Here is a 57,671-nt window from a genome sequence, read left to right as displayed (position 1 = left end):
ACCGTCCGGAAGTTCGTCCGGTTCGGCATCGAACCTTAAGCGCTTCTATACGCAGCGGCAATTGCAGGAAGAGAACGTCCAGGCGTTATCGGCTTCGGCGAATCCTTCCGGTACGGCTTATATCATATTCACGTCGGGATCGACGGGCACGCCGAAAGGCGTCGTCGTCTCCCATCGGCCGGTCGTGAACGTGATCGATTGGGTGAACGGGACGTTCGGAGTGAACGAACGGGACAGGCTGTTCTTCCTGACGTCGCTATGCTTCGATCTGTCCGTCTACGATCTGTTCGGGATGTTCGCGGCGGGAGGAGCTATCGACATCGTTCCCGAGGAAGACGTGCGCAAGCCCGAAACCTGGCCCCAGCGGATGGCCGATAGCGGCATTACGATCTGGGATTCCGCGCCGGCGGCGCTCGCGCAGAGCATTCCGTTCTTCGAGAAATTCGAAGGAAAATTACCGCGAACGCGGTTGTTCATGCTCAGCGGGGATTGGATTCCGCTGACGCTTCCGGGTCAACTTCACCGTCTGTTCGAGGGCAGCAAAGTCGCCGCGCTCGGCGGCGCGACGGAGGCTTGCATCTGGTCCAACTATTACGAGGTAAAGGCAGTAGACCCGCAATGGAAGAGCATCCCTTACGGCAAACCGATACGCAACGCCAAATATTACATTCTGGACCGGGAGCTGAAACCTTGCCCGATCGGAGCGCGGGGAGAGCTATTCATAGGCGGGCAATGTCTGGCCAACGGCTATCATTCGGAAGCGTTAACGAAGGAACGGTTCATTCGGGACCCTTACGCGGAAGATCCGAATGCGCGGATGTATCGGACCGGCGACTTGGCGAAATGGATGCCGGACGGCAATATCGAATTTCTCGGCCGGGTCGACCATCAAGTCAAAATCCGCGGGTTCCGCGTCGAGCTAGGCGAAATTCAAGCCAAGCTGCTGCGTCACCCGGACATCTCGAATTGCATCGTCTTGGACTGCATGGACGGTTCCGGTCAGAAAGCCCTGTGCGCCTATTACGCGGCGGCCGCGGATTTGCCTTTCAGGCAATTGCGAGAGTTTCTGGCCGGCGATCTTCCCGGCTATATGATCCCGAGTTATTTCGTTCGCTTGGACGCGATTCCGGTTACGTCCAACGGTAAAGTCGACCGGACCGCGCTGCCCGATCCGGTAACCCTCGTTCGTTCCGATGCGGTCTATGAACCGCCTGCGAACGAGATAGAAGCCGAGTTGGTCGAAATTTGGAAGCAGCTTCTCGAGCTCGACACCGTCGGCGTCAACGACAACTTTTTCGAGATTGGCGGCCATTCGCTGCTAGCCGTCAAGATGGACATCGAGATGGAGCAGCGCGGACTCCTGATCTCGCCGGAAGATTTCCAGCAGTGCTACACGATCAGGGATTTAAGCCGGTACACGACCAAAGTATCCGTCGATGCGGACTCTGACGTTTGATCGGGAAGCGGAATCGGTCCCGGGCGCGGGGGACTCGCCGCATGGGGAACCGAAGCTCGGCCTTTACGCGGTCGACGTATCCCGCGCTCTGACGGCCGATATGCAAGTATCGTTCACCGAGCTATGCTCCCCGCGCCGCAGAGCGCGGCTTGGACGATTCCGTCATCCGGACGATGCGAAGCGTTCGCTTATGGCCGAGATGCTCGCCCGCGCGGCCATCGGCGCGGAATGGCTGCCGGAACACGCGAGCGGGGAGCTCGCGTTCGGGCAGGATCGGTATGGAAAGCCCTACTTGATCGGTCATTCCGAGCTTCATTTCAATCTCTCCCATTCCGGCCGCTGGTGCGCGTGCGCGGTTTCCACGGCTCCGGTCGGCGTCGACGTGGAGCAGGTTCGGCCGATGGAATTGTCTTGGACCGACAAGTTTCTTAGCGCGGATGAACGAGAAGATTTGCGAGCCATAGGCGAATCGGATCGGCTTTGGCGGTTTTACGAGCTTTGGACGCGCAAAGAGAGCTATGCCAAAGCGATGGGACGCGGATTGACGCCGGAACTGCTGTCCGTATCCGTCGCGGAAGGCGGCGCGGAAGCGTTGGCTCCTTATCGCATCCGGTCTAGCTGCTTGGATGATTCGCATCCCGCCGCGGTTTGCGCCGCGCTGCCGGAGTTGCGAGGAGATTGGACCGTATGGACGCCGGAGGAGATCGCGGCCCGCGTGCTGCGCCGGCATGGCATGAACGAGAGGGGGTAGATGATGAGCGCAATGGAGATATGGATAATCGTGACCGCCTTAGCGTTGCTGGCGGTCTGCGTCGCGAACGTTCGGGCGTTCATCGCTATAAAGGCAGGAAAGAGACGGCGCTTGGGACCGGGCAGGGGAATCGTCCGCTACTTGCCGGCTATCGTACTGTTCTACGGGTGGCTCGGCTATTGCATGTATGCCGCAGGCGGGCTCGTCGAGTCCGACCGTTCCGCTTCCGCTTATTGGAGCGACGCTTCGGCGTCGCCGTATATTCTGGCTGGAGTAGTCGCGTTGATTGCGGCGCTGTTCGGCGTCTATCTTGCGGTGACGAACGCGTACGTCAAACCGAGGGAGCGCCCTTACGCGACGTTACTCTCGCTAAGCGTCATCAGCGGGTTCAGCAACGCTTGCTTGATCTTCATCGTCAACGCGGCGATCGCCGAGGACGGAGAGGCCCGGCTGCGGCTGGTTCCGTTGTTCCTCTTGTGCATGCTGCTGTTCGTGTTCGGACAGAAGCTGCTTCGCTCCCGTCTGATCCGCATGACCAACAGCATCGTATACGAGAAAAGAATGGACGTGCTAGACATCGTCCTTCAATCGCCCTATGAAAAAATGGAAGCGCTGGAACGCGGGAAAATCGAAACGTGCCTGAACAACGATACGGAAACGATCAGCTCCTTCGCCAACAAGATGGTCAGCATCGGCACTTGGTCGGTGACGATCATCGCCGGTTTCGTTTATCTCGCCGTCATCAGCTTGCCCGGATTTCTGCTGTCGCTCGGCGTCGTCTTCGCCGCGTCCGCTGCGTTCTTCGCGCTATCGCGGTCCGTGAGCAAGCTGTGGGAGCAAACCCGCGACTTGCAGAACGTCTTCTTCAAATTCATCCAGGATCTGACCTTCGGTTTCAAAGAGTTGTACCTGCACCGGAATAAGGCGCGGGAATTCCGCGAAGACATGGGGGACAGTTGCGCCGCCTACCGGGACAAACGAATGTCCGCGGAGAACAAAATCGCGGGCGCGATCGTCGTGGGGGATCTTCTGTTCGCCGCGGTAATCGGAGTCGTCGTGTTCGCGTTCCCGTTGCTCTTCAGCGCGATGGACACGCAGGAGCTGCGGTCGTTCGTCTTCGTGTTCCTGTACATGGCGGGACCGCTGACGGCGATCTTGAACGCGTTGCCGGAGTTGTTCCAAGCTCGCGTCAGTTGGAACCGCATTCGCGGGTTTTCCGAAGAATTGTCCGGCTTCCGGGCAGCCGAGAGAGATGCGACCCGGATTCGCCAAGAGGACGGAATCGCGCTGCGGCTGGAAGAGGCCACGTACGAATACGCTCGCGCCGAAGAGAAGTCGTTCGCCGTCGGACCGATCGATTTCGAATTCCGCTCGGGCGAACTCGTCTTTATCGTCGGCGGCAACGGCAGCGGCAAATCGACGCTCGCCAAGCTGATCACCGGGCTGTACGATCCCCGAAGCGGCAGCGTGTCCTTGAACGGGGAGCGGATGCAGGCGGGAGAGCTGGGGGAGCTGGTGTCGACCGTATTCAGCGACGCTTACTTGTTCGATCGCTTGTACGGAATCGATTTCGCCGACAAGGAGAGCGAGGCGCTCCACTATTTGCGCGTGCTCGGGCTTCAGGACAAAGTCAGCATTCAGGGCGGTCGGTTCAGCACGACGAGATTGTCCTCCGGCCAACGCAAGCGGTTAGCGCTTCTGGTCAGCTATTTGGACGACAAGCCGATCTGCGTCTTCGACGAATGGGCAGCCGAGCAAGATCCGGACTACCGGGCGTTCTTCTACCAGGAGTTGCTGCCGGATCTGCGCTCCCGGGGCAAATGCGTCATCGTCATCACGCACGACGACCGCTATTTCGACCTTGCGGATCGGATCATCAAACTCGAAATGGGGAAAATCGCGTGAAGCTGTTCTGCCTCCCCTACGCAGGGGCATCGGCCGCTATTTATATGAAATGGAAAAAAACGCTCGAGCCGGTCGCCGAATGCGTGCCGCTTGAATTGGCAGGCCGCGGCGTCCGCTCGCAAGAACCTTTCTACGAAGGAATGGAAGACGCGTCCGAAGACGTACTGGAGCAATTGACTCGTCGCATGGACGGAACGCCGTACGCGGTATTCGGGCACTCGATGGGCGGCATGATTCTATACGAAGTCGCCCGGAAGATCCGGCAGCGGATGCTGCCGCCGCCATCCGCTTTGATTTTCTCGGGACGCCCGGCGCCGGATATCCCCAGAGCGGAAGCTCCGATCCACGAACTGCCTGCCGACGAGTTTGCGGAGAAGATCGTGGCCATGGGCGCTACTTCCAAGGAAATTTTCTCGATGCCCGCGCTCATGAACGTGTTCGTCCCCGTTCTCCGGGCCGATTTTCGACTGGTCGAGACCTACCGCTACGAAGAAGCCGAGCCGCTGCCATGGCGGCTGACGGCCATTGCCGGTACGGAGGAGAAATGGACGGACGCAGAACTGGAGGCTTGGCATCGCCATACGTCGGAAGGCTGCCGGATCGCACGCTTGCCTGGCGGCCATTTCTACTGGCAGCATGACGCCGAGACGTTGCATAGTCATCTGATAGACGTGTTGCAGCACGCAAACCGAACGGAAACCTTCGCCCGAGGGGGATTGGAATGAAGCGCTTGACTAACTTGCCGGACGTTCTGGAACGCGCGTCGCTCAGCGATAAAGGCATCGTGTTCATCCATAAAAAATCGGAGACGCGCCTCGCTTACGCCGAGCTGCGCGCGCGAAGCATGGCTTTGGCTGCGCGCCTTCGGGATCTTGGAATCCGCGCGCGGGACGAGGTCATCGTACGGCTCGACGACCCGCAATCTTTCGCGACCGTGTTCTGGGCGTGCTTGCTCGGAGGCTTCATTCCGGTGCCGCTGGCCGCGGGAGGCAGCGAGGAGAATCAAGCCAAGCTGCGCCATGTATGGGGGCTGTTGAACCGTCCGTGGCTCGTTGCGGATTCGGATGCCGGAACGGAAGCGTCGGATAGCCCGACTGCCGAGCGGACGCTTGGCTGGGACCGGCTGCAGGCGGCGATTGAATCCGGGGAAACGAGTGAATCCGAGGAGTTGCCTTGGCGGGCCAACGGAGAGGATATCGCGTTCCTGCAGTTCTCCTCCGGTTCGACCGGCGAGCCGAAGGGCGTCGTTCTGACCCATGCGAACCTGCTGTCCAATATGGAAGCGATCGTAACGTGTTCCGCAACGACCGAGAACGACTCCTCCTTAAGCTGGATGCCGCTCACCCACGACATGGGCTTGATCGGCTTTCACCTGGCGCCGATGTTCGCGGGCATGGATCAATATTTGATGCAACCGTCGCAATTCATGCTCGACCCGATGCTCTGGCTGGCCAAAGCGAGCGAACATCGGATTACGTCGATCGCTTCGCCTAATTTCGGGTACAAGCATTTCTTAAGCTGTTTTAAAAAGGACGAAGCGGAAGGCTGGGATCTCGGAAGCGTCAAGCTGATCTTCAACGGCGCGGAGCCGATCTCGGCGGAATGGGCCGAGCGATTCGTCAGGGAGCTCGCTCCGTACGGACTCGATCCGGCGGCGATGTTCCCGGTGTACGGAATGGCGGAAGCTACGCTCGCGGTAACGTTCCCGCCGCCGGCCGAACGGTTGATTCCCGTGCGTCTCGAAGCCGGGAATTTGGGGATCGGGCAAGCGCCTCGGATGGCCGGGGAGGACGATGAAAGGGCAGTCGTGTTCGTCGACGTCGGTTATCCGGTGGCGGGTTGCGAAGTGAGAATCGTCGGCGACTCCGACGAACAGATGCCGGAAGGCGAGATCGGGCACATCGTCATTCGCGGCGCGAGCGTAACGGGCGGTTATTATAACAACCCTGAAGCAAGCGAGAAGGCGCATACGGCCGACGGTTGGCTGCGAACGGGCGACGTCGGTTTCGTCCGGGCAGGAAGGCTGGTCATCACGGGCCGGCACAAGGACATTATTTTCGTGCGCGGAATGAACGTATACCCCCACGATATGGAGAAAAGGGCGGAAGCGGTAGACGGGGTCGGATACGGCAAAGCCGCCGTTTGCGGGGTGCGGGACGATCGCGGCGGAGAAGAAGATATCGTTCTGTTCGTCCAGCATAGAGGACGTCTCGACAAGTTTGCGCCTCTGGCGGAACGGGTGCGTCGCCAGTTGAACAGGGAAACCGGGCTGGATGTCGCCCGCGTCGTGCCCATTCGCGGCATCCCCCGCACGACCAGCGGCAAAATTCAGCGCTACAAGCTGGCGGAACGCTTCGCGTCCGGCGAATGGGATGAGGCGCTGCGGGAGCTTGAAGCTTTGCGGACGAGCATGGCCGCGGAGGAGGAGACGGCGTCGCCTGTCGCCGAGGAGCATCCGGAGGACTTGCTCCGGCTGCTTGCGATTTGGCGGGAAGCGCTCGGCGTAGGGAGCGCGCGCGCGGACGAACATTTTCAGGAACTGGGAGGCAACTCGCTTAAAGCCGCGTTGCTGCTGGCCGGGATTCGGCGGGAATGGGGCGCCGAGCTGTCGCTTCGCGACGTGTTCGATTATCCGACGGCTCGGGAACTGATTGCTCGCATCCGACGAGTGGATAAGAAATCGATAACTTTAGAAGCTTCTGCTTTCGGGGACGAATCGGTTGAAGACGACAGTCGGTACCCGGCGACCGTCGCGCAGAAGCGAATGGCGCTCGTCGAGCAGTCGGACGGCATCGGCATGGCGTATCACATCCCGATTGCCTTTTCGGTGAGCGGTCCTTTGCGGGCGGAGCAGATCCAAGCCGCCCTGCAGACGCTGGCGGACCGGCACGAGACGCTTCGTTCCGTGAGCGGATGGGAGCAAGGCGAGCTCGTGCAGACCGTGGTCAAGCCCGGCGCAGTTACGGTCGAAGTGGACGTTACCCGATGCGATGTTGATGCGTTCCCCGAAACGCGACTGCGTGACCTAGGCGTCGCGGAATTGATCGAACCCGTTGATCTAGCCGTCGCGCCGATGATGAGAATCAGGTTATGGACGGACGGAAACCAGCGACATCTGCTGTTGCTCGCCGTGCATCATATCGCCGCGGACGGTATCGGCATGAACGTGTTGATGAAGGAATTCGCCGCTCTGCTGAACGGAGAGGCGCTTCCTCCGTTAAACGGGTCATACCGGCATTACGCGAGGCGGGAGAAACAAACCGCCGCGCGGCCGGAGGACGAGGGATATTGGCGGGAAGCGCTTCGGGAATCGGTACCGGGATTGGACTGGCCGGATGCCTCGATTCGTCCGGGAACGAAAACGTTCTCCGGTGGGACGGTCCGCGGCGTACTCGGCGCGGAGTCCGTTCGCGCTTGGGAGCGTTTAGCCCGATCCGAAGGCGCCACCATGACCTCGCTGCTGATCGGCTTGCACGGATTGCTCGTTCATCGATATACCGGACAGCCGGACGTGTCGGTCGGATTGATGTTAGCCGGCAGAGGCGTCTCCGATACTTCGGAGACGGTGGGCATGTTCAACAATTACGTTCCCATCCGGTTAAGCTGCGGGAGCGATACGCCGTTCCGCGATTATTGGCGTCGGACCCGCGATCGCGTGTGGGAAGCGTTGGAGCATGGCGAGCTGCCCTATGAAAGATTAATCGCATTGTCGGGCGAACGGCACGACCCTTCGCGGAATCCGTTGTTCGATACGATGCTCGTCTACCACAATCAGGCGGCTGCGGCGTTCAATCGCTTCGAAGTCGCAGGTTGCTTGTTCGAGCAACTGCAGGCCGAGACCGGTTCGGCGAAGCTCGACCTGAAGCTTGACGTGTTCCCGGAACCATCGGGCGCGCTGACTTGCGTCTGGGAATATAACGACGCGTTGTTCCGACGGGACACGGTAGAACGAATGGCTAGCCATTTCGTACGGCTTGCGGAGGCGGTCGCGCGAGATCTAGATCTGAAGCTCGGCGAGATCGAACTGTGTTCGGACGAGGAGCGGCGGCGGATCGTCGAGACGTTCAACGACACGAAGTCCGCGTTCCCCGATTCGATGACGTTGCAAGAGATGTTCCGCAGGCAAACGGACCGATCGCCGGATCGGATCGCGGCGGTCTTCGGGGAAGAGCGGCTCACGTACGGCGAGCTGGACGCCCGCGCCGATCGGATCGCCCGGTCCTTGCTTGCGGCGGGGTTGTCGCCGGAAGAGCCGGTAGGTCTGATGACCGAGCGTTCCGCCGCCATGATGGCCGGTATGCTCGGCATCTTGAAAGCCGGCGGCGCTTACGTGCCGCTGCCGCCGGATTTTCCGGCTGATCGCTTGAGCTATATGGCCGACGACTGCGGCCTAAGAATCGTGTTATCGCAGCGTGGCTGGCTGGACGTTGCTCGCCAGGCAGCGCCGGTCGCCTTAGTGATCGATCTGGACGATCCGCAATGGAAGGAACCAGGACTTGTGACGACGGAATCGCCGTTGCCTTCGGGCTCGGCGGATCAACTCGCCTATATTCTGTATACTTCCGGGTCTACGGGCCGACCGAAGGGCGTTATGATCCGCCACCGCTCGGTCGTCAATCGGTTGAACTGGATGCAGAAGGCGTATCCGTTACTCTCTGACGACGTCATCTTGCAGAAGACGCCATACAGCTTCGACGTGTCGGTGTGGGAGCTGTTCTGGTGGGCGATGGCGGGCGCGTCGGTCGCTTTCCTTGAACCGGGCGCGGAGAAAGACCCGTCTCGTCTGATCGAGACGATCGGACGCCATCGGGCGACGACGATGCATTTCGTCCCGTCGATGCTGGCGGCGTTCCTCGAAGCGGCGCAAGCCGAGCCTCGCGAACGGTTGCGGGAGCGGCTCGGATCGCTGCGGCGCGTGTTCGCCAGCGGCGAAGCGCTTCAGCGCGCCCACGTCGACCGGTTCTACGCGCTGATGCGGGAGCTCGGACTGGCGCACGTCAAGCTCGTGAACTTGTACGGCCCGACGGAAGCGACGGTGGACGTGTCGGTGCACGAATGCGAGGCGGACAGCCCGCTGGATTTCGTGCCGATCGGCAAGCCTATCGACAACACGTCGTTGTACGTCGTAAGCCCCGAAGGACTGGCGCAGCCCGTCGGGGTGCCCGGCGAATTGTGCATCGGCGGCGTTCAATTAGCCAAGGGCTACGTGAACCGGCCGGACCTGACGGCGGAGAAGTTCGTACCGAATCCGTTCATCCCCGGCGATCTCATGTACCGTACGGGAGACCTGGCCCGTTGGATGGAAGACGGGCAAGTGCAATATCTCGGTCGCGTCGACGACCAAGTGAAAATACGCGGCTATCGGATCGAACTCGGCGAGATCGAGCGAACGCTGCTGCTGCACGAAGCGGTATCGGAAACCGCGGCGGCGGTGCGGGACGACGGCTCGGGAGGCAAGCGGATTTGCGGTTACGTGGTGGCGGACCGCGCCTTGACGAGCGGAGAGCTCAGACGGCATTGCGCCGAGCGGTTGCCTGATTACATGATTCCGGCGGCGTTCGCTCAGCTTGAAGCGATGCCGCTGACGGCAAGCGGGAAAGCCGACCGCAAGGCGCTGCCTGAACCGGAAGGGACGATGGAAACCGGAACGGCCTTTGCCGCGCCCGAAAGCGAGGCGGAGCGCAAGCTGGCCGCGATGTGGGCGGAGCTGCTGCAACGGGAGAAGGTCGGCGCGAACGACAACTTCTTCGAGCTCGGGGGCCATTCGCTCAAGGCCGCCGAACTCGTCTCCGCGATCCATCGCGATTTCGATCGCGGGTTGACGCTTCGCGACGTGTTCCGCAGACCGACGGTCCGCGAGCTCGCTTCGTTGTTGGACGATGTCACCCTGGACGGCGCGGGAGCGCGGTATGCTCCGATTCCTAAAGTCGAAGATAGGCAGGTCTATCCGTTATCCCCGGCGCAAAACCGGCTGTTCGTGCTGCAATCGATGGACGAGAACGATACCGCCTACCATCTGACGTCCGCGTTGATCATTCGCGGGCCTCTTGACCGGGATCGGCTATCATTCGCCGTTCGATCGCTCTCGCGCATGCATGAGACGCTGCGCTCTTCGTTCGGATGGTCGGACGGACAGCCCGTCCAGCGCGTATCCCTCGAAACGCTCGAGGGTATCGGCTTCGAGGACGCCGGGTTATCGGACCCGGATGCGCTCGTGCAATCTTTTATTAAGCCGTTCCGACTTCAGGAATCGCCACTGCTGCGGGTGAAGCTGTTCCGGTTGCAGGAACCGGCCGCCCACTTGCTGCTTCTGGATCTCCATCATCTGGTCGCCGACGGAGTATCCATGGCCGTGCTCGCGCGGCAGTTCATGGCGCTCTACGAAGGGAAGCCGGTCTGGGAGCTTCCGGTGCAATACCGGGATTACGCCGCATGGCACTCGGAATGGCTGACGTCCGAAGCTTGCGAAGAGCAGGAGAGGTACTGGCTGGAGGAATTGTCCGGAGAGGCGCCGACCCTGAACCTGCCCGTCGACCATGCGCGGCCGGAGCGAATGGATCACCGGGGCGACCAAGTGATTATCGATTTGGAATCCCGAACCGCCCGCGAACTAGCCGACTTGTCCGCCCGTACGGGGACGACGCTGTACGCGACGCTGCTCTCCGCTTTCACGGCTTTGCTGCACCGTTACAGCGGGCAAACGGACATTTGGGTCGGCAGTCCGGTCGCGGGCAGACCGCACGCCGACCTAGCCGATTTGATCGGGATGTTCGTGAACACGGTCATTGTGCGATCCCGTCCGGTAAGCGGGGCGACGTTCCGCGAGCTTCTCGAGCAAACGAAGGAGCGGGCGCTCGGCGCGCTTACGAACGACCGTTATCCTTTCGAGATGCTGGTCGACAAGCTGGGCGTAAGGCGCGATATCGGACGCAATCCTCTGTTCGATGTCATGTTCGTGCTTCAAAACACGGGCATCCCGTCCGTGACGGTCGGAGATACGCGATTCGAGCCATACGAATTCCGGCGATCGACGGCCAAGTTCGACTTGACGCTCGAGATCGTGGAACAGCCTGACGGCAAGCTGAGCTGCCGGTTCGAATACCGGACGTCGCTGTTCCGGCGATCGACGATGGAGCGCATGGCCGGTCATTTCGTACGGCTGGCGGAAGAGGTCGCGCGCGATCCGGACCTGAAGCTGGGCGAGATCGAGCTGCTTGCGGACGAAGAACGCCGGAAAGTCGTAGAGGCGTTCAACGATACGTTAGCGCCTTTCCCCGATACGCTCACGTTGCAAGAGATGTTCCGCCGGCAATCGGCGCTGACGCCGGACCGGATTGCCGCCGCGTTCGAAGACGAGCGGCTCGCGTACCGCGAGCTAGACGCTCGCGCCGATCGGATCGCCAAGCGATTAATCGAATCGGGTCTGTCGCCGGAAGAGCCGGTCGGCCTTATGGCCGAGCGTTCCGCCGCCATGATGGCCGGTATGCTCGGCATCTTGAAGGCCGGCGGCGCTTACGTGCCGATGCCGCCGGATTTCCCGGCTGATCGGCTCCGCTTTATGGCCGACGATTGCGGCCTAAGAATCGTGTTATCGCAGCGCGGCTGGCTGGACGTTGCCCGCGAGGCAGCGCCGGACGCCTTTACGATCGATTTGGACGACCCGCAATGGATGGAACCAGGCCTTGTGCCGACGGAATCGTCGTTGCCTTCGGGCTCGCCGGATCAACTCGCCTATATTCTGTATACTTCCGGGTCTACGGGCCGACCTAAGGGCGTTATGATCCGTCACCGCTCGGTCGTCAATCGATTGAACTGGATGCAGAAGGCGTATCCGTTGCAAGCGGATGACGTCATCCTGCAGAAGACGCCTTACAGCTTCGACGTATCGGTGTGGGAGCTGTTCTGGTGGGCGATGGCGGGCGCATCGGTCGCTTTCCTCGCCCCGGGAGCGGAGAAAGACCCCGGGCGGCTGATCGAGGCGATCGGGCGGCATCGGGCGACGACGATGCATTTCGTCCCGTCGATGCTGGCGGCGTTCCTCGAAGCGGCGCAAGCCGAGCCGCGGAAGTGGTTGCGGGAGCAACTCGGATCGCTGCGGCGCGTGTTCGCCAGCGGCGAGGCGTTGCATCGCGCCCACGTCGACCGGTTCCACGCGCTGATGAGGGAGCTCGGATTGGCGCACGTCAAGCTCGTGAACTTGTATGGCCCGACGGAAGCGACGGTGGACGTGTCGGTGCATGAATGCGAGGCGGACAGCCCGCTGGATTTCGTGCCGATCGGCAAGCCTATCGACAACACGTCGTTGTACGTCGTAAGCCCCGAAGGACTGGCTCAACCCGTCGGCGTTCCGGGCGAACTGTGCATCGGCGGCGTGCAATTGGCCAAGGGCTACGCGAACCGGCCGGATCTGACGGCGGAGAAGTTCGTACCGAATCCGTTCATCCCCGGCGAGCTCATGTATCGTACGGGAGATCTGGCCCGTTGGATGGAAGACGGGCAAGTGCAATATCTAGGACGCATTGACGACCAAGTGAAAATACGCGGTTATCGGATCGAACTCGGCGAGATCGAGCGAACGCTGCTGCTGCACGAAGCGGTATCGGAAGCCGCGGCGGCGGTGCGGGACGACGGCTCGGGAGGCAAGCGGATTTGCGGTTACGTGGTGGCGGACCGCGCCTTGACGAGCGGAGAGCTCAGACGGCATTGCGCCGAGCGGTTGCCGGAGTACATGATCCCGGCGGCTTTCGCTCAGCTTGAAGCGATGCCGCTGACGGCAAGCGGGAAGGCCGACCGCAAGGCGCTGCCTGAGCCGGAAGGGACGATGGAATCCGGAACCGCGTATGCCGCGCCCGAAAGCGAGACGGAGCGCAAGCTGGCCGCGTTGTGGGCGGAGCTGTTGCAACGGGAGAAGGTCGGCGCGAACGACAACTTCTTCGAGCTCGGAGGCAACTCGCTGCTGCTCGTTCGGATGCACCGCGAGATCGAACAGCTGTTCGGCGGAAGCGTCAGCGTCACGGATCTGTTCGCCTATCCGACGATCGCCAAACTGGCCGAATATATGAATCAGCGGACGATCCCTCGGGAGCGCAAAGCTTTGATTCCGCTTCGTGCGCCGGAGGCGTGGCTCCCGGCCGACCGCCAGCGACGAGCGGGGGATTTCCTGCAGCTGAGGCTGGATCCGGACACGCTGCGCCATATCCGTTTCATCGCCGAACGCGCGCGTATCGCAACGGATTTGGCGGGGCTCGCCATATGGATCGTCGTTCTAGCCCGCGCGTTCCGTCAACCGAAGTTCGACTTGCCGACCGTCGGTTTCGGCCGAGGTGTCCGGACGTTGGCGGTAGATCTGGCATCCTCGGACGGATTTCCCGGATTGTTGGCGCAGCTTAACGACTGGAAGACGGATACCGGACACGGTTCGTCCGAAGGCCTGCGCGATCGGAATGCCGAATCCGCGGATGACGGCGTCGTGCCGATGTACCGGAACGGGGTGTCGGAACCGCTCCCGCAGTCGTGGAAGGACGATTCCGACTTGACGGCTGCGCTGCGCGAAGCGGAAGGAGCAGGGATGCTCCAGCTGGAGTATAACGCGGGTAAAATCCGCAAGGAAAAGGCGAAGGAGCTGTTGCAGGCGTTCCCGGCGTGGGCGTCCCGCATGGCGGGCGAATGGCGGTCTTCGGAGACGGTCGCCGCCGTTCGCGAGGAAGCCGCGTCCCTTCAGAAGGAGGAATAATCGCATGGCAAAGATAGGATGGCTATTCCCCGGACAAGGCTCGCAGTACCCCGGAATGGGCAAGTCCCTGACCGACCGTTACGCCGTTGCGCGTCTGATGTTCGAAGAAGCGTCGGACGCGCTCGGATGGGACGTGCTGAAGCTATGCGCGGAAGGTCCGTCGTCAGAGCTCACGGACACCCGGAACGCCCAACCCGCGATTCTGACTTGCGGCGTGGCGGCTTTCCGGGCTTGGTCCGAGGAAGGGGGATTGAGCCCTTCCGCCGGCGCCGGCCACAGCTTGGGCGAATTTACGGCGCTCGCCAGCAGCGGGACGATCGCGTTGGCGGACGCCGTCAAACTCGTAAGGAGCAGAGGGGAGCTCATGCAGGAAGCCGCGCGGGAACGTCCGGGAGGCATGGCCGCGATTAGCGGACTTCCGGACGAGCGGCTGGAGACGCTGCTTCGCCAAGCGTCAGTGGAACATTCCGAGGTCGTGCTCGCGGGGATCAACTCGCGGAATCAACGTGTCGTTTCGGGAGACCGCGAAGCGCTTCGAAGACTGGAAGATCTGCTTTCCGGTCAATCCGTTCGTTTAACGCCATTAAACGTTAGCGGAGCGTTCCACAGTCCTTGCATGGAGGCTGCGGCGTCTCGGTTTCGCGGACATCTGGAAGCATGCGTCTTCCGAGAGTCCGAGTGGCCGGTCATTTCGAACGTAACGGGTGTTCCGCATGACGAAGATCCCGCGAATCGGATCCGGCTTCTCGTATCGCAATTGACCGAGCCCGTCCGCTGGCTTGCCTGCATGGAGACGATGGTTTCTCTCGGCATGACGCACTTGATCGAGGCAGGACCGGGCCGCGTGCTGTCCCGGATGTGGGAGTCGTTCGAATCCGCCGTCGGCGTTCGAAGCTTGGACGACGGACTGGATTCGGCCGTCCGGTTCGTAACCGGGGACAACGACCGGCGCCTCGGGCAACGTTCCGATTACTCGGCCTTCCTGCCGCGCTGCCTGGCGATCGCGGTCGCCACCCGAAATCGCTGTACCGACGAGACGGCCTACCGCGCCGGGGTGATCGAGCCGTACCGAAAGGTAGAGAAGCTCGTGCGGCAGATGAAGGAGTCGGGGCGCCAACCGACGGACGACGAGCTTCGCCAAGGATTGGAAATGCTGTGCAGCGTTTTCGCGACGAAAGGCACGGATCAGGAAGAACGGTCGTACAGGCTGGACCGGTTGGTCGGAGAAACCGGAGTCTCGGACAGGTTGACGATTGACAAAGACTCGCTAATGAGCAAAGGAGCTGTTGCGGAATGAAGTCCAAGCTGTTATCCGTCGCCGGAGCGGTGTTGTATTCGGCCGTTTATCTATTCGCGTTCTGGCTCGTGACGATGTTGCACGCCTCATTGCTCGTAGATCCGAATCCGGAATACAAAGCTTTCCTGGACCGGAATATCCCGATCTTCCTCAGCATCGTGTTCGGCATCGCGTTCTTGCTGTTCCTGCTTGTATCGAAGCTGATCACCGTTCTCTCCAAAGGAAGAATTCCCGGAATTCTCCGTACGGCCGGATTCTCCGGTTTGACCCGCCCGCAATGGGGGCAAATCGCGATTATGGGCGCGGGAGCCGCCATGCTTTTCGTCGGCGTAGCCAACCTGAGCGGGGTGAGAGGCGGCACGAACGATTTCGAGGACTATGTGAACACGTTCGGTACCGCGGAATCTTTCGTCTACGTGATCATCGGCGTCGGTTTGCTCGGCGTCATCTTCGAGGAATTGCTGTTCAGGGGCATCGTGTTCAACGCGTTCAGCGGCAGCATGAAGGCTTGGCTGTCGGTCCCCATATCATCGCTCGTGTACGGATATTTTCAACCGAGTTTCTGGATTCAAATTACCGCGTTCTTCCTTAGCATCATGTACTGTCTCGTCTATTTGCGCATGAAGTCGCTGTGGTCCACGATCGGCATCGGTGCCGTCGTCAATTGCCTCATCCTGATCATCGACAAGGTCGGCCTGTACGACAGGCTCTCCGACGTTCCCGACTTTTTGTTGCTCGCGATTGCCGCGGCCGGTCTGTTGCTCATCGCGGGAACGCTGATCTATATCTGGAAAGGCGCCGCGCCGGTCCGAAAATACGGAGTCATGTTGGGGAACCTGGCCGTCTACGTCGGCATTTACTATGGACTGCTGCAAGTGTTAGTCATCATTTGGGAGCAAGCGGTGCTGCCTCGATATCCGGAGCTCGGAGACGACGGCATTATCGGCTTGTATACGAACGCCATACTCGCCATGCCGCTCTATTACTTCGTGCTGAAATGGTTCTACAAGAAAGATTTGATCGCGATCTCGGAATTCCGCCCCGCCAGTCGCAAAGCGCATGCGCTTAACCTGATGCTAGCGGTTTGCATGGCGCTGTGGGTCATGAGCCTGTTCAGCATTCCGGAAGTGAAAGAAGCGGCGCCGGGATTCGAGAACATCGTCGGCTTCTTCCTGGGGCACAACGCTTGGGTGTTTTTCAGTTTCTTCGTCATCAATTCCTTCTACAAAGAAATTTTGTTCCGGGGGCTGATCTTCAACGAGCTGCGCAGGGCGCTGCCGTTAGTTCCGGCGATGCTCGTCACCGGCGTATTCTACGGCATCCTTTTCTTCTCCGGGGACCCGGCACTGATGCTCTACGGAACGGCAGGCGCCGTCATATTCGGCTTAATCTACGTTTGGTTCCGTTCGATCTGGCTGACCATCATTAACGAATTCGTGCTGTTCGGAGCGTATTACATCATCCGCCATCTCACGGGCTTGCCGTCCGGAGCGGTATTATACGCGATTCTCGGCGCGACCTCGATCGCCATACTGGCGATCATGTACGGATTATGGAAAAATAGCCGGTCCGAAGTCGTCATGCGCCAAGAGCCCGCCGAGTACGGTATCGGAGCCTGAATGTCAGGCATGGCGCATGTTCGCAAGCAGGGAGGATGATGACGTTGGGAAACAACGCATGGTGGGAGGAAGAGAACTGGAGCGCCGAGCTTGAAGCGGCGCCGGAAACCGGTAGCAGCTTCGAAATCGAGGAGACGTCCAACCGCGACATCGCGATTATCGGCATGGCGGTCCGTCTGCCGAAAGCGGACGACGTCGACGCGTTCTGGGACAGGATCGCGGAAAGCTGCGACGCCATCGGTCCGTTCCCGGAAGCGCGCCGCGCCGACGCGGAAGCGCTGCTAGCCGGAACGAAGCTGCCTGACGGCGCGATCGCGTATTACGACGGCGCATATTTTGAGGAGATCGATAAATTCGACTGCCGGTTTTTCCGGTTGTCGCCGAAAGAAGCCGCGCTCATGAATCCGAATCAACGGCTGTGGCTCGAGACGGCTTGGAGCGCGATCGAAAATGCCGGATACGGCGGCCGTAAACTGAGCGGAAGCCGGACGGGGGTCTATCTGGGTTATAACGGCGACGCGTTCCACGATTACAAGCGGCTGATCGCCGAGAAGGATCCGGCGTCGCTGTCGCTGGCCATCCCCGGCAATTTGTCTTCGATCGTCGCCGGCCGTCTTTCGTATTTGCTCGACCTGCAAGGTCCCGCGATAACCGTCGATACCGCGTGTTCCTCGTCGCTCGCCGCTTTACATCTTGCCGTGCAAGCGCTTCGGGGCGGGGAATGCGAGACGGCGATCGTCGGGGGCGTGAAATCGTACTTGCTGCCTGTCGACTTAGGCATCCGGATCGGCATCGAATCGTCCGATTCCCGGGCGCGCACGTTCGACGACGCTTCGGACGGAACAGGCGGGGGAGAAGGCTCGGCGGCGGTATTGCTCAAGCCGCTCGGCCAGGCGCTTCGCGACCGCGACGCCATCTACGCCGTGATTAAAGGAACGGCGACGAACCAGGACGGAGCTTCCGTCGGGATTACCGCTCCGAACGTCCTAGCCCAGGAAGCGGTCATCGCGGGCGCTTGGCAAGACGCCGGGATCGATCCCGGGACGATCGGTTACGTCGAAGCGCACGGAACGGGCACGAAGTTGGGGGATCCGATCGAAATTGCCGGATTGACGCAAGCGTTCCGGCGGTATACGGATCGGTCGCAATTTTGCGCCGTCGGCTCGCTAAAGACGAATTTCGGTCATTTGGACACCGCGGCCGGGCTCGTCGGCTTGATTAAAGCGGCGATGGCGTTGAATCGGGGACAGGTGCCGCCGATGCTGCATTTTCGCGAACCGAACCGGGATATTTCGTTCGTCGATTCCCCGGTCTACGTCAGCGACATGCTGCGCCCGTGGGAGCGGGAAGGCGAAGCTCCCCGCAGGGCCGGCGTCAGCTCGTTCGGAATGAGCGGCACGAACGTGCATGCGGTGCTGGAAGAGGCGCCGCATGCCGAACCGGCCTACCGGGAAGACGTAGAATACCGCACGGAAGTACTAGCGTTATCGGCTAGAACCGAAGCGGCGTTAGGCGCGCTCATCGGACGCTACGCGCGGTTCCTTGAGCAATCGAACGGACGATCGGCGGACTTGCGCGACGTCTGTTACACCGCGAACACGGGGAGGGGACATTATGAATATCGGGCGGCCTTAACGGCGAGCTCGATCGACGAGCTTCAAGGCAAGCTGGCCCGTCTGGAGCAACGACTTCAGGCAACGGCGTCCGGCGATACCCAGACGGTCTGGAATCCGGAGCCCGGCGCGTGGGCGGGGCGAATTTCCGGAAGCGGCGAACGGGACCCGTGGTCTATCGAACGCCTTCGGTCCGCGAGTCCGGAAACGTTGTGCCGCGAATACGTCGAAGGGGGAAGCTTGGATTGGGCGGTCCTGTACGCTGATTCGGACCGCAGAACCATTCATTTGCCCTCGTACCCGTTCGAGCGGATCCGCTGCTGGGTCGAAGAGTCTCCGGCGTCCGCGCTGTACCGAATACCGGACAAATACGCCGGGGCTTTGGCGGCTCGCGAGCCCGCGAGCGAACGCGAATCCTCGTCGTCCGTGTCCCTAAGCGGAAGGGAAGACGCCGCGTATAGCGATACCGAGCGCTCCGTTGCCGAAGTCTGGGGGCGCGTGCTCGGATTAAAGTCGATCGGCGTTAACGACCATTATTACGAGATGGGCGGAGACTCGATCCTGGGACTGCAAATCTCGGGTTTGCTAAGCGCTCGGTTCGACTTCGAGGTCGGCGTCGCGGAGCTGATCCGGTATCCGACGGTAGCCGCTCTGGCCGACTATATCGATAGTTCGATTGCCCATGCGAATCCGCTCGAGCCGGTCGCGGACGCGCGATCCGCACCGGACACCGTCTTTGCGCTGTCCCGGTCCCAAGTCCGGTTATACTTGGCCGCGCAACAGCCGTGCGCAGACGTTCATCATCACATGACGCTTGCCTATACGGTAGATGGTCCGCTGGACGCGGATCGATTGCAGGCCGCTTTCGCAAGCCTCGCCGGTCGGCACGAAAGCTTGAGGACAACGTTCGAGTGGTCGGAGGAGGGCGAGCCGATTCAACGCGTCCATCCCGGGGCCGAACTGAAAGTGGATCGCGCGCAGCTCTCTTCCGAAGAAGAATGGCATTCGTTCGCGGCCGGATTCGTCCAGCCGTTCGACTTGACGCGTTTGCCGTTGTTGCGTATCGGCTTAGCTTCCGTATCGCCGGAACGCCATCTGCTCGTGCTCGATACCCATCATTTGATCGCGGACGGCGCTTCTCTCGCGCTGCTCCTGCAGGAGCTTACGGCGCTGTACGGCGATCGTCCGTTGCCGCTCAAACGTGCGGAATACCGGGATTACGTCCGGTTTCAGCGCGAGCGGATGGAGAGCGAAGCGATGCGTCGGATGCGCGCCTACTGGCTGGAAGACGCGCTCGCCGGACCGCTGCCGGAGCTTCGTCTGCCGCTCGATTTTTCGCGGCCGGCTTCGAAAATGCGGCAAGGCCGGCTATTCCGTTTTACGTTATCGGCAGCTAATACGGAGAAGCTTCACCAGTTGGCCAAGCGACGGCAGGCGTCGCTGCACACCGTGCTTTTCTCTCTCTATAGCCTGCTTATGCACCGTTATACCGGCCAAGAGGAGCTTATCGTCGGCTCGCTCGTGAACGGGAGGGCGCAGCGGGAGTACCGGGACGTCGTCGGCTTGTTCATGAATTTTCTCCCTATTCGGATTCGGATGACGGGAGAGGACACTTTCGCGGATCTGCTCGAAGAAACCGGAAGCCGCACGCTGCAGGCGTATGACAACGGCGAGTTCCCGTTCGACGAGATGATCGCGGGCAAGAACGCGGCTTCGAACCGTTCGCGCAACCCGCTGTACGACACGATGCTCGTGTTCCACAATCATGCGTCGGGCAGCGAGCGGTTCGATTCGGACGGTTTGCGGTTCGCTGAGCTTCCTCTTGAGCGGGAAACATCGGCGCTGGACGTGAAAATGGATCTGTTCCCCGGAGCGTCGGGCGAGCTTCGCGGCGTAATCGAATACGATACGGCGCTGTTCCGGGAAGAGACGATCGCCCGGATGGCGACGCATTTCGCGCGGTTGGCGGAGGCGGTGAGCGGCGAAGGGAATCCGCGGCTCGGAACGATCGAGCTGTTCGAACCCGGAGAAGAAGCCGAACTTGCCCGCAGAAGAATGCTGAACGACGGGGAAGCGCAGGTCTCGGGCCGGAAGCTTAGCGTGCGCATCGCTTCCACGTTCACGGCGGAGCCTGCGGCCAAACCGCTGAAGCAATGGCTTGCCAAGTTCGGTTATGCGCCGGAATTGACTTTCGCGCCGTATAACCAAATTTTTCAGTTTCTAACCGAGAACGCGACGGAACCGAGAGATTCGGCAACCGCTACCATCCTCCTCGTGCGCCCGGAAGACTGGTTATCTTCGCAAAGCGCAGACGCGGCGGACGCTCTTGCTAGATTGGAGGGCGATTTGGAGCGTCTGGCAGGAATGTTGAGTGACCGAGACGGTCAAGGACCGCATTTCGTCGCTTTGATGCCTTACGACGTTCATGGGCCTATAGCGGCAATGCCGGAGGAAACGACGCGGCGGGTTCGCGAACGGTGGACAGCCTCGTTAACCGGCGTTCCGCATGTCCACCTATTGGATTTCGCGGATACGGCGGTTCGTTACCGGGTTCGCGCAGTAGAAGATCCAATCGCTTTCGAGACGGGACGCATCCCGTATACGGAAAATTATTACGCCGCCGTCGGAACGGAAATCGCCCGCGCCTTGATCGGTTGGCACGGTCACCCGTTCAAGGTGATCGCCGTCGACGCGGATAACACGCTGTGGCGCGGCGTATGCGGAGAAGACGGACCGACGGGCGTCGTCGTCAGCGCTCCTTTCGAAGAATTGCAGCGACTCCTGCTGCGCAAACGGGCCGAAGGATTCCTGCTCGCCCTCTGCAGCAAAAACAACGAGGCCGACCTGTGGGAAACGTTCGAACGCAATTCCGGCATGGTGCTGCGCCAAGAACATTTCGCCGCCTGGCGCGTGAATTGGAACCCGAAACCCGGCAACGTTCGCGAATTGGCGGAAGAGCTGAACCTAGGCGCGGACAGCTTCATGTTCATTGACGACAACGCCGCGGAATGCCTGGCGATGATGGCCGAATGTCCGGAAGCGTTGACGTTGAAACTCCCGGAGGAAGCGGAGATTCAATCGTTCCTGGCGCATGTGTGGGCTTGGGACCGCTTCCGGGTCACGGACGAGGACCGCAGAAGGGCGGACGGTTATACGGCTGAAAGGCGGAGGCAAGCCGACGCCCGCTCGGGAGATGAACTTGGCGATTATTTGCGCAGCCTCGAACTCAAAGTAAGCCTGCGTCCGCTGATGCCGGACGAAACGGAACGGGCGGCGCAGTTGACGGCCCGGACGAACCAATTCAACCTGAACGGCGTCCGCCATTCGGAGGCCGAGATCAAGCGGATGATGCAAGAAGGCCGATCGCGGCAATGGATCGTAGAAGCAGCCGATCGATACGGCGAGTACGGCAGGATCGGATACATCGCCGCGGAAGCGCGCGGTTCAGCCCTCGCGATCCATTCGTTCTTGCTTAGCTGCCGCGTGTTGGGACGAGGGGTGGAGCAGGCCGTATTGGCCGGATTGAAGCGTTGCGCGCAGGAGAACGAATTCGCGGAGTTGCGGGCGGAGTTCCGCCGAACCGCCAAAAACAAACCGTTCGAGCAATTTCTCGCGGATACCGGTTGGATGCCGGTAACGGGGGAGACGCCTGCGGAAAACCGGGACGTAACGTTCGCCGTTCCGATCTCGCGCGTGGAGGAAGTACCCGCGCACGTCGAATACGTCGAAGGCGTTCGACTTGCCGCGGAAGAAGCGCTTGAGGAGACGGCTGCGACGAAGACGGAACGGGAAGGTCTCTCTTGGTTTTCGCCGCACGCATGGACGGCGGATAAAGACGAAGCTGCGGACGCGCAGGAACCTTATCGCTGGGTGCTCCCGTCCGTCCGCGAAGAGTCGTTGGCGCATGGCGCTTACCTGCTGCCGCTACGATATCCCGACGCTACGGATATCGCGGACCTTGCAGTCGAATGGCAAGAGTCCAGAGCCGCAGGGACGGGTTTGCCTTACGCCGCTCCCGTCGGAGAGACGGAGAACGCGCTGTCAGGACTGTGGGAGCGGATACTGGGCGGCGGACCGTACGGGCGCAACGATCATTTCTTCGATGCCGGCGGAGATTCTTTGCAGGCTGCAACGCTCGTCTCCCATATCGCGCGGACTTTCGGCGTACGGGTAACGCTGATCGATTTGTTCGACCATCCTCGTCTTTCCCATATGGCGGAGCTGTTAGCCGGACGGGGAGAGACCGGAAACGCGAACGCCGTCCTGATTCCGAGAGCGCCGGAGGCCGAGCTGTACCCGGTATCTCCGGCGCAGCGCCGGATGTATTTCCTGCAGCAATTCGACCCGGCGGGCACCGCTTATCAAATCCCGACGGTGCTGCGGCTAACCGGCGCGCTCGACCTCGACAGGATGAGGCAGGCGTTCCGCCGGCTCGCGGAGCGGCACGAGGCGCTGCGCACGACCTTCGAGTTGCATGAAGGGGAGCCTTGCCAGCGGATTCATCCGGAATCCGTCGTTGACTGGACGGAAGCCGAAGTTGCGGAAGGAGAAGCGCTGAACGAGGCCGTACGCGCCTTCGTTAAGCCGTTCGAGCTGCGCCATGCGCCGCTGTTCCGCCTCGGCCTGTTCCGTCAGACGGAAGGACGGCATACGCTCGTATTCGATATCCACCACATTGTCGCCGACGGGGTATCGGTGAACGTGCTCGTTCGCGATTTTATCCGGCTGTACGACGGAGAAGAGCTGCCGCCGCTTGCGCTCCACTATCGGGATTATGCCGTCTGGCAGCAGTCGACCGAGCAGAAAGCCCGGATCGAGGAGCAACTAGGCTGGTGGATGTCGCGGCTTGCGGGGCCGATTCCGAAGCTCGAGCTCCATGGCGACGCCTCTCGTCCCGCCGTCAAATCCACGGCCGGTTCGCAAATCGTCCTTCATCTGGACAAGGAGCATACCTCGGAATTGAACCGTCTGGCGCAACGTACCGGAGCAACGTTGTTCATGCTGCTGCTGTCCGCCTACGCGGCCTGGCTCGCGAAGCTGTCCCGGCAGCCGGAAGTCGTGATCGGGACGCCGGTGGCAGGCAGGACGAACCCCGACACGGAGAATATGGTCGGCGTGTTCGTGAACGCGCTGCCGATCCGAATATCGGCGTCGCCGAACCAGCCATTCCCGGTCTTATTGGAAACGGTCAAGGAAGAAATTCTCGGCGCGCTCGACCGGCAAGACGCGCCGTTCGAAGATTTGGTCGAACGCCTGCAGCCGACGCGCGATTTAACCCGTAACCCGCTGTTCGACGCGATGTTCTCGATGCTGAACATGGCGCATGCCGATCTGTCCGCGCCGGGAATTACAGTCGAACCGGCGGCGTTCGATTTCGGAGTGTCGCAGTTCGATATCGGCTTGTACGTGGTGGAGGACCATACAGGACTTACCGTAACGGTACAATACGCTTCCGAGATTTACGGCGAGAAGACGATGCGGCACTGGACGAATGCGTTGCGGACGCTTCTGCTGGACGTCGTTCGGAAGCCGGACGCTGCCTTGGGCGAGATGGAGCTGCTAACGGGCGGGGAACGGCAGCAGGTCGTGGAGTCGTTCAACGATACGCGAGCGTCGTACCCGGATACGCTTACGCTTCAGGAGATGTTCATCAGGCAATCCGAACGGACGCCGGAGCGGTTCGCCGCCGCGTTCGCGGACGAGAGACTGACTTACCGCGAGTTGGACGCGCGCGCCGACCGGATCGCGCGGCGGTTGCTGGAGGCGGGCCTTGCTCCTGAAGAGCCGGTCGGCCTTATGGCCGAGCGGTCGGTTGCCATGATCGCCGGTATGCTCGGCATTTTAAAAGCCGGAGGAGCTTACGTGCCGCTGCCGCCCGATTTTCCGGCCGACAGACTTCGCTTTATGGCGGAGGATTGCGGTCTGCGCATCGTGCTGTCGCAGCACGGCTGGCTGGACGTCGCCGTACGGGCGGCTCCGGAAGCGTTGACGATCGACTTGGACGAATCGATGCCGTTAACCGTCGCAACGACGATTACCGATTCGCCGCTGCCCGAGGGATCGGCGGAACAGCTCGCTTACATCCTGTACACCTCCGGTTCGACCGGGCGACCGAAGGGCGTTATGATCCGCCACCGGTCGGTCGTCAACCGGTTGAACTGGATGCAGAAGGCGTATCCGTTGCAAGCGGATGACGTCATCCTGCAGAAGACGCCTTACAGCTTCGACGTGTCGGTGTGGGAGCTGTTTTGGTGGGCGATGGCGGGCGCGTCGGTCGCTTTCCTTGAACCGGGCGCGGAGAAAGACCCGTCTCGTCTGATCGAGGCGATCGGACGCCATCGGGCGACGACGATGCATTTCGTCCCGTCGATGCTGGCGGCGTTCCTCGAAGCGGCGCAAGCCGAGCCTCGCGAACGGTTGCGGGAGCAACTCGGATCGCTGCGGCGCGTGTTCGCCAGCGGCGAAGCGCTTCAGCGCGCCCACGTCGACCGGTTCTACGCGCTGATGCGGGAGCTCGGACTGGCGCACGTCAAGCTCGTGAACTTGTACGGCCCGACGGAAGCGACGGTGGACGTGTCGGTGCACGAATGCGAGGCGGACAGCCCGCTGGATTTCGTGCCGATCGGCAAGCCTATCGACAACACGTCGTTGTACGTCGTAAGCCCCGAAGGACTGGCGCAGCCCGTCGGGGTGCCCGGCGAATTGTGCATCGGCGGCGTTCAATTAGCCAAGGGCTACGTGAACCGGCCGGACCTGACGGCGGAGAAGTTCGTACCGAATCCGTTCATCCCCGGCGATCTCATGTACCGTACGGGAGACCTGGCCCGTTGGATGGAAGACGGGCAAGTGCAATATCTCGGTCGCATCGACGACCAAGTGAAAATACGCGGTTATCGGATCGAACTCGGCGAGATCGAGCGAACGCTGCTGCTGCACGAAGCGGTATCGGAAGCCGCGGCGGCGGTGCGGGACGACGGCTCGGGAGGCAAGCGGATTTGCGGTTACGTGGTGGCGGACCGCGCCTTGACGAGCGGAGAGCTCAGACGGCATTGCGCCGAGCGGTTGCCGGATTACATGATCCCGGCGGCGTTCGCTCAGCTTGAAGCGATGCCGCTGACGGCAAGCGGGAAAGCCGACCGCAAGGCGTTGCCGGAGCCGGAAGGGACGATGGAAACCGGAACGGCCTATGCCGCGCCCGAAAGCGAGACGGAGCGCAAGCTGGCCGCGTTGTGGGCGGAGCTGTTGCAACGAGAGCGGATCGGCGCGAACGACGACTTCTTCGAGCTCGGCGGCCACTCGCTCAAAGCGGCCGCGTTGGCCGCTCGCATCGAGACGGAGTTCGGCGCGCGGCTGCCGTTGAAGGACTTCTTCACGCATCCTACGGTTGCGCAGTTAGCCGTGCTTCTGACAGCCGGGACGGCGCAAGCCGCGCACGAGCCGATCCCTCCGGCGCCAGTGAAACCGCATTATCCCGTCTCCTCGACGCAGAAGCAAATGCTCGTTCACGAAAGGCGCAATCCCGGCACATTGTCTTACCACATGCCCGCGATTCTCGTCATTAACGGCAAACTTGACGAACGACGGCTTCAATCCGCCTTGCTGCTGCTGACGGAACGCCACGAGGCGCTTCGGACTTCGTTCGGCCAAGCGGAGGGACGAATGGTTCAACGCATCCACGACCAGGTGGATATCGTATTCGAGCGGATCGAACCGGCGGCGTTCTTCGCGAACGACGATGCCGACGAGGCGCAGGCGGCTTGCCGCTGGCTGAAGCCGTTCGACCTGGCGTTGCCGCCGTTATTCCGCACGGCGATCGTTCCGCTATCGGAGGACCGGCATCTGTTCCTGTTCGATATCCACCATCTCATATCGGACGGAATGACGAACGCGATCCTGATTTCCGACCTCGCCGCCTTGTACGACGGACAGACGTTGCCAGCAATCCCGGCGCAATTCAAAGATTACAGCGAATGGTTGGCGGACCGGTCGGCGGGCGATGAGAAGGAACGGCAATTCCGCTATTGGTTGAACCGATTCTCGGACGGCGTGCCGGCGCTTGAATTGCCCGTTGATGAAGAGCGGGCGGTGCTTGCCGATCCGCAGGCGCGGGATGAAGCCGGTCAATACGTGTTCCAAGTCCCTAAGGAGATGACGGAGCGGATCGGGCAGCTTGCCCGACGATCCGGCGCCACGCTCTCGATGGCGCTCCTCGCCGCCTACCAGGCATTGCTAGGCTACTGGTCGGGAGCCGAGGACGTCGTTACGGGCGTGCCCGCAGCCGGACGCTCTCATCCGGACCTGGACCGAACGGCCGGATTACTGTTACAGACGTTCGCGATTCGCAACCGGCCGGAACGTTCGCGTTCCTTCGAGAGCTGGCTCGCGGAAGTGAAGGGAAGCTTGCTTGAGGCGTTCGACCATTCATGGTTGCCGATGGACGAGCTGATCGAAAGGCTCGACGAGCAAAACCGAATCCGTTGGGACGCCACCCGACACCCGTTGTTCGACACGATGTTCGTTATGAACAATTTCGAGCAACCGCGTTCAGGAGGCGGAGAGATCGGCTGGGAAACGCTGGAGTGGCCGGTAATGGCAGCGAAGACGGATTTGGTTCTGCAAGCGGAGGAAAGGGACGGCGACCTGCGATTGGTACTCGAATACCGCAGTCGTCTGTTCCGGAAAGACACCGTCAAACAAATGGCCGACGCGCTGCTTGCGTTGCTCGAACAAGCCGCGGACAACCCCGGCGCAAGCTTGGAGACCCTTACCGGCGGTTCGAACGGTCCGCAACGGACCGACGAATGGCAGGAAGAAGTTCCCGCGGGAAGCGGAGGCTCGTTCGACTCCGGATTCTCGTTCTGATCGTTCAACTGCACCCCGAAGGTTAGACTCTTTCTAACCGATCGGAGGTGCAGTTTTTTATATGAGCTCATAGATTATTTAACTCCATTAACTATTGAGATTGCTGGTTTTTCTTCCCGGATCACCGGCGACATAAAGGTTAGAGTGAAAAAAGTCCGAATGCCAACGCAGCGTCATCGCTCGGCACTAACTGCATGAAATACAGGCATTCCAATGGATGGGACCCACCTTGACCTGTGAACGGTACGAAATGCAGTTATTTGGTGGAAAAGGAGAGTTCCGATGGTTTCGGCGATAATGAAATGTATTCAGCGCAGTTATTCAGTAGATAAATGACGATATTGTGATAACTAACGGTACTCCATGCAGGTGAGACGGAAATCCGTTGTAAGTTCTGTAGCTTATAGTCTTGGCATAATGGAAGTATCGAGCAACCATAACCCAGTCTAACCCGTCATGGAAATCGCCGGCATGTTTGAACTGCGGTTTGATTGCCCAATTACCTTTGGAATCCAAGTATAGTGTCGATCATGCCGTAACGTATGGTGCCGTTGGCCATTCGATCGCCGATCACCGCGAACTCGCCTGCAAAATCCTCGATATACAAACACGAAGCTCTGAACACCACTTCGCCTTTCACGTTCATGTTAATCATGGTCGCATCCTCTCGAAGCAAGTTAATTGATGACAATGATTTTAGCTTTTTCCTTCCTGTAAATCGAAACAAATCTTGATTTCTTCCCCCCTACGCACTTGATTTGTCACCTGTTCGCCCCGGACCGGGCGCCCGTATAGTTAGTACAGGAATAACGCAACAGGGCAAGGGAGGGAGCGCGATGCATGAATACCAAAGTCGCTACAACAAGTACTAGAAGGACCCTATTCCGTATTAGTCGCAAAAGCGGCGAATCCAACCTTCACGGCTATTTATTCATTTCGCCGTGGCTGATCGGGTTTCTGCTGCTCACGCTGTGGCCGATCGCCCAATCGTTCTATCTGTCGTTTACGGATTACTCGCTGCTCGCAAGTCCGGTATGGACGGGCATGGACAACTATAAGCGGATGTTTTTCGACGACGCGGATTTCGTTCAGTCGCTGAAGGTCACCTTTACGTTCGTCCTCGTATCCGTACCGCTTAAGCTATTCTTCTCGCTCATGGTTGCCCAGCTGCTGAGCAAAAGCATGAAGGGAATGAGCTTGTACCGGACGATGGTTTATTTTCCGTCGCTGATCGGGGGCAGCATCGCGGTCTCCATCCTGTGGCGGAATATGTTCGGCGTAGACGGCTACATCAACAAAGTGCTGGCCGTATTCGGCATCGAAGGGCGAGGGTGGATATCCGATCCCGACAGCGCGCTCTGGACGCTCATTCTTCTGAACGTCTGGCAATTCGGCTCGACGATGGTCATCTTCCTCGCCGGACTGAAGCAAATTCCGCAGGAGCTGTACGAGTCCGCATCGGTGGACGGAGCGGCCCGCTGGCGCAAATTCTATCACATTACGCTGCCGATGCTGTCGCCGGTCATGTTCTTCAACCTCGTTCTCGGCGTGATCGGATCGTTCCAAATGTTCACCGCGGCGCTCATCGTAACGAGAGGCGGACCGATGCACGCGACGTATACGTACGCTTTGTTCCTGTTCGAGAAAGCGTTCAAGCATTTTCAAATGGGCTATGCGTCGGCTTTGGCTTGGGTGCTGCTTTTGATGGTCGCGCTCATTACGGTGCTTAACTTCTATGTATCGAGATTCTGGGTGTTCTATGAAACGGATGGAGGGGGAAGGAAATGAACGCGCTTCGCCCTCGATGGTCCCGACATCTGGCTCTGATCGTATTCTCGTTGCTCATGGTCTATCCGATCATCTGGTGGCTGGGAGCATCCTTGAAGACGGCTCCGGAGATGAACCTGCCGACGATCTGGCCTTCCACGCCGATCTGGGAGAACTACTCCGCGGGCTGGGATTTCTCGCCGTCGCCGCATACGTTCGCGCATTTCTACGCCAACACGCTGCTCATGGAAGTCGGCAACGTAATCGGCGGCGTCGTGACGGCCGCGATCGTCGCATTCGGTTTCGCTCGGCTGAAGTTCAAGTTTCGGGGCTTCTGGTTTTCCATTCTGCTTATGACTTTGATGCTGCCGGGACAAGTGACGATCGTGCCGCAGTATATCTTGTTCAACCGATTCGAATTCACCGACAGCTACGTTCCGCTCATCCTGCCGCACTTTTTCGGCGGAGGCGCATTCTTCATCTTCCTGTTAGTCCAATTCATTCGCGGCATACCGAAGGATTTGGACGAAGCGGCAACGATCGACGGAGCGTCGGTGTACGGTATTTTCCTAAGAATCATCTTTCCGCTCATTAAACCCGCTCTCGTGACGGTCGCGATATTCACCTTCATCTGGAGCTGGGACGACTTCTTCTCGCAAGTTCTGTACTTGAGCTCGGTCGATAAATTCACCGTCGGTCTAGCGTTGCGGATGTACATCGATCAGTTCGAGGTTCAATGGGGTCAGATGCTCGCCATGGCGCTTCTGTCCGTCCTGCCGTCAGCGGTCATATTCTTCCTCGCGCAGAAACATTTCGTCGAGGGGATTGCAACTACAGGCATCAAAGGTTAGCGTCGTACGATTGTCCATTAGCGAAAGGGGAAAAGAAAACAATGAAACGAATTCGGTTCAAAGGTTTAGGCATCCTGTCGATCGCCCTGATGGTTGTATTGAGCGCATGCGGAGGCAACAACAACAATAACAAGGCGAGCGAAAGCTCCGCGCCAGCCTCTAGCAGCACGCCTAAGGCAAGCGAATCCGCATCGCCTTCCGCAGACGCCAAGCCCGTGGAGCTCAGCATCATGTGGTGGGGGCCTGACGCCCGCCATGAAGCGACGCTCAAAGCGCTCGATATTTACTCCCAGCAACACCCCGGCGCGAAATTCAAGCCTGAATATCTCGCATGGGATGCTTTCTGGCAGAAGCTGCCGACGCTAGCCGCGTCCAAGTCGATGACGGACGTGCTGCAGATGGACGCCGCGTATATCCAAGAATACGTGTCCAAAGGACTGCTCGAAGACTTGTCCGATATCGATCTGACCGGTCTCGTAGATCCAGCGGTGGTCGAGAACCTGAAGATCGACGGCAAGCTTTACGGCATTCCGCTCAGCCAGAACGCGCAGGGCGTCGCTTTCAACAAAGCGGAGCTGGAAGCTGCCGGCGTCGATCTTCCGCAGAAGGATTGGACGTGGGACCAGTACTTCGAATGGGGCAAGAGCGCGAAAGCGAAGCTCCCCGAAGGCAAGTACGCCGTCAACGATACGTCCAACCTGTGGGACTGGTATCAGTGGTATCAGACCGGCAACGGCGGTAAACCGCTCATGACGGACGGAGGCAAGACGTTTAACTTCGACAAGGATCTGTTCGTCAAATACCATAGCGCGCTAGCCGATCTTAGAGCGGCGAAGGCCGTTCCTCCGGCCGATCAGCAGACGGCATTCCTGGAGAACGATCCGGCGGGGGATCCAATGGCCTCCGGCGTCGTGATGACTCGCGGCGCAACGACGGGTTCCGTCGGAGCGCTTGAACAACTGATGCCGGGCAAAGTCGACGTCGTTAATATTCCGGTCGGTTCCGCCGGCGGCGGATGGGCGCAGTCTACGATCTTCCTGTCCGTCAGCACGCATTCGAAGTACAAGGATCAAGCCAAAGCGTTCGTCGAATGGTTCATCACGGACCCACAAGCCGGCGAAGCGCTCGGATTGACGCGCGGTATTCCGATCAATCCCGAGATCTACAAGGCGCTGGAGCCTACGCTCGAGCAGAAGGATAAACTCGGCAAGAAAGTTTACGATATCTCCGTAGACAAAGCGCTGCCGTTCTATCCGATCGCTGCCGGTTACACGGAATGGGTGGACACTTACAAAGCGACGATGGAAGGCGTCATGTTCGGCAAAACGAGCATAGAGGACGCGTACGATAAGCTGAACAAGCTCGGTCAGGATATCGCGGCCAAAACGAAATAATCTATCCATCCGATAAGGGGAGCGCCTGGTTTCGATCCGGAAACAGGCGTCTCTCCGTCTTTGGATAAAGTCAATCTACCAAGTTGAGGTAAAAATAGTTTATGCTAGAGACAAAGGATTGAGAGAGGGAAACGGGAGGGTCGCGGATGAGAACGGTCGGAATTGCATTCCTCGCCATGCTTCTGCTCGCCGCGACGGTAACCGGCTGCGGAATCGGGCCGCGGATCAGCGAGACGGAAGCCTTGGACAAATCGGATGACCGAATCACGTTGACGATCATGCATAACTGGACGATCCAAGACGGCAAGGCCATCGCCTACCGCCGGATTATGGATGAATTCAGAAGGTCGCACCCGAACGTCGTTCTTGAGGAAGCGGGCCTGGCGACGGACGGCCTCAAATCCAAAATCCGCACGCTCGCTGCGGCGGACGAGATGCCGGACTTGTTCGTCATGTGGCCTTATGCGATGACCGGCGATTTCGTGCGCGGAGATTTGATCCAGCCGATCGACGATTTCCTGAACAGCCGCCCGGAATGGAAGAACGGCTTCATCCCGCACGCCTTCGACGACTTTACGGTAGACGGCCGCATCTATACGGTGCCGATGAACCTGGCGCCTACTTCGCTTATTTACTATAACCAGGAGCTATTCGACCGTTATGCGCTCAAAGTGCCGACGACATGGGATGAACTGCTGACGGCCGTCGAAGCGTTCAATCGCCACGGGATCATTCCGATCGCGCTCGGCAACAAAGCCAATTGGGTGGCCCAATCGACCATTTTCAGCACGATCGCGAACCGGGTGACCGGTACGGAATGGTTCCTTAATGCCGTTAATCAAACGGGAGCGTCCTTCGAGGACCCCGTGTTCATCGATGCGCTTTCGAGAATACAGCAGTTGGCGCAAGCTCATGCCTTTCAAACGGGCTTTAACAGCATCGACGACAATCAGATGATGCAGCTGTACATCGACGGAAAAGCGGCCATGTTCATTAATGGCGGCTGGGCCGTATCCAATATCGTGAACAACGCGCCGAAAGAGGTGCTCGATCATACGCATGTCACGATCTTGCCGCCGATCGAAGGGGGCAAAGGCGAAGCGAGATCGACGTCCGGCGTCGTCGGCACGGGGCTTGGCGTCAATAAGAAGCTGACCGGAGCGAAGAAGGAAGCCGCGCTCGACCTTCTGTACGCCTTATCCGGACCCGAGGGACAGAAGGCGACGCTCGATAGCAGCACGCTCGTCAGCTACAATATCGAGCCTGATCCGGCTATCGCGCATCCTTTGTTTATCGAACTCAATCAATTGATCGCCGGTCTGCAAATCCATCCGGTGTACGACATATCGCTGAGCTCGGCCGCCGCGGAAGTCGTGAACAACGGCATTCAGGAGCTGCTGTCGGGCGGCAGTCCGGAAGCGATAGCCCGCAAAATCCAGAGAGCGCAAGCCGCGGCCGTAAACAACGGATAACGACACCGGGGGACCAGACTATGAAGAAGTGGATCGGGTATTCGCTCAGACGCAAGCTGTCGCTCATCATCTTGATTTCCACGCTCCTTCCTTTGCTGTCGTTCGGGGCATTCACGTATTTGATCTCCTCGAGAATAACGGAAGAGAAGACGAAGCAATCGGGCATAGACACGCTTGAGCAGATGGAAGGCAAGATGAGCTTCATCGTTAGCGACATCGAGAATATATCCCTCATTCTGATCGGCCATCGCGATATCCAGCAATACTTGAGCCATTCCGTAGAAGACGAGCAGACGAGAACCCGAGTGCTCGAATTCATCATGAATTTGTCCAGCTCGAAGCCGTATATCTCGAACATTACGATCTATCCCGGGAAGTTCCAAACCGCTCCGCTGTCGAATTCGACCGTCTATGCCTCCAATATGGGCGAACTAGTCGATCTCTACCAAGTCAAAGAGAAGACGTGGACCGGCTTATACAAAATTACGAACTTTTCCGGCGAACGACAGGTGATCTCCTTCATTCGTCCGCTTCGCAGCGTATTTACTTACGAGAACCTAGGTTGGCTGGTCATCAGCGTCGACGAGCCCGTCATCTCCGAATACTGGTCCGAGCCGAGTCTCGGCGAAGGCGGAGAAGTGGCGTTGCTGAACGAGAGCGGCGTCGTGCTGTCGTCCACCGAGAAAAGTTGGCTCTCCCGGCCGTTCGACGATCTATTCCCAGGGGTAACGCAACGGATGATGAACAGATCCCACGGCGAAACCGTCTTCGGAGCAGGGCGAGAGAAAAGAACCGTGCTCTATTACCGTCAGCCCTCCACCGGATGGACGTTCGCCGGAACGATTCCTTACGATTTATACAGCTCCCAGAACCGCTACATTCTTCAATTGACCGCGATTGCCGTCCTCGTCATGATCGTCATTACGGGATGTCTCGTTCTTTTCGTCATCCGAAGAGTCACGAATCCGCTTACGATTCTTACAAGGTTGCTGACGAAGGTGAATCCGAACGGCCCGATGCCGCTTTATCACGCCTCGTCCCGAGATGAAATCGGGCGGTTAGGGGAGAGCTACAATATGCTCGGAATGCATATCGAACAACTGAAGCGGCAATTGATCCGCGACGAGACCCGCAAGAAGGAAGCCGACATGCGCGCTTTGCAGGCGCAGATCAATCCGCATTTTCTATACAACACGTTGTCTTCCATTCACTGGATGGCTTTGATGGCCGACAAGAAGCGCATCGCGGACATGGTAGGAGCGCTGAGCGACTTCCTGCAGTTCAGTCTGAATAAGGGCAACGACTACTGCGCGGTTCAGCAAGAGCTCGCCCACATCCGCAACTATGTCGACATTCAATCCATCCGGTTTCCGGATAAATTCGAAGTCGACTACGTCATCGATCCCGGCGTTCATGACCGCATGATGCTGAAGCTGCTCCTGCAGCCGTTGTTGGAAAATTCCATGATTCACGGGGTACAGAAGAAAGCCGGCAAAGGAAAGATCGCGGTATGCATCCATCAGGAAGGCGGAAGACTGCACTTTCTCGTCGTCGATGACGGTGTCGGGATGACCGAAGAACGTCTAGCTCAAGTAATGGATAACCTGGACCGGCACGATTTGGCTCCCGGACCCGATGCCAGCTACGGGCTTCGCAACGTGAACGAAAGACTGCGTCTCCACTATGGCCAAGACGCTTGTCTGGTTATCGAAAGCAAACCGAACGCAGGCACCCGAATCTCTTTTTCCATACCTGGTTTGGAGGAATCCTATGAAAATCATGATCGCGGATGACGAGGTTATCATACGGACAGGGTTGGCGGAAGTGATCAAATGGCAAGAACTCGGGCTTGAGCTTCTTCCTCCGGCCGAGTCGGCGGAAGAGGCGCTCGGAAGGATCGGCCAAGAGCGGCCGGACATCCTGCTCACCGATATCCGGATGACCGGCAGAACGGGACTGGAGCTGGCCGAAGAAGCGCGGGCGACGCTCCCGAATTTGGAAGTGATCATCCTGACCGGCTATGACGACTTTCACTATGTGCAGCAAGCGTTGCGCCAGCAAGTAAGCGATTATTTGCTCAAGACGTCCAGGCCGGAGGAGATCATCCGTACCGTACTGAAGGCGAAACAGCGCGTGGAAGAACGGAAGGAATCGCAAAGCCGGGACGTCGTCAGGTATCGGGAAGAGAGAAGCCGCCGATTCGTTCGTTGGATCGTGGAAGGAGCAACCGATCACGAAGGCGACGCCAAATATATGGACTCCGTTTTTATGGAGATCGAGGCGAAGGCAGACGCAAGCGGAGGCTGGCAGACGGTACTCATCCTGACGGAAGGCTGGGGGAAATTCGAAGGAGAACGGGATTTGCTGAGGTTCGCGGTAGACAATATGATCGGCGATTTGCTGCCGTGCGTGAGCATCGTGCATCAACAATCGATTATCGTCGCTTTGCCTGCCGCTAAGGATGAGGTGGGCAAGCAGCTGCGACGCTCGATCTACGGCAAGATCGAACATCTGCTCAAATGCAAGCTAACGGTGGTAGGCGGAAAAGCCGTCCGCGACTGGAGCTCGCTGCACGATTCCTGGCTGACGGCGGTCGAAGCCGGACAGTACAAGATCCTGCTATCGCAAGCCCAATGGGAATATGCGGATATCGCCCGCCGCAAAGGCGGCAAGACGGTGTGCTCGATCGACGAAGAGAAGGAGCTCAGCGCCATCTTGATGGACGACGACCCGATTCGCTTGAAAGCTTGGGTCGTAAGACTCCTTCGGGAGTTGCGGGAAGACCCGGAGGTTACGCCGGTATCTCTGGAAGCTTCCGTGCGGTCGGCCGCCATTGCGGCTCACCGTTGGCTTGAACGGGTTTTGCACGCGACGGGCAAGAACGGAGCATTGGAGGAACCGCTGGCTCCGTTCCTTATGGATGCCGCGGTAATTCCCGAGGATCAATTGTTCCAGCATTTGTACGGCATCATGAAGCTTTACCATCATCGGATAGCCGATGGAAGAAGATCGCACGTACAGAAGGCGATCGCTTATATCGAAGAGAATTGGGGACTGAATCTCGGCCTGCAGCAGGTAGCGGATTACGTTCATCTTCATCCGAATCACCTCAGCGATCTGTTCAAGAGAGAGACGGGAGTCAAGTTCATGGACTTCGTGACCCGCAAGAAGATGCAGCGCGCGTCCGAACTTCTCGCCTCGTCGCCCGCCAAGGTGAGCGAAGTGGCCGCCATGGTCGGCTACGAGGACACGAAGTATTTCGGCCAAATGTTCAAGAAGCACACCGGGCGAACGCCTAGCGAATACAGGGAAGCGCAGATGGCCAACAAGGGGAAGTCGCGTTAGACGCGGCTTCCCTTTATTGTAAAGACGGTATTTGACAGGACACCATTCGGTGTCGTAATATAAATACGCCACCGAATGGTGTCCAATCAAGACGAAGACAGCGGACCGTTCGGAACGTAATCGGAGGGAATATGGAGAGGGTGTTGTGAGCGATAAGGAATCGATGCGAGACGTCTTCGCCGCCATCGCGGACCCGACGAGACGGCGACTGATCCAACTGCTGGCTCAGGCGGACGAACTCCCGCTTCACGAGCTGACAGAACCGTTCCGTATGGGTCGGACGGCGGTATCCAAGCATTTGGCGATCTTGAAGGAAGCGGGCTTGGTATCGGACCGCAAAGTCGGCAGGGAAACGCGTTATAGGCTGAATGCCGATCCGCTTAAAGAGGTACAAGATTGGTTGGCATACTACTCTAAGTTCTGGACGGCGAATTTGCTGCGCTTAGGCCGGTTGTTAGAAGAAGATGAACCCTAAAAATATGATGAGGTGAACGTTCATGCAAATCGTATCGATCGTCATTCAAAGCTGGCTTCTCCTATGGATGGGTTTCCAAGCGATTAGTAAACTCGCGGGACAGAAAATGCAGGTCGAGCTGTTCGAGACGATCCGTCTCCCCCAGTGGTTCCGAATCGTCACCGGTTGCGTCCAATTGATCGGCTGCGTCGGCCTCGTACTCGGATACTGGTACCCGGGAGTTGCCGCATGGGCCGGCGTATGGCTCGCCGTTACGATGGTATTCGCGTGGCTGTCGCACGTTCGGGTCAAGGAACCCGTCGCGAAAGCGATACCGGCTCTGTTCACGCTAGTGCTGACCGTGGCGGTTCTGCTGTTGTTCATGGAAGACATGGCGAAACCGTTCGCTTAACTCGCACGACACAATCGGGAGGTACGAAGATATGAGTTTAACTTTAACGTTGGATTTCCAATATAAAACAACGATCTCGAAGCTGTGGTCCGCGCTGACCGACTCCGACCAACTGGCGAAGTGGACGCTGCCGAACGACTTCAAGCCTGTCGTCGGTCACCAGTTTCAGTTCCGGCAGAAGCCGACCGAATATTGGGACGGGCTCGTAGAAGGCGAAGTTCTCATCGTAGAGGAGCCGGATCGGTTGTCGTACACCTGGGGTACGGGGACGGAGAAACATACGGTCACCTGGACGCTGCAAGATCTAGGGGACGGGAACGTTAATCTTCATCTCGAACAAACCGGAATTTCGAGTCAGCAAGCGCAAGGCGGCGCCAAGTACGGCTGGACCAACTGGTCCGGAGAGCTGGAGAAGCTGCTTGCGCAATAGTTGAAATGTTATAATGTCAAGATACCCGATCGGAAGGATGAGAGGCTTGAGAGAACCAAACCAGGAATATATCGTCTTAACGGGCGCGAGAGAGAACAACCTCAAGAACGTATCGTTGCGCATTCCGAAGCGCAAGATCACGATTTTTACAGGCGTATCCGGATCCGGCAAATCTTCGATCGTCTTCGATACGATCGCCGCGGAATCGACGCGTCTGCTGAACGAGAACTTCAGCATGTTCGTGCGCACCTTCTTGCCTAAAGTTCCGCAGCCGCACGCGGACGCGATCGAGAACTTGAGCATGGCCGTCATCGTCGATCAGAAGCGGCTCGGCGGCGGTTCCCACTCTACGATGGGCACGATTACCGATATTTCCCCGATTCTCCGCCTGCTTTTCTCCCGCGTAGGCAAGCCCTATGTCGGACCGGTCAACCGATTCTCGTTCAACGATCCGCAAGGGATGTGTCCCGAGTGCAACGGGATGGGCCGCAGTCTTGTGGTCGACATGGACAAAGCGCTGGATAGGTCCAAATCGCTTAACGAAGGGGCGCTCATGCTTCCCGACTATGGGGTAGGCGGATGGGAATTCAACATGATCGGGCAGCTTGGCATCTTCGACCTCGATAAGAAGCTGCGCGATTATTCGCAAGAGGAACTGGACCAACTGCTGTACGCCAAGGCAAGGAAAGTAGAGGTAGACTTCGCCGGCAAGACGATGAACCTTACCGTAGAAGGCGTCATCGAGAAGTTCACGAACAAATACATCAAGCAGGATTTGAAAGCGAAGTCCGAGCGTACGCAAAAAACGGTCATGCCGTTCATCATCGAAGGTACTTGCGCGAGCTGCCGCGGAGCGAGGTTAAGCCAAGCGGCGTTGAGCTGCAAGATCGACGAATATAACATCGCGGACTTATCTTCGATGGAAGTCGGGCAGTTGATCCGGGTCGTTCGCGAGATCGAAGACCCCGCGGCCGCGCCGATAGTGAAATCGCTGGCGGAACGGCTTCAGCATCTGGTCGAGATCGGGCTCGACTACCTGACGCTCGACCGCGAGACGGATACGTTGTCCGGCGGCGAGTCGCAGCGCGTGAAGATGGTGAAGCACCTCAGCGGCAGCCTGGTAGACGTCACCTACATCTTCGACGAGCCAAGCGTCGGCTTGCATCCGCGCGACGTCCATCGGTTGAACGAATTGCTTCAGAAGCTGCGCGACAAGGGCAATACCGTTATCGTCGTCGAGCATGATCCCGACGTGATCAAGGTCGCCGACCATATCGTCGACGTCGGACCTCATGCCGGCAGCCGAGGCGGCAATATTATGTACGAGGGGAGCTTCCAAGGCTTGCTGGAGTCCGGCACGCTAACGGGCAATCATATGAGCAGCCCGCTGCAACTGAAGCAAGCTTGCAGGAAACCTACCGGCAAGCTGTCCGTCAAAGACGCGTCGCTGCACAACCTGCGCAACGTAAGCGTAGACATTCCGACCGGCGTACTGACCGTCGTGACGGGCGTGGCCGGTTCAGGCAAGAGTACGCTCATCAACGACGTGTTCCTCAGCCAACATCCGGACGCGATCGTCATCGATCAATCGGCTGTGACCGCGTCGTCGCGTTCGAATCCCGCGACTTATACGGGCATTATGGACGATATCCGCAAGGCGTTCGCAACCGCGAACACAGTGAACCAAGGCTTGTTCAGCTTCAATTCCAAAGGAGCTTGCGAGCACTGTCAAGGGCAGGGCGTCGTGTCGATCAATCTCTCGTTCCTAGACAGCGTCGAGCTTCCTTGCGAGGTTTGCGGAGGCAGAAGGTTCAAGGACGAAGTTCTCGAATACAAGCTGAACGGGAAGTCTATCGCGGACGTGCTGGAGATGACCGTCGAGCATGCGCTCGCGTTCTTCGAGCTGAAAGAAGTCGTACGCAAGCTGCAGGCGATGAGCGACGTAGGGTTGAACTATATTACGCTCGGCCAGCCGCTTAGCACGCTGTCGGGCGGGGAATGCCAGCGCATCAAGTTGGCCAGCGAGCTGTATAAGAAAGGCAGCATCTACGTCATGGACGAGCCGACGACCGGCTTGCACATGTCGGACATCGGCCATCTGATGGGCATCATGAACCGCCTGGTTGAGGCAGGCAATTCCGTCATCGTCATCGAGCACAACCTTGAAGTGATCAGCCAAGCGGATTGGATCATCGATATGGGACCGGACGGAGGCAGCAAAGGCGGTCAAGTGGTGTTCGAGGGACTGCCTTCGCAGATCGTTCGATCGGAGCAGTCGATCACGGGGAAGTATTTACGCTAATTTCCGATTGAAAACGAGGGATCTGCATGGACGTGTTTGCTGAATATTTAGCGAGTATCAACGATCCGATCCAGCGTGCTAGAACGGAAGAAGTACTTGCTTGGGTCATGGAGAAATTCCCGAATCTATCGCCGAAGATCGGATGGAATCAGCCCATGTTTACCGATCACGACACTTACATCATCGGCTTTAGCGTAGCCAAGAAGCATTTGGCCGTCGCCCCCGAAGCGGCAGGGATCAGCCGTTATGCCGACGAAATCGCGAAAGCCGGATACGATCACACGAATCTATTGATGCGGATCAAATGGGAGCTTCCGATCGACTATGCTTTGCTATCCAGAATGATCGAGTTCAATATCGCGGACAAGGCCGATTGTTCGACTTTTTGGAGGAAATAAACGAGCGTTATTCAGAGAGGAGTTCCCGTAGATGACCGCAGGGATAAGAAATACGAAGATCGATCCGTTCTTCAGCAAAGCCAAGCAGTGGAAGGAAGAATTCGGAAAGTTAAGGGATATCGTTCTCGACTGCGAGCTGACCGAAGACTTCAAGTGGATGCATCCGTGTTATACGCATAATGGCAAGAACGTCGTCTTAATCCACGGCTTCAAGGAATACTGCGCTCTGTTATTCCATAAGGGCGCTTTGCTGAAGGATTCTCACGGCATCCTCATCCAGCAGACGGAGAACGTGCAGGCGGCCCGCCAGCTTCGATTCACGAGCGCCGAGCAGATCGACGAGATGCAACTGATCATCAAAACCTATATCGATGAAGCGATCGAAGTGGAAAAAGCCGGCCTGCAAGTCGAATTTAAGAAGACTGCGGATTACGAAGTTCCCGAAGAGCTCGAGAATAAATTCGTAGAACTCCCCGACTTGAAAGCGGCATTCGAGGCATTGACGCCCGGACGGCAAAAAGGGTACCTGTATTATTTCTCCGGAGCCAAGCAATCGAAAACCCGGGAGTCGAGAATCGAGAAATATATCCCGCATATTCTGAACGGCAAAGGAATCGACGACAAGTAAGGCTGCCGATGGAAGAAAGCCCGAGAGATCGGGCTTTTTTGTCATGGGGTTGACAGCTTAATGCGATTTGATTAATATCTAATTAGATAGTTATTTAAATATCTATGAAGTGAACGCCCGAGAAGAGTGGAAAGATTGGGCAGACCTTAAGTAACCGGAGGGATTCGTATCCAACTCGATAAGATCGTTAATTATCATAAAGCGCTGGCAGATCCGATGCGCATCCGGATACTCGTGCTGCTCGCAAGAGGAGAACTGCACGGGCAAGCCCTTGCGGAGAAGCTGGGCATCTCGCCTCCTACGGTGACCCATCACGCGGCGAAGCTGCGCGAGGCGAGCCTAATCAACCAACGAAGGGAGAAGAACACGATCTATTTCTCCCTGAACGAGTACTTCTTGAAGCAGGACGCCAAGGCGATAGTAGAGCTTATTTTCAAAGAACCGAACCTCGAGAAAAACCCGCAGCGCGCAGAGAAAGACGAGAAGCTCCGAAAAGCCGTATTAAATTCCTTCTTCTCCGAGGATGGGAAGCTGATAAGCATTCCTAGCCAATTAAAGAAAAAACTCATCGTATTGGAGCAGTTGGCCGCCACATTGGAGATGGGCAGAAAGTATACGGAGAGAGAAATCAACGAGTTCATTAAGGCCTATCACGAAGACTTCGCCACGATTCGCCGCGAATTCATCATGCATCATTACATGTACCGCGAGAAGGAAGTGTATGAACGGAATCCGGTGGAAATGTGGGCGAAGTGGGGGGAGCTTTGAATACGGTAAGGAGGACCGCGGAAACGCGGTTTTTTTGTTGCGTTTACGTCTCGTACGGACCGTATTTGACAATAAAGGGATATAGAGCATTTCGCAGCGAAGAAGGCGGTTTATCGCGCATGAACTTGTTGACTCTTATCCATCCCTTGATCGCGAAATCGGTGATCGGCCGCGCGGATGTCGAAGTTACCGGCATTCAAACGGACTCGCGGGAGATTAGGCCCGGGCACTTATTCGTCTGTCTGCAAGGACACATCTACGACGGCCACGCCTTCGTCGCCGACGCCATACGTAACGGAGCCGCTGCGATCATCGCCGACAGGAAAGTGGAGATCCCGGATGACGGTGTTCCCCAGATCGTCGTTCCGGATACGGACAAAGCCCTTGCCGTATTGGCGAGCCATTGGTATCGGATTGATCGTTATGATACGAAGCTTATCGGCATTACGGGGACGAACGGAAAAACGACGACGCTTCATATGATCCAACATCTGTTCGATCAACACGGTCTGAAAGCAGGCAGAATCGGAACGCTCGGGTTTCGAATGGACGACGTATACGAAAGCACGCGCAATACGACGCCGGACGTGCTGTCCATGCATCGTTACCTTGCGATGATCGGAGAACGTCGCGGCGAGTACGCTCTCATCGAAGCTTCGTCCCACGGCCTGGAGATGGGGCGGCTTCGGGGATGCGATATCCATATGGCCGTATTTACGAACCTGACTCACGACCACCTCGATTATCATGAGACGATGGAACGGTATCGTCAAAGCAAACAACTGCTGTTCGCGCAATTGGGCAACGGGGCAGACGCCTTTCGTAAGAAGGCGGTGCTTAACTCGGACGATCCGGTTGCCGAAGAGATCGCGAAGCATACGACCGCGCAGGTGCTTCGCTACGGCATTCGGAATAACGCGGAGGTTACCGCCACTTCTATCGAGATTTCGAAGGATCGCACCACCTTCTTAGCTCATACTCCTTGGGGAGAACAAGCGGTCTGTCTGTCTTCTTCGGGATTATATAACGTGTATAACGCGCTAGCTGCGATAGCCGTGTGTTTACTGGAAGGACTGTCGTTGCAGACCATCAGCGAAAGTCTTCAAGGCTTCACGGGCGTGAAGGGGCGGTCGGAGGAAGTGAACGAGGGCCAGTGTTGCCGAATCGTCATCGACTATGCCCATAATCCGGACGGATTAACGGCTATCCTTCAGTCTTTACAAGCGTGCACGACCGGACTACTCATCTGCGTCATGGGAAGCCGCGGAAACCGCGATCGATTGAAACGACCGATTATGGGGCGTATTGCAGCTCAATTAGCGGATCGGCTCATTCTGACATCGGACAACCCGGGAGAGGAGAATCCGCACGACATCATAACCGAGACGCTAAGCGGCCTCGACAGGGAACAACGAAAGCGCTGCATCGTAATCGAGAATCGGCAGGAAGCGGTCAACGAGGCGGTCAATATGGCAACGGACAACGATTGTATCGTCATAACCGGAAGAGGGCACGAGAGGCGACTGGAGATCGACGGCAGCATTCGTCTCCTATCGGATCGCGACTTGGTCAAGGCGGCCCTTGGAACAGATCGATAACAATCGCCCTAGCAATCGTTGCTAGGGCGTAAACGCGAATCTATTCTTTCATCTTGAGCAGCCCTTCGTTCTGAATGATCGCATGGATCCGAAAGTTGAACTTCAAGCGCGGATAATAATCATCCCTCCAGTATTTGAGACGATCCATGGGAATCTTGTTACGGAACAGCTGACCTAGTCCCAGTATATCGGCGCGATTCGATTGTACTTTACGGAACATCCGAATGTATCTCGCGGTCCACAGCTCTTCTAGTTCTTGTTGGATAAGAGTCGCCGTCGGCGATCCTTTCGTCTCGATGATCGTAACTTTCAGCGTTAGCTTGCTGTTAAGCACGGGTGTATTCTCTACTAAGGATGTGCTATGGGATAACGTGTCCGATACGATCAGCACCGACGCTTGGTTCATCACCTCGATTTTTCCCTGCGACCCCATTCCCGCGAACGCATTGAACATCAGAGTCTCGTCCGATGAAATTTTGCCGACCATTATTCCTTTCCTAAGCACGGCCGATCCGGAGCTTTCAAGCGCGGTCGCCTTGCCGGCGCTGATTAACGGAACAGGTACGTCTTTCGTTTCCGACTGCATGCTGCGAAAGACGTGCCATATTCGCGTCTGCGCGAGATGAGGCGACCAACCGGCGTTTTTCTCGAAATAATCGTAGAGACTGATACCGTTGTTCAGCGAGGCAGCGTTCATTCGCTCGAACAAGGGCCGCAGCTTATGCTCGGTAATCGTTACGATGGTCTTCGGAGACACGTCGCCTGCGCGCATAAAGCTCGATAGACTGTCGTTCAACCCTTTTTCCGCGATCGACCGATCGAAAATGATGATTTTCAAATGAAGCAGATCGATTTGCATTTCCAAATTTTTATTCATTTTGTCGATGACTTCGTTGATCGTTGTTCCCTTATCGGAAACGACCAACGCGCTATTCTTATCTTGATCTTTCATCGGTATCAATAGATAGACCTGATAATCGTCTTCGGATTTCTCAATACCCATGACGATCGGTAAAGCGCGGTGATTAATGTCCTTGTTGTCCCAGCATCCGCATAGCAAGGTCATCATTCCTACGATCAGGAGCATCGTCGAAGCATAAGGGATGACATTCTTGACATTCATCAATGAGCCGCTCCTTTGCGATGAAGACGAAATCCAAGAACGAGCGTAACGAACGGAATGACGAGCATCACGTACAGGCGCAGAAGCGTGTTCCACCATAGTATACGTTCGACCGCGTGCCAGTTCGGAATATACAGACAAGCCAGGAAGACGGACGCGGTCAGCAATAGAATCGTAACGATCGGGGACATGATCGTTACGACGCTTCTGATCATCAACGCCGTCTTCCACATGACAAGCGAAATGTAAATCATCACGAAGCCGACGAGACTGAGAAGGAAGAACAGCGTGATTCGATCGAACATAAGCCAACTGACGTTCACCGTATCGACTGCCGTAATGAACGGGAATTGCAGGAGGGAAGCCGCGCTTTGTCCGAACGTTAGCAAAGGGACATAGACGGAGAGCATAAACATGGGGAGAAGCGCGGCGCTTGCGAGCAACACTTTACGCGGTTTGTATGGAATTCGGGGCGGGATAAAGCCAAGAAACAAGAACCCTCCCGTGAACGCGAAGAAGCTGAGCAAGAAAGGTTCCCGGAATACATACGAGAATGACGCCGCCCGTTGGTCGATCAACGGGAGCATATAACGCCAATCCGCGTTCTGAAACGACAAACTGAAGACGAGCAACAGAGCGGGGGAGAACAGCAGGGCGACGAGAATACCGGTCCTGAAAATCGTTTCGACGCCATATACGGCCACCAGCGAAGAGACGGCCAGCAGCAACGCCATGATCGCCCATAACGGGGTATTATCGAGAAAAACAAGCGTAACGATCTCCGAATAAGCGCGGATCGTGATAACGATCACGACCGCAAAGTAGAGAGCGACGGGGAATAGGAATACGATGGCAAACCATCTGCCGAAACGCTTATAAATGTCGATCACGTTGTTAGGCGCTCCGAATTGCAATCCCTTCAGATAGACGGCCAATAATGCGACATGTATCGCGAATCCTAGCAAGATCGCGCTCCAATGACCGGTTTCGAGACACTCGATAATATCTGTCGGATACATGAAAAAAATGAGTCCGATGTGAGTCAGGAGGTAGACGACAATAACTTGCATGCTTTTATCCATCCGATTGTTCCTTCGATCGCGGCCAAGACAAATACGGAACTCCAAACGAGGATATGCTTGCCAGGTAGGCGCTGATGACGATCATGCCGGCGAATAGTCCAAGCACTCCGAATAACGCGGACAAAATCAGAACGACGTATTTCGATATTCGGATGGAGATCGCATTGTGGAATCCGATCACGGTAAAGCTTGCGATGGTCGTTGCAGCCAGAATAATAATCAGCACGTTGCTGACAAGCCTAGCTTCCACGACGGCCTGTCCGAGAATAATTCCGCCGACCATCGTGATCGTCGTGCCTATCGATTTCGGAAGCCGGATACAAGCCTCTAGAATAAGCTCGAGGGTGACAAGCAGCAACACGGTTTCAACGATAGCCGGATAAGGGACTCCGACCCTGCTGCCCGCGATGGACATGGCAAGCTCGATCCGAAGCACGTCGGGATTCACCGATACGAGCGCGACGTATACGCCGGGCATTAACGTGTTGATCAGTACGCCGACGATACGCAGCAGCCGAATGGCGAGCATAAAAAACAGCGGGTAGTTGCGATCGTTGTCCGAAGCGAACATATCGCCGACCAGACTGGGCAATACGATCGCGAACGGCAAGCGGTCGAGGAACATCACCACCTTGCCTTCATTGAGCGCAAAGGATGCATTCTCGGGCAATTCGGTCGTGTTGAATCTCGTTACCAACGACCATCGGGTGAATCCCAGCATGGTGTTCAAGGTTTGCAAATCGGGAACGTCTTGGGTCGAATGAGATTCGACGGCAAGCTGTAACTCTCTCAGGAAGGAGCTGTTTACTGCTCCATCCATGTAAAGCAACGTCGCTTTTCTACGCAATCCGCTCCCTAACCAATAGGTGTGAATTCGTAATTTGTCCGTCATTGTTTGCTTCTTAACGATGCCGATATTGGTGTCAAGATCTTCGGTGAAAGCGCTGATCCCCCCGCGGAGCACGTTCTCCGTCATTGGAGCTTCGATGGAACGGGAAAGCTTCCTGGATATCGGGAACAGCTTGATGCACGGATCGGCATTATCCGGAATAATAATCAATTTTCCTTCGGTTATTGCCTCGAACACTTTAACTAGTTCCTCTTGACCAATCCGTTCGCCGATTCCGCCGGATATGGCCAATAAAGGCGATTCAGAAGCGACGACATGGCGAACCTGCGTCTGAAGCAGCTTCACGGTCTGCGGTAAATCGATGAGAGACGTGGCGCCGACGAGCGTGACCGGGTAACGGTCAAGGAATATTCGATGAATAAACAAATCGGCATCTTGCCTCTGCCTGTTCCTCAAATGCTCCAACAGTTCCACTGATGATCACTTCCCGCAGATGATAATTACTCCTATTATTTCCTCCGGGAGAGTATGTTAAACTTTCGAGGTTATATAGCCGCCCCAATGCGAGGTTTGAACTTGGCGCCGCTGTGAAACAATGGGAAGGAACACGCACGACACACATGACATGACGCGGTGATTACGTGAACCTCTTCAAATTTATCATCCAACGAGTAACCCGTTCGAAAAATGCCTCGCAGGCGCCTACCGCCAAGCCCGAGGCGAATCTTCAACCGTCTCTTCGGCACACGATTCATGAATTTGAGGATTGCTCGGATTTGACGCATCGCCGCTACCAAGATATCCGTATCGATCTGGTGTATTTCGGTCATTTGGTCGATCAGGACAAGTTGCATCGCGATACGATACAGCCGATGCTCCAGGCGCGCAGTGAAGATATTCAAACTTTGCTTGAGCAATCGCAATATCATTTGACTACGGATTCGAAGGATTTAATCAAGGGTATTCTGAGCGGCAAGGCCGCTGTCTTCCACGAGAATGAGTCGTATCTTGTAGACGTTGCCGGTCCGCCTTCGCGATCGGTCGGGCAATCGGAGACCGAGACCGTCATCGTCGGTCCGCATGACGCTTTTAACGAGGATGCAGGGGTTAACTTGGCTTTACTGCGGAAACGGATCAAAAGCTCGCATCTGAAGGTCGTTAAGCTCTCGGTCGGCGAAGTTACGAAAACGGACGTATATCTCCTCTACATCAAAGGGTTGAATCACGAGCCTTATGTCCAAGAAGCGGTTGAACGCATACGCAAACTAGAAACGGATTCCATCTTCGATACCCATATGCTGATCGAGTATATCGATGATTCGAGCACTTCCATCTTTCCGCAGTTTCTAACCTCGGAGCGTCCGGACGCGGCCGCGTCCAAGCTCGTATCCGGAAGAATCGTCGGCATCGTGGACGGCAGTCCGACCGTATTCAGCGCACCGACGTCCTTCTTCGAGTTTTTCTCCTCTTCCGACGACTACTACCAGCGTTGGATCTTGGGTACGGCGACCCGGTTGCTGAGATATCTCGCGTTCGCGGTTACGATCAGCTTCACGGCGCTGTATGTAGCGGTTACGACGTACCATTACGAGATGATCCCGGAAAGCCTGCTGCTCACGCTCGCGGAGTCCAGAAGCAGGGTGCCGTTCCCGCCCGTATACGAAGCATTGGTCATGGAGGTCATGATCGAGCTGCTACGGGAAGCCGGAGCGCGATTGCCGACCAAAATCGGTCAAACGATCGGCATCGTCGGCGGTATCGTCATCGGCCAAGCCGCGGTGCAAGCGGGACTCACCAGCAATATTCTCATTATCGCCGTCGCCTCGTCCGCCATCTCGTCCTTCGTCATTCCGAGCTATGTGATGAGCGCTTCGATCCGGCTGATCCGATTCGTGTTGCTTATCCTGGCGGGATGGTGGGGATTATTCGGAATGTTCGTGGGCATGTCGGGCATCGTCATTCATTTAAGCGGATTGACAAGCCTGGGATCGTCTTATTTAACCCCCTTAGCTCCATTAAAGCCAAGAGACTGGCTGGACGTATTCGTTCGAGCGCCTTTAACGGCCATAAGACAAAGGCCTTCGCAGAACAAGTCCCCGAATCCGATTAAATCCAAGAACAGGAAGTAGCGTATGCGTACGATGAAAGAGGCTCTGTCCTATGCACATGTCGTCATCTTGATCTACATGGTGCAGACGGGCGTCACCGTATTCAGCCTTCCTCAGATCGAAGCGCAATACTTCGGCACGAACGGGTGGCTTTCCGTACTCTTCGTTTTCGCAGCCGTATCGGTGAATATCTTCTTCATGGCGCTTGTCTATCGGATAGGCAATGGTAAGTCCATCTTCGACTTGATGGAACAAGTGCTGCCGAAGTGGACGTTAATCCCTTTATACGGATTTTTAATTGGCGTATGGTCCATGATTGGACTGATGATAGTCAAGGAATACGTCCTTATTTTTCAAATGATGGCATTCCCTACGACCGATCCGATGCTGCTGAAGCTAGTCGTTGATTTATTGATCTTGTATCTGGTCACCAAAGGAATCTATAACATCGGAAAGGCGGCCAGCGTCTTTTTCTGGCTCAACGTATGGATGCTGTTCCTCCTGTTCTTCTTCTTCGGTGATTTCGATTGGAGCCGGATGACTACGTTCGTGTTTCAGGGCGGGGAAGATAGGAAAGAAGGCTTTATCGCGATCGCGTCCGCCTTCCTTGGATACGAATTATGCATGCTGCTGTTCCCATATGCGGATCGGAAAACAAAGATCATCCGCGCGACCTTAATGGGCAACGGATTGCTAACGTTCAGCTATCTAACGTTAAGTATCGTAGCTTTCGGATTTTTCAGCGTTCAGCAATTGAAAGAGATGATGTTTCCGCTGCTCGACTTAATGGCGTACATCGTGTTACCTTTCGTAGAGAGACTAGAGAATTTCTTCTACGGATTATTTCTTTTCTCCATTATCGTTACGTCAACCGTGTATTTATGGGCGGCAACGGAGACCAGCAAACGACTCTTTCCTCGCATAGCGTCCAAATACTTATCGTTCGTGCTCGTTGCGTTTCAATATGCGGTTTCGTTCCTTCCGGATACGTTGGACGAGGTGAAGAATTGGCTTGAGCTGTTCGGCCAAATCGAAATCGGCATCGCGATCGGTTTGCCTTTATTCGTCCTCATCCTTCTCATCGTCCATAAAGCGACAAGGAGAGGCAACTAACATGAGAAACGTTCCGAGGATACTCATACTTACGTTGGTCGCGACGTTGCTCGCCGGCTGCGGAGATAAGCGAATACTGGAGGATCTCGGCTTTACGCAGACGACAAGCTACGATTTGCTTCCCACTGGCGAACTTGATATTACGCTATCGATTCCGTTGGCCGATCCCGAGGCGAAATCCAAACGAATGATTCTACGAACGACGTCCGTTAGCAGCAAGGAATCGCGCATTAAGATGGCCATGCAGACCCATCTGAATTTGGTCAGCGGTCAGCTTCGGAATTCCATCTTCGGCCTCACGTTGTCCAAAGAGGGCATATGGAATCACATCGACACCTTAATACGCGACCCTTCGATCTCTCCCCAAGTCAAAGTAACGGTCATTAACGGCAATGCTGGGGAATTGCTTCGGAAAGATTACAAGCAGCAACCGCGTACAGGGAAATATATCGATAAAATGCTTCAGAAGGAAGCGGAAGGGCAGAACGTGCCCAAAGTGACTTTGTATCATTTCGCCCGCGATTATTACGATGACGGCATCGATCCGATTGCTCCCGTCTTGAAGGACATCGGCGATCACATCGCAATCGACGGAATCGGATTATTCAGGGACGACCGTTACATGACGAAGATCGAACCGAAAGACGCCTTAATATTCGCGTTCCTGCGCGGGAGATTCAAGCAAGGCGAATTAAGCGTCGATCTCAGCCGGGAAACGCATTCCGATAAACAAATGGCGATGCTCAGCGGATTAATGAGTACGAGGAAAGTGAAAGTCAACCTCGGTCGCAACGGCCAAACGACGGTGACCTTCGCCATTCGGATCACAGGTTCGATTCTGGAATACATTGGCCCGTACAATCTGAGCGACCATTCGGACAAGAAGAAGCTTGAGAATCAAATCGCGTCGCATATTATCGATAAAAGCGAAGTGATGGTCAGGATGATGCAAAAACATAAAGTAGACAGCCTAGGAATCGGCACGCACGTGCGCAATCGGATGTCCTATAAAGCGTGGAAAAGCATGAACTGGAACGACGATGTGTATCCTAAGGTGCGCGTTTTATTCGATGTATCGGTCAAAATCAAGGATTATGGAAAGTTCCGCTAATTCGCGAGAACAGTGCATACCCGGACTGTGAAGGAAGTCACAGCGGATACCGCATATGATGATATAATAAAGTCATCCTTCATCTAAAGGAGCGGATGACCCCATGAACTATCATCATATCCTAGTTGCTTACGACGGATCGGAGGCTGCCGAGAAAGCGCTCAAACACGCGATTCATATCGCCGGCGATAAGGCGGGCAACAGACTGACGGTCGCATACGTGCGCAACCGTCCGAGAATGTCGGTCGAAGGAATCGCTTGGGCGGTACCGAACGACTACGAGGAACGTCTGAGAGAATACGAGGATAACATGCTCGCGAAAGCCGCCGAGAAGACGGCGCACATCCCGTATGCCTCGACAGTGGTGCTGACGGGCATTCCCGCCTCCGTGCTGCTGGAGTACGCGGAAAAGTATCATTGCGATCTGATCGTCATGGGCAGCAGAGGGTTAGGCGCGATCAAAGAATGGATGCTCGGAAGCGTCAGCCATCACGTCGTACAGCAGTCTAAGGTGCCTGTATTGATCGTCAAATAACGGCATCGTTGATCAGTAACAAACAAAGAGGCGTCCCTCGGTCGAATCGACCTTTGGGAAAGCTTCTTTCTTTATTTGCGATCAAGGTAGAGAAATATACACAGGGTATGTATAATAAAAAACGTTGTGTTCGGAGGCGGCTTTTCCGACACTGGAAAGCCGTCAACATAGAGATAGGGAGCGGGATCGTATTTGTTCGTTCAAAAACTGAAAAACGCTTGGTTGTACAACGCAAGGAAGGACATTCTGTCCGGGATCACCGTTGCGCTTGCGCTCATTCCGGAGGCGATCGCGTTCTCTATTCTTGCCGGCGTGGACCCGATGGTCGGTCTGTACGCGTCTTTCTGCATTGCGGTCACGATCTCCTTCGTAGGCGGCAGGATGGGGATGATCTCGGCGGCCACCGGCGCGATGGCTTCCTTAATGGGACCGTTAGTCGCCAAGCACGGAGTGGAGTATTTGTTCGCGGCGTCCATTCTTACCGGAGTCATTCAGTATTTAATGGGATTAATGAAATTCGGCAAATTTATTACGTTCATCCCGCATTCCGTCGTCACCGGATTCGTGAACGCGCTGGCGATCATCATCTTTATGGCGCAGTTTCCGAATTTCGAAGGCGCAACCTGGATGATGCACGCCATGGTTGCGGCAACGCTAGCCATTATCTATCTGTTGCCACTCGTTACGAAAGCCGTTCCTTCGGCGCTCATCGCCATCATCGTCATGACGGTCGCGTCGATTACGCTGAATCTCGATTTGAGAACGGTAGGAGATATGGGTGAAATTACGCAGCGACTGCCGTTCTTCCATATTCCAGACGTTGCGGTAACTTTGGAGGCGTTCTGGAGTATTCTGCCGATCTCGCTTGCGCTTGCTGTCGTTGGGTTAACGGAATCGCTCATGACCGCCACGATCGTGGACGAGATGACGGAAACGAAGAGCGACAAGAACAAGGAAGTGAAAGGACAAGGAATCGCGAACGTCGTTTCCGGATTTTTCGGCGGAATGGCGGGATGCGCGATGATCGGTCAAACCGTCATTAACGTCAAATCGGGTGGAAGATCTCGTCTTTCCACGTTCGTAGCGGGCGTGTTTCTACTATTCTTGATCTTGGTTCTAGGAAGCGTAGTCAAACAAATTCCGATGGCTGCCCTTGTCGGCGTCATGTTCATGGTCTCTATCGGCACGTTCGACTGGAATTCCGTTCGAACGATCGCGAAGATCCCGCGTAGCGACGCTATCATTATGGTCGTTACCGTAGCCGTCGTCGTGACAACCTCGGACCTGGCGATAGGCGTCGTTACGGGCGTAATCTTGAGCGCGCTGAACTTCGGTTGGCGGCTGGCATCGATCAAAGCCCATGTCTCGAACCGCGAGAACGGAACGAAGGTATATCGCGTCACCGGTCAACTATTCTTCGGAACGATGACGCATTTCGTGGAACTATTCGATTTCCGGAACGATCCCGAGTCCGTTATTATCGATTTCGGCGCTTCGCACGTATGGGATCATTCGGCGGTCACGGCAATTGCCAAAACCGTCGCTAAGTACGAAAAGTTGGAGAAGCAAGTCACGATTGTCGGCCTGAATGAAGAGAGCAAGCTTCTGGTCGAACAAGCGGGCCTAGCCGTTCCCTCCGGTCACTAAACCAACACCGAAGCACGCGCGGGACATGCTCCCGGCGTGCTTCTTTGTCGTACGAGGCTCGATTCCTTCATGGAACAAGTACATGGAGGGAGGGTCGTTCGGTGATCCGGTTATTTTGGCATTCGAGGACGTATACTACGATCAATTACAAAGGTGCCGAAAGGTGATTGATGCATACGATGAAATTCATTTTTGAAATGGCTGGTTAACGGCGCAATTGTCGTTAATCTGTTGGTTTTCTATGCCGACGTTTCGTTTATCAACGCGGCCATTACGGCTACGGCGCTCACCATCATCGCTTATTTCATAGCCACTAATCATGATCAACGTCGCCAAGATCGAGGAGAGAGCGTCAGCTCTCTTTTTTCTTAAGAACAGGATGGAAGACGAGGTGGGGTGGATGCTCAGAGAGGAAGTAGGGATTGAGGAGCTGAAACGGGTCCATAAAGAACTGACGGAACTGCGGCATGAATTTTGGCTACAGCATGACTTATTTTCTGCTCAGTGGTGGCTGCTTCTGGCGGTGCTTGTGATTTCATGGTACGTATGGTGGAGACTCGTCGATAAACGAAAGCTCATGGAAATCGTATTGTACGGCGTAATGATGAGTTATCTGATTTTTATTTGGGATCAATTAGGGTATGAGTTGAATTTATGGTTGTATTCTCGTAAGCTGTTCCGAGTCATTCCGCAAGCGGAATCTCTGGACTGGGGAATCCTTCCGATCCTACATATGCTCGTTTTTCAATATTTCAGAAGTTGGAGATCGTATATTCTAGTCAATATCGTGATGGCAGCCGTAATGGCATTCGTATATGAGCCGCTCAGCATCGGAATAGGCATTTACTCGATGCTGAACTGGGAATATGTATATTCTTTCCCGCTATACGTTGCAAAAGCGGCAATCATTAAGCGGCTAGTGGAGGCGGTAGCGAGAAAACAAGGACGATCCGATGGAACGAATTCCCGGTTGAATGCACGCGCCGAATGAGATATTCTAATAATCCGCCGGTGATTGCAGCAAACATCGGGTGGGCATCGAAAGCTTTAATACGGAGCACGATCGAAAATGAAGCCGTTGGCAGTAACTTCCTGTTGAAAAACTTGTCGAAAGTTGATATATTATAAATCCGCCCGGTTAACGGGTGGACGAAGAAAGCAACGAAGCTTGTTCTTTGAAAACTGAACATCGAGCGTAATTTACGGTAATAAAACGTTCACTTCGGTGAACAAACCAGCAATACAGATTGAGCCGAAAGGCTCTTCGATAAAAGGTTCAACTTTTATGGAGAGTTTGATCCTGGCTCAGGACGAACGCTGGCGGCGTGCCTAATACATGCAAGTCGAGCGGAGTTATCCCTTCGGGGATAGCTTAGCGGCGGACGGGTGAGTAACACGTAGGCAACCTGCCCACAAGACCGGGATAACATTCGGAAACGAATGCTAAGACCGGATACGCAAGCCCGGGGCATCTCGGGCTTGGGAAACACGGCGCAAGCTGTGGCTTGTGGATGGGCCTGCGGCGCATTAGCTAGTTGGCGGGGTAACGGCCCACCAAGGCGACGATGCGTAGCCGACCTGAGAGGGTGAACGGCCACACTGGGACTGAGACACGGCCCAGACTCCTACGGGAGGCAGCAGTAGGGAATCTTCCACAATGGGCGCAAGCCTGATGGAGCAACGCCGCGTGAGTGAGGAAGGCTTTCGGGTCGTAAAGCTCTGTTGCCAGGGAAGAATAAGGGCTAGTTAACTGCTAGTCCGATGACGGTACCTGAGAAGAAAGCCCCGGCTAACTACGTGCCAGCAGCCGCGGTAATACGTAGGGGGCAAGCGTTGTCCGGAATTATTGGGCGTAAAGCGCGCGCAGGCGGTCTTTTAAGTCTGGTGTATAAGTGCGGGGCTCAACCCCGTGAGGCACTGGAAACTGGGAGACTTGAGTGCAGAAGAGGAGAGCGGAATTCCACGTGTAGCGGTGAAATGCGTAGAGATGTGGAGGAACACCAGTGGCGAAGGCGGCTCTCTGGACTGTAACTGACGCTGAGGCGCGAAAGCGTGGGGAGCAAACAGGATTAGATACCCTGGTAGTCCACGCCGTAAACGATGAGTGCTAGGTGTTGGGGGGGTCCACCCCTCGGTGCCGAAGTTAACACATTAAGCACTCCGCCTGGGGAGTACGGTCGCAAGACTGAAACTCAAAGGAATTGACGGGGACCCGCACAAGCAGTGGAGTATGTGGTTTAATTCGAAGCAACGCGAAGAACCTTACCAGGTCTTGACATCCCTCTGACCGGTCTAGAGATAGGCCTTCCCTTCGGGGCAGAGGAGACAGGTGGTGCATGGTTGTCGTCAGCTCGTGTCGTGAGATGTTGGGTTAAGTCCCGCAACGAGCGCAACCCTTGAACTTAGTTGCCAGCACTTCGGGTGGGCACTCTAGGTTGACTGCCGGTGACAAACCGGAGGAAGGCGGGGATGACGTCAAATCATCATGCCCCTTATGACCTGGGCTACACACGTACTACAATGGCCGGTACAACGGGTCGCGAAGCCGCGAGGCGGAGCTAATCCTACCAAAGCCGGTCTCAGTTCGGATTGCAGGCTGCAACTCGCCTGCATGAAGTCGGAATTGCTAGTAATCGCGGATCAGCATGCCGCGGTGAATACGTTCCCGGGTCTTGTACACACCGCCCGTCACACCACGAGAGTTTACAACACCCGAAGTCGGTGGGGTAACCCGCAAGGGAGCCAGCCGCCGAAGGTGGGGTAGATGATTGGGGTGAAGTCGTAACAAGGTAGCCGTATCGGAAGGTGCGGCTGGATCACCTCCTTTCTAAGGAGCCCCTAGGGGCTAAACAGATTACCGTAAATGATTGCTCGGTGTTCAGTTTTGAAAGGCCAAGCGAAAGCATGGTTTTTCAATCCTTGTACCTTGAAAACTGGATAGCGAAACAAAGCGCGAAAGAAGAAACATCTCTAGCCTTATCTAGTGTCGTCAATGTGACTTAGGTTGCATTGTGGTTAAGCTAATAAGTGCGCACGGAGGATGCCTAGGCGCCAGGAGCCGACGAAGGACGCGACGAACAGCGATATGCTTCGGGGAGCTGTAAGTGAGCTTTGATCCGGAGATTTCCGAATGGGGAAACCCAGCCGAGGTAATGCTCGGTTACTCATCACTGAATACATAGGTGATGTAGAGGCACACCAGGGGAACTGAAACATCTAAGTACCCTGAGGAAGAGAAAACAACAGTGATTCCGTCAGTAGCGGCGAGCGAACGCGGATTAGCCCAAACCAAGGGGCTTGCCCCTTGGGGTTGTGGGACGTCTCACATGGAGTTACAAAGGGATAGGGTAGACGAAGAGGTCTGGAAAGGCCCGTCGTAGAAGGTAACAACCCTGTAGTCGAAAGTCTATCCCCTCCGAGACGGATCCCGAGTACCGCGAGACACGTGAAACCTCGTGGGAATCCGGCAGGACCATCTGCCAAGGCTAAATACTCCCTGGCGACCGATAGTGAAGCAGTACCGTGAGGGAAAGGTGAAAAGCACCGCGGGAGCGGAGTGAAAAAGAACCTGAAACCGTGCGCTTACAAGAAGTCAGAGCCCGATCTAGGGGTGATGGCGTGCCTTTTGTAGAATGAACCGGCGAGTTACGTTCACGTGCAAGGTTAAGTCGAGGAGACGGAGCCGAAGCGAAAGCGAGTCTGAATAGGGCGCTATAGTACGTGGTCGTAGACCCGAAACCGTGTGATCTACCCCTGTGCAGGGTGAAGGTGAGGTAATACTCACTGGAGGCCCGAACTCGTGAGCGTTGAAAAGCTCTGGGATGACGTGGGGGTAGGGGAGAAATTCCAATCGAACTCGGAGATAGCTGGTTCTCCCCGAAATAGCTTTAGGGCTAGCCTCGAGGTTGAGCATCATGGAGGTAGAGCACTGATTGGGTGCGGGGCCCGCCAAGGGTTACCAAGTCCAGTCAAACTCCGAATGCCATGTATGTATACTCGGGAGTCAGACGGCGAGTGCTAAGATCCGTCGTCAAGAGGGAAAGAGCCCAGATCATCAGCTAAGGTCCCCAAGTGTGTGTTAAGTGGGAAAGGATGTGGAGTTGCGAAGACAACCAGGATGTTGGCTTAGAAGCAGCCACCATTTAAAGAGTGCGTAATAGCTCACTGGTCGAGTGACTCTGCGCCGAAAATGTAACGGGGCTAAACACACCACCGAAGCTATGGCATGTACCTAGTGGTACTTGGGTAGGGGAGCGTTGAATGCGGGTTGAAGTCGTACCGGAAGGAACGGTGGACTGCATTCAAGTGAGAATGCCGGTATGAGTAACGAAAAGATCAGTGAGAATCTGATCCGCCGAAAGCCTAAGGGTTCCTGGGGAAGGTTCGTCCGCCCAGGGTAAGTCGGGACCTAAGGCGAGGCCGAAAGGCGTAGTCGAAGGACAACAGGTTGAAATTCCTGTACCACCGTAATCCGTTANGAGCGATGGGGGGACGCAGGAGGGCAAAGACGCAGGCTGATGGAATAGCCTGTCTAAGCAGTGAGAGGTGTGTGTAGGCAAATCCGCACACTGATACCTCAAGCTGTGANGGGGAGGGAAAATTACAGTACCGAAGGTCTTGCACCCACGCTGCCAAGAAAAGCCTCTAGCCAGGAGAAGGTGCCCGTACCGCAAACCGACACAGGTAGGCGAGATGAAAATTCTAAGGCGCGCGGAAGAACTCTCGTTAAGGAACTCGGCAAAATGACCCCGTAACTTCGGGAGAAGGGGTGCCCCGGTAGCGTGAATAGCGCGAGGGGGCCGCAGTGAAGAGGCCCAAGCGACTGTTTAGCAAAAACACAGGTCTGTGCGAAGCCGTAAGGCGAAGTATACGGGCTGACGCCTGCCCGGTGCTGGAAGGTTAAGGGGAGCGGTTAGGAGCAATCCGAAGCTGTGAACCGAAGCCCCAGTAAACGGCGGCCGTAACTATAACGGTCCTAAGGTAGCGAAATTCCTTGTCAGGTAAATTCTGACCCGCACGAATGGCGTAACGATCTTGGGCGCTGTCT

At 56.7% G+C, this 57,671-nt stretch carries 34 protein-coding genes, 1 rRNA gene and 1 other annotated feature (2 of these 36 only partly in view); of the genes, 30 read left to right on the top strand and 5 right to left on the bottom strand.

Going from position 1 to position 57,671, the window contains the following annotated elements:
- The 8 genes in view from COHPA_RS0102395 to COHPA_RS0102360 are tightly spaced (at most 44 nt apart) and all read left to right on the top strand, a layout consistent with a single transcriptional unit that may run on beyond the window.
- Positions 1-1,456, top strand: the end of a protein-coding gene (locus COHPA_RS0102395; protein ID WP_027084596.1) for a non-ribosomal peptide synthetase. The gene continues 1,955 nt to the left of window position 1, outside the view; only the last 1,456 of its 3,411 coding nucleotides appear in the window; its start codon lies off the left edge, out of view; the stop codon is at positions 1,454-1,456.
- The gene (locus COHPA_RS24140) at positions 1,437-2,207 is read left to right on the top strand and encodes a 4'-phosphopantetheinyl transferase family protein (protein WP_027084595.1); all 771 of its coding nucleotides are present in this window, start codon (positions 1,437-1,439) and stop codon (positions 2,205-2,207) included. The genes COHPA_RS0102395 and COHPA_RS24140 overlap by 20 nt, the downstream gene beginning before the upstream one ends.
- Before the next feature lie 3 nt (positions 2,208-2,210).
- The gene (locus COHPA_RS0102385) at positions 2,211-4,112 is read left to right on the top strand and encodes a cyclic peptide export ABC transporter (RefSeq protein WP_169733239.1); all 1,902 of its coding nucleotides are present in this window, start codon (positions 2,211-2,213) and stop codon (positions 4,110-4,112) included.
- Complete coding sequence (locus COHPA_RS0102380; protein ID WP_084760283.1) at positions 4,028-4,837, top strand: thioesterase II family protein; 810 nt, start codon at positions 4,028-4,030, stop codon at positions 4,835-4,837. Before COHPA_RS0102385 ends, COHPA_RS0102380 begins: the two co-directional genes overlap by 85 nt.
- On the top strand, positions 4,834-13,845 hold the full coding sequence (locus tag COHPA_RS22840) for a non-ribosomal peptide synthetase (RefSeq protein ID WP_027084592.1): 9,012 nt from the start codon (positions 4,834-4,836) through the stop codon (positions 13,843-13,845). Before COHPA_RS0102380 ends, COHPA_RS22840 begins: the two co-directional genes overlap by 4 nt.
- Positions 13,846-13,849: 4 nt before the next feature.
- Positions 13,850-15,142, top strand: a complete 1,293-nt coding sequence (gene fabD / locus COHPA_RS0102370) for an ACP S-malonyltransferase (RefSeq protein WP_027084591.1) — start codon at positions 13,850-13,852, stop codon at positions 15,140-15,142.
- Positions 15,139-16,761: a type II CAAX endopeptidase family protein gene (locus COHPA_RS0102365; RefSeq protein ID WP_027084590.1), complete on the top strand. Its 1,623-nt coding sequence runs from the start codon at positions 15,139-15,141 to the stop codon at positions 16,759-16,761. The genes fabD and COHPA_RS0102365 overlap by 4 nt, the downstream gene beginning before the upstream one ends.
- A gap of 44 nt (positions 16,762-16,805) precedes the next feature.
- Complete coding sequence (locus COHPA_RS0102360; RefSeq protein WP_027084589.1) at positions 16,806-27,236, top strand: non-ribosomal peptide synthetase; 10,431 nt, start codon at positions 16,806-16,808, stop codon at positions 27,234-27,236.
- 321 nt (positions 27,237-27,557) lie between these two features.
- On the opposite strand, the gene COHPA_RS26395 is transcribed toward COHPA_RS0102360, so the two are convergent.
- The gene (locus tag COHPA_RS26395) at positions 27,558-27,752 is read right to left on the bottom strand and encodes a WG repeat-containing protein (RefSeq protein ID WP_425393674.1); all 195 of its coding nucleotides are present in this window, start codon (positions 27,750-27,752) and stop codon (positions 27,558-27,560) included.
- Entirely contained in the window at positions 27,736-27,891 is a 156-nt protein-coding gene (locus COHPA_RS25410; protein ID WP_156926587.1) for a hypothetical protein, read from the bottom strand. The genes COHPA_RS26395 and COHPA_RS25410 overlap by 17 nt, the downstream gene beginning before the upstream one ends.
- Before the next feature lie 185 nt (positions 27,892-28,076).
- Between COHPA_RS25410 and COHPA_RS0102350 the strand changes: the two genes are divergently transcribed.
- The 14 genes from COHPA_RS0102350 to COHPA_RS0102285 all read left to right on the top strand — a co-directional run bounded on the left by COHPA_RS0102350 (position 28,077) and on the right by COHPA_RS0102285 (position 43,055).
- Positions 28,077-29,024 carry a carbohydrate ABC transporter permease gene (locus tag COHPA_RS0102350; RefSeq protein WP_027084588.1) on the top strand — a complete coding sequence of 316 codons (948 nt, stop codon included), beginning with the start codon at positions 28,077-28,079 and terminating at the stop codon, positions 29,022-29,024.
- A complete protein-coding gene (locus COHPA_RS0102345; RefSeq protein WP_027084587.1) occupies positions 29,021-29,854 on the top strand; it encodes a carbohydrate ABC transporter permease in 834 nt (277 codons plus the stop codon). The genes COHPA_RS0102350 and COHPA_RS0102345 overlap by 4 nt, the downstream gene beginning before the upstream one ends.
- Before the next feature lie 41 nt (positions 29,855-29,895).
- Entirely contained in the window at positions 29,896-31,248 is a 1,353-nt protein-coding gene (locus COHPA_RS0102340; RefSeq protein WP_027084586.1) for an ABC transporter substrate-binding protein, read from the top strand.
- A gap of 146 nt (positions 31,249-31,394) precedes the next feature.
- Positions 31,395-32,720 carry an extracellular solute-binding protein gene (locus COHPA_RS0102335; RefSeq protein WP_027084585.1) on the top strand — a complete coding sequence of 442 codons (1,326 nt, stop codon included), beginning with the start codon at positions 31,395-31,397 and terminating at the stop codon, positions 32,718-32,720.
- Between the two features lie 20 nt (positions 32,721-32,740).
- Positions 32,741-34,513, top strand: a complete 1,773-nt coding sequence (locus COHPA_RS0102330) for a cache domain-containing sensor histidine kinase (RefSeq protein ID WP_027084584.1) — start codon at positions 32,741-32,743, stop codon at positions 34,511-34,513.
- Complete coding sequence (locus tag COHPA_RS0102325; RefSeq protein WP_027084583.1) at positions 34,491-36,065, top strand: response regulator transcription factor; 1,575 nt, start codon at positions 34,491-34,493, stop codon at positions 36,063-36,065. Before COHPA_RS0102330 ends, COHPA_RS0102325 begins: the two co-directional genes overlap by 23 nt.
- 163 nt (positions 36,066-36,228) lie before the next feature.
- Entirely contained in the window at positions 36,229-36,540 is a 312-nt protein-coding gene (locus tag COHPA_RS0102320; RefSeq protein ID WP_425393701.1) for an ArsR/SmtB family transcription factor, read from the top strand.
- A 22-nt stretch (positions 36,541-36,562) separates the two neighbouring features.
- Positions 36,563-36,931: a DoxX family protein gene (locus COHPA_RS0102315; protein WP_027084581.1), complete on the top strand. Its 369-nt coding sequence runs from the start codon at positions 36,563-36,565 to the stop codon at positions 36,929-36,931.
- Positions 36,932-36,962: 31 nt separating this feature from the next.
- Positions 36,963-37,361, top strand: coding sequence for an SRPBCC family protein (locus COHPA_RS0102310; protein WP_027084580.1), 399 nt, complete (start codon positions 36,963-36,965; stop codon positions 37,359-37,361).
- A 46-nt stretch (positions 37,362-37,407) separates the two neighbouring features.
- Positions 37,408-39,663 (top strand): ATP-binding cassette domain-containing protein, encoded by a 2,256-nt coding sequence (locus tag COHPA_RS0102305; protein ID WP_027084579.1) that lies wholly within the window; start codon positions 37,408-37,410, stop codon positions 39,661-39,663.
- A 26-nt stretch (positions 39,664-39,689) separates the two neighbouring features.
- Positions 39,690-40,061, top strand: coding sequence for an iron chaperone (locus tag COHPA_RS0102300; RefSeq protein ID WP_027084578.1), 372 nt, complete (start codon positions 39,690-39,692; stop codon positions 40,059-40,061).
- A 31-nt stretch (positions 40,062-40,092) separates the two neighbouring features.
- Positions 40,093-40,689, top strand: a complete 597-nt coding sequence (locus COHPA_RS0102295; protein ID WP_027084577.1) for a YdeI/OmpD-associated family protein — start codon at positions 40,093-40,095, stop codon at positions 40,687-40,689.
- Positions 40,690-40,857: 168 nt separating this feature from the next.
- Complete coding sequence (locus tag COHPA_RS0102290) at positions 40,858-41,457, top strand: DUF2087 domain-containing protein (RefSeq protein WP_211237892.1); 600 nt, start codon at positions 40,858-40,860, stop codon at positions 41,455-41,457.
- Positions 41,458-41,576: 119 nt separating this feature from the next.
- A complete protein-coding gene (locus COHPA_RS0102285) occupies positions 41,577-43,055 on the top strand; it encodes a UDP-N-acetylmuramoyl-L-alanyl-D-glutamate--2,6-diaminopimelate ligase (RefSeq protein WP_027084575.1) in 1,479 nt (492 codons plus the stop codon).
- A gap of 40 nt (positions 43,056-43,095) precedes the next feature.
- On the opposite strand, the gene COHPA_RS0102280 is transcribed toward COHPA_RS0102285, so the two are convergent.
- Genes COHPA_RS0102280 through COHPA_RS0102270 form a run of 3 tightly spaced genes read right to left on the bottom strand, consistent with a single transcriptional unit; the run spans position 43,096 to position 46,584 of the window.
- Entirely contained in the window at positions 43,096-44,178 is a 1,083-nt protein-coding gene (locus COHPA_RS0102280) for a Ger(x)C family spore germination protein (RefSeq protein WP_027084574.1), read from the bottom strand.
- Positions 44,178-45,260, bottom strand: coding sequence for a GerAB/ArcD/ProY family transporter (locus COHPA_RS0102275; protein WP_027084573.1), 1,083 nt, complete (start codon positions 45,258-45,260; stop codon positions 44,178-44,180). Before COHPA_RS0102275 ends, COHPA_RS0102280 begins: the two co-directional genes overlap by 1 nt.
- Positions 45,253-46,584, bottom strand: coding sequence for a spore germination protein (locus COHPA_RS0102270; protein ID WP_027084572.1), 1,332 nt, complete (start codon positions 46,582-46,584; stop codon positions 45,253-45,255). Before COHPA_RS0102270 ends, COHPA_RS0102275 begins: the two co-directional genes overlap by 8 nt.
- 167 nt (positions 46,585-46,751) lie before the next feature.
- Between COHPA_RS0102270 and COHPA_RS0102265 the strand changes: the two genes are divergently transcribed.
- The 8 genes from COHPA_RS0102265 to COHPA_RS0102235 all read left to right on the top strand — a co-directional run bounded on the left by COHPA_RS0102265 (position 46,752) and on the right by COHPA_RS0102235 (position 55,451).
- Positions 46,752-48,239: a spore germination protein gene (locus COHPA_RS0102265; protein ID WP_027084571.1), complete on the top strand. Its 1,488-nt coding sequence runs from the start codon at positions 46,752-46,754 to the stop codon at positions 48,237-48,239.
- 3 nt (positions 48,240-48,242) lie between these two features.
- A complete protein-coding gene (locus tag COHPA_RS0102260; RefSeq protein WP_027084570.1) occupies positions 48,243-49,331 on the top strand; it encodes a GerAB/ArcD/ProY family transporter in 1,089 nt (362 codons plus the stop codon).
- Position 49,332: 1 nt separating this feature from the next.
- Positions 49,333-50,442 carry a Ger(x)C family spore germination protein gene (locus tag COHPA_RS0102255; RefSeq protein WP_027084569.1) on the top strand — a complete coding sequence of 370 codons (1,110 nt, stop codon included), beginning with the start codon at positions 49,333-49,335 and terminating at the stop codon, positions 50,440-50,442.
- A gap of 103 nt (positions 50,443-50,545) precedes the next feature.
- Positions 50,546-50,977 (top strand): universal stress protein, encoded by a 432-nt coding sequence (locus tag COHPA_RS0102250; RefSeq protein ID WP_027084568.1) that lies wholly within the window; start codon positions 50,546-50,548, stop codon positions 50,975-50,977.
- A 192-nt stretch (positions 50,978-51,169) separates the two neighbouring features.
- Positions 51,170-52,624: a SulP family inorganic anion transporter gene (locus COHPA_RS0102245; RefSeq protein ID WP_027084567.1), complete on the top strand. Its 1,455-nt coding sequence runs from the start codon at positions 51,170-51,172 to the stop codon at positions 52,622-52,624.
- A gap of 192 nt (positions 52,625-52,816) precedes the next feature.
- Complete coding sequence (locus tag COHPA_RS25920; protein ID WP_211237868.1) at positions 52,817-52,996, top strand: hypothetical protein; 180 nt, start codon at positions 52,817-52,819, stop codon at positions 52,994-52,996.
- Positions 52,997-53,024: 28 nt separating this feature from the next.
- The gene (locus COHPA_RS0102240) at positions 53,025-53,615 is read left to right on the top strand and encodes a CBO0543 family protein (RefSeq protein ID WP_069202076.1); all 591 of its coding nucleotides are present in this window, start codon (positions 53,025-53,027) and stop codon (positions 53,613-53,615) included.
- Between the two features lie 291 nt (positions 53,616-53,906).
- Positions 53,907-55,451, top strand: a 16S ribosomal RNA gene (locus COHPA_RS0102235).
- Between the two features lie 186 nt (positions 55,452-55,637).
- Positions 55,638-57,671, top strand: a sequence feature (mutual gap in cmsearch alignment for this rRNA model is longer than 100) (it continues 2,209 nt past the right edge of the window).

The organism is Cohnella panacarvi Gsoil 349 (assembly GCF_000515335.1).
GTDB lineage: Bacteria > Bacillota > Bacilli > Paenibacillales > Paenibacillaceae > Cohnella > Cohnella panacarvi.
Note: the sequence above shows the minus strand (reverse complement) of the source record. Positions and strands in the feature narration are given on the sequence as shown.

Coding starts and splice junctions, on each gene's coding strand:
- COHPA_RS24140 (WP_027084595.1), top strand. CDS start 1,437: ATGCGGACTCTGACGTTTGATCGGGAAGCGGAATCGGTCCCGGGCGCG.
- COHPA_RS0102385 (WP_169733239.1), top strand. CDS start 2,211: ATGAGCGCAATGGAGATATGGATAATCGTGACCGCCTTAGCGTTGCTG.
- COHPA_RS0102380 (WP_084760283.1), top strand. CDS start 4,028: ATGCGTCATCGTCATCACGCACGACGACCGCTATTTCGACCTTGCGGA.
- COHPA_RS22840 (WP_027084592.1), top strand. CDS start 4,834: ATGAAGCGCTTGACTAACTTGCCGGACGTTCTGGAACGCGCGTCGCTC.
- fabD (WP_027084591.1), top strand. CDS start 13,850: ATGGCAAAGATAGGATGGCTATTCCCCGGACAAGGCTCGCAGTACCCC.
- COHPA_RS0102365 (WP_027084590.1), top strand. CDS start 15,139: ATGAAGTCCAAGCTGTTATCCGTCGCCGGAGCGGTGTTGTATTCGGCC.
- COHPA_RS25410 (WP_156926587.1), bottom strand. CDS start 27,891: ATGATTAACATGAACGTGAAAGGCGAAGTGGTGTTCAGAGCTTCGTGT.
- COHPA_RS0102350 (WP_027084588.1), top strand. CDS start 28,077: ATGAATACCAAAGTCGCTACAACAAGTACTAGAAGGACCCTATTCCGT.
- COHPA_RS0102345 (WP_027084587.1), top strand. CDS start 29,021: ATGAACGCGCTTCGCCCTCGATGGTCCCGACATCTGGCTCTGATCGTA.
- COHPA_RS0102340 (WP_027084586.1), top strand. CDS start 29,896: ATGAAACGAATTCGGTTCAAAGGTTTAGGCATCCTGTCGATCGCCCTG.
- COHPA_RS0102335 (WP_027084585.1), top strand. CDS start 31,395: ATGAGAACGGTCGGAATTGCATTCCTCGCCATGCTTCTGCTCGCCGCG.
- COHPA_RS0102330 (WP_027084584.1), top strand. CDS start 32,741: ATGAAGAAGTGGATCGGGTATTCGCTCAGACGCAAGCTGTCGCTCATC.
- COHPA_RS0102325 (WP_027084583.1), top strand. CDS start 34,491: ATGAAAATCATGATCGCGGATGACGAGGTTATCATACGGACAGGGTTG.
- COHPA_RS0102320 (WP_425393701.1), top strand. CDS start 36,229: ATGCGAGACGTCTTCGCCGCCATCGCGGACCCGACGAGACGGCGACTG.
- COHPA_RS0102315 (WP_027084581.1), top strand. CDS start 36,563: ATGCAAATCGTATCGATCGTCATTCAAAGCTGGCTTCTCCTATGGATG.
- COHPA_RS0102310 (WP_027084580.1), top strand. CDS start 36,963: ATGAGTTTAACTTTAACGTTGGATTTCCAATATAAAACAACGATCTCG.
- COHPA_RS0102300 (WP_027084578.1), top strand. CDS start 39,690: ATGGACGTGTTTGCTGAATATTTAGCGAGTATCAACGATCCGATCCAG.
- COHPA_RS0102295 (WP_027084577.1), top strand. CDS start 40,093: ATGACCGCAGGGATAAGAAATACGAAGATCGATCCGTTCTTCAGCAAA.
- COHPA_RS0102285 (WP_027084575.1), top strand. CDS start 41,577: ATGAACTTGTTGACTCTTATCCATCCCTTGATCGCGAAATCGGTGATC.
- COHPA_RS0102280 (WP_027084574.1), bottom strand. CDS start 44,178: ATGAATGTCAAGAATGTCATCCCTTATGCTTCGACGATGCTCCTGATC.
- COHPA_RS0102275 (WP_027084573.1), bottom strand. CDS start 45,260: ATGGATAAAAGCATGCAAGTTATTGTCGTCTACCTCCTGACTCACATC.
- COHPA_RS0102260 (WP_027084570.1), top strand. CDS start 48,243: ATGCGTACGATGAAAGAGGCTCTGTCCTATGCACATGTCGTCATCTTG.
- COHPA_RS0102255 (WP_027084569.1), top strand. CDS start 49,333: ATGAGAAACGTTCCGAGGATACTCATACTTACGTTGGTCGCGACGTTG.
- COHPA_RS0102250 (WP_027084568.1), top strand. CDS start 50,546: ATGAACTATCATCATATCCTAGTTGCTTACGACGGATCGGAGGCTGCC.
- COHPA_RS0102240 (WP_069202076.1), top strand. CDS start 53,025: ATGCTCAGAGAGGAAGTAGGGATTGAGGAGCTGAAACGGGTCCATAAA.